Annotated in this window: 56 protein-coding genes and 2 tRNA genes (1 of these 58 running past the window's edge); 30 read left to right on the top strand and 28 right to left on the bottom strand. The window is 47.7% G+C overall.

All coding sequences use genetic code 11. The annotated features are described in order from the left end of the window. The 4 genes from H8792_RS07200 to H8792_RS07185 all read left to right on the top strand — a co-directional run. On the top strand, nt 1-153 hold the 3' portion of the coding sequence (locus tag H8792_RS07200; RefSeq protein WP_185978270.1) for a FecCD family ABC transporter permease. It extends 879 nt beyond the left edge of the window; the window shows 153 of its 1032 coding nt (coding positions 880-1032); its start codon lies beyond the left edge, outside the window; it ends in the stop codon at nt 151-153. Next, nucleotides 154-921: a heme ABC transporter ATP-binding protein gene (locus H8792_RS07195; RefSeq protein ID WP_185978269.1), complete on the top strand. Its 768-nt coding sequence runs from the start codon at nt 154-156 to the stop codon at nt 919-921. Between the two features lie 55 nt (nt 922-976). Continuing rightward, on the top strand, nt 977-1207 hold the full coding sequence (locus H8792_RS07190; protein WP_185978268.1) for a hypothetical protein: 231 nt from the start codon (nt 977-979) through the stop codon (nt 1205-1207). A 78-nt stretch (nt 1208-1285) separates the two neighbouring features. Further along, on the top strand, nt 1286-1792 hold the full coding sequence (locus tag H8792_RS07185; RefSeq protein WP_185978267.1) for a ferritin: 507 nt from the start codon (nt 1286-1288) through the stop codon (nt 1790-1792). Between the two features lie 68 nt (nt 1793-1860). Here H8792_RS07185 and H8792_RS07180 read toward each other — a convergent pair whose 3' ends face one another. Continuing rightward, nucleotides 1861-2751 (bottom strand): LysR family transcriptional regulator, encoded by an 891-nt coding sequence (locus H8792_RS07180; protein WP_185978266.1) that lies wholly within the window; start codon nt 2749-2751, stop codon nt 1861-1863. Nucleotides 2752-2892: 141 nt separating this feature from the next. On the opposite strand from H8792_RS07180, the gene metE reads away from it, so the two are divergent. After that, nucleotides 2893-5238 (top strand): 5-methyltetrahydropteroyltriglutamate--homocysteine S-methyltransferase, encoded by a 2346-nt coding sequence (gene metE, locus H8792_RS07175; RefSeq protein ID WP_185978265.1) that lies wholly within the window; start codon nt 2893-2895, stop codon nt 5236-5238. 85 nt (nt 5239-5323) lie between these two features. On the opposite strand, the gene H8792_RS07170 is transcribed toward metE, so the two are convergent. The 4 genes from H8792_RS07170 to H8792_RS07155 form a co-directional block, all read right to left on the bottom strand. After that, nucleotides 5324-5857 carry a hypothetical protein gene (locus tag H8792_RS07170; RefSeq protein WP_185978264.1) on the bottom strand — a complete coding sequence of 178 codons (534 nt, stop codon included), beginning with the start codon at nt 5855-5857 and terminating at the stop codon, nt 5324-5326. Between the two features lie 139 nt (nt 5858-5996). Further along, nucleotides 5997-6770, bottom strand: a complete 774-nt coding sequence (locus H8792_RS07165) for a helix-turn-helix domain-containing protein (protein WP_194947651.1) — start codon at nt 6768-6770, stop codon at nt 5997-5999. Nucleotides 6771-6807: 37 nt separating this feature from the next. Further along, complete coding sequence (locus tag H8792_RS07160; RefSeq protein WP_185978262.1) at nt 6808-7272, bottom strand: carboxymuconolactone decarboxylase family protein; 465 nt, start codon at nt 7270-7272, stop codon at nt 6808-6810. 131 nt (nt 7273-7403) lie between these two features. Continuing rightward, a complete protein-coding gene (locus H8792_RS07155; protein WP_185978261.1) occupies nt 7404-10004 on the bottom strand; it encodes a glycosyltransferase family 2 protein in 2601 nt (866 codons plus the stop codon). Between the two features lie 313 nt (nt 10005-10317). Here H8792_RS07155 and H8792_RS07150 point away from each other — a divergent pair, with 313 nt between their 5' ends. Further along, nucleotides 10318-11955, top strand: coding sequence for an ABC-F family ATP-binding cassette domain-containing protein (locus tag H8792_RS07150; RefSeq protein ID WP_185978260.1), 1638 nt, complete (start codon nt 10318-10320; stop codon nt 11953-11955). A gap of 44 nt (nt 11956-11999) precedes the next feature. Here H8792_RS07150 and arfB read toward each other — a convergent pair whose 3' ends face one another. After that, nucleotides 12000-12440, bottom strand: coding sequence for an alternative ribosome rescue aminoacyl-tRNA hydrolase ArfB (gene arfB, locus H8792_RS07145; RefSeq protein WP_456119854.1), 441 nt, complete (start codon nt 12438-12440; stop codon nt 12000-12002). 160 nt (nt 12441-12600) lie between these two features. On the opposite strand from arfB, the gene H8792_RS07140 reads away from it, so the two are divergent. Beyond that, the gene (locus H8792_RS07140; RefSeq protein WP_185978258.1) at nt 12601-13083 is read left to right on the top strand and encodes a nuclear transport factor 2 family protein; all 483 of its coding nucleotides are present in this window, start codon (nt 12601-12603) and stop codon (nt 13081-13083) included. Between the two features lie 6 nt (nt 13084-13089). Here H8792_RS07140 and H8792_RS07135 read toward each other — a convergent pair whose 3' ends face one another. After that, nucleotides 13090-13980: a LysR family transcriptional regulator gene (locus H8792_RS07135; protein ID WP_185978257.1), complete on the bottom strand. Its 891-nt coding sequence runs from the start codon at nt 13978-13980 to the stop codon at nt 13090-13092. An 84-nt stretch (nt 13981-14064) separates the two neighbouring features. Here H8792_RS07135 and H8792_RS07130 point away from each other — a divergent pair, with 84 nt between their 5' ends. The 4 genes from H8792_RS07130 (at nt 14065) to H8792_RS07115 (ending at nt 18563) form a co-directional block, all read left to right on the top strand. Beyond that, nucleotides 14065-14379, top strand: coding sequence for a DUF2607 family protein (locus H8792_RS07130; protein WP_185978256.1), 315 nt, complete (start codon nt 14065-14067; stop codon nt 14377-14379). 142 nt (nt 14380-14521) lie between these two features. Continuing rightward, a complete protein-coding gene (locus tag H8792_RS07125; protein ID WP_185978255.1) occupies nt 14522-15526 on the top strand; it encodes a hypothetical protein in 1005 nt (334 codons plus the stop codon). Nucleotides 15527-15575: 49 nt separating this feature from the next. After that, nucleotides 15576-17654 carry a TonB-dependent receptor gene (locus tag H8792_RS07120; RefSeq protein ID WP_185978254.1) on the top strand — a complete coding sequence of 693 codons (2079 nt, stop codon included), beginning with the start codon at nt 15576-15578 and terminating at the stop codon, nt 17652-17654. A gap of 108 nt (nt 17655-17762) precedes the next feature. Beyond that, nucleotides 17763-18563, top strand: coding sequence for a Cof-type HAD-IIB family hydrolase (locus tag H8792_RS07115; protein ID WP_185978253.1), 801 nt, complete (start codon nt 17763-17765; stop codon nt 18561-18563). Here the strand turns inward: H8792_RS07115 and H8792_RS07110 are convergent. The 8 genes from H8792_RS07110 to gmk all read right to left on the bottom strand — a co-directional run bounded on the left by H8792_RS07110 (nt 18560) and on the right by gmk (nt 26668). Next, entirely contained in the window at nt 18560-18946 is a 387-nt protein-coding gene (locus tag H8792_RS07110; RefSeq protein WP_185978252.1) for a RidA family protein, read from the bottom strand. The genes H8792_RS07115 and H8792_RS07110 overlap by 4 nt on opposite strands. A 67-nt stretch (nt 18947-19013) precedes the next feature. After that, nucleotides 19014-21152 carry a RelA/SpoT family protein gene (locus tag H8792_RS07105; RefSeq protein ID WP_185978251.1) on the bottom strand — a complete coding sequence of 713 codons (2139 nt, stop codon included), beginning with the start codon at nt 21150-21152 and terminating at the stop codon, nt 19014-19016. 21 nt (nt 21153-21173) lie between these two features. Continuing rightward, nucleotides 21174-21398 (bottom strand): DNA-directed RNA polymerase subunit omega, encoded by a 225-nt coding sequence (rpoZ, locus tag H8792_RS07100; RefSeq protein ID WP_185978250.1) that lies wholly within the window; start codon nt 21396-21398, stop codon nt 21174-21176. 84 nt (nt 21399-21482) lie between these two features. Next, nucleotides 21483-22751 (bottom strand): 3-deoxy-D-manno-octulosonic acid transferase, encoded by a 1269-nt coding sequence (locus H8792_RS07095; RefSeq protein ID WP_185978249.1) that lies wholly within the window; start codon nt 22749-22751, stop codon nt 21483-21485. 7 nt (nt 22752-22758) lie between these two features. After that, on the bottom strand, nt 22759-23505 hold the full coding sequence (kdsB, locus tag H8792_RS07090; RefSeq protein ID WP_185978248.1) for a 3-deoxy-manno-octulosonate cytidylyltransferase: 747 nt from the start codon (nt 23503-23505) through the stop codon (nt 22759-22761). Nucleotides 23506-23661: 156 nt separating this feature from the next. Further along, nucleotides 23662-24735 carry an iron-containing alcohol dehydrogenase family protein gene (locus tag H8792_RS07085; RefSeq protein ID WP_185978247.1) on the bottom strand — a complete coding sequence of 358 codons (1074 nt, stop codon included), beginning with the start codon at nt 24733-24735 and terminating at the stop codon, nt 23662-23664. Between the two features lie 68 nt (nt 24736-24803). Continuing rightward, the gene (locus tag H8792_RS07080) at nt 24804-25991 is read right to left on the bottom strand and encodes a DegT/DnrJ/EryC1/StrS family aminotransferase (RefSeq protein ID WP_185978246.1); all 1188 of its coding nucleotides are present in this window, start codon (nt 25989-25991) and stop codon (nt 24804-24806) included. 50 nt (nt 25992-26041) lie between these two features. Then, nucleotides 26042-26668 (bottom strand): guanylate kinase, encoded by a 627-nt coding sequence (gene gmk, locus H8792_RS07075; RefSeq protein ID WP_228766997.1) that lies wholly within the window; start codon nt 26666-26668, stop codon nt 26042-26044. A 265-nt stretch (nt 26669-26933) separates the two neighbouring features. On the opposite strand from gmk, the gene aroK reads away from it, so the two are divergent. From aroK to H8792_RS07055, 4 genes are all read left to right on the top strand, one after another. Then, a complete protein-coding gene (gene aroK / locus H8792_RS07070; RefSeq protein ID WP_185978244.1) occupies nt 26934-27458 on the top strand; it encodes a shikimate kinase AroK in 525 nt (174 codons plus the stop codon). A gap of 18 nt (nt 27459-27476) precedes the next feature. Next, the gene (aroB, locus tag H8792_RS07065; RefSeq protein WP_185978243.1) at nt 27477-28562 is read left to right on the top strand and encodes a 3-dehydroquinate synthase; all 1086 of its coding nucleotides are present in this window, start codon (nt 27477-27479) and stop codon (nt 28560-28562) included. Between the two features lie 36 nt (nt 28563-28598). Beyond that, complete coding sequence (locus H8792_RS07060) at nt 28599-29516, top strand: D-hexose-6-phosphate mutarotase (RefSeq protein ID WP_185978242.1); 918 nt, start codon at nt 28599-28601, stop codon at nt 29514-29516. Nucleotides 29517-29744: 228 nt separating this feature from the next. After that, complete coding sequence (locus H8792_RS07055; protein WP_185978241.1) at nt 29745-30344, top strand: hypothetical protein; 600 nt, start codon at nt 29745-29747, stop codon at nt 30342-30344. A 48-nt stretch (nt 30345-30392) separates the two neighbouring features. On the opposite strand, the gene H8792_RS07050 is transcribed toward H8792_RS07055, so the two are convergent. The 3 genes from H8792_RS07050 to purT form a co-directional block, all read right to left on the bottom strand. Then, nucleotides 30393-31103 (bottom strand): YoaK family protein, encoded by a 711-nt coding sequence (locus tag H8792_RS07050; RefSeq protein WP_185978240.1) that lies wholly within the window; start codon nt 31101-31103, stop codon nt 30393-30395. Nucleotides 31104-31344: 241 nt separating this feature from the next. Next, nucleotides 31345-32220, bottom strand: coding sequence for an RNA polymerase sigma factor RpoH (rpoH, locus tag H8792_RS07045; RefSeq protein WP_185978239.1), 876 nt, complete (start codon nt 32218-32220; stop codon nt 31345-31347). 286 nt (nt 32221-32506) lie between these two features. Then, the gene (purT, locus tag H8792_RS07040) at nt 32507-33697 is read right to left on the bottom strand and encodes a formate-dependent phosphoribosylglycinamide formyltransferase (RefSeq protein ID WP_185978238.1); all 1191 of its coding nucleotides are present in this window, start codon (nt 33695-33697) and stop codon (nt 32507-32509) included. Between the two features lie 193 nt (nt 33698-33890). On the opposite strand from purT, the gene H8792_RS07035 reads away from it, so the two are divergent. Both H8792_RS07035 and H8792_RS07030 read left to right on the top strand, forming a co-directional pair. Beyond that, entirely contained in the window at nt 33891-35339 is a 1449-nt protein-coding gene (locus H8792_RS07035; protein WP_185978237.1) for a sensor domain-containing diguanylate cyclase, read from the top strand. Between the two features lie 54 nt (nt 35340-35393). Next, on the top strand, nt 35394-35990 hold the full coding sequence (locus H8792_RS07030; protein WP_185978236.1) for a DUF2238 domain-containing protein: 597 nt from the start codon (nt 35394-35396) through the stop codon (nt 35988-35990). A gap of 42 nt (nt 35991-36032) precedes the next feature. Here H8792_RS07030 and mtnN read toward each other — a convergent pair whose 3' ends face one another. From mtnN to H8792_RS07015, 3 genes are read right to left on the bottom strand one after another with little or no spacing between them, the layout of a single operon-like run. Then, nucleotides 36033-36737: a 5'-methylthioadenosine/S-adenosylhomocysteine nucleosidase gene (gene mtnN, locus H8792_RS07025; RefSeq protein WP_185978235.1), complete on the bottom strand. Its 705-nt coding sequence runs from the start codon at nt 36735-36737 to the stop codon at nt 36033-36035. Nucleotide 36738: 1 nt separating this feature from the next. Then, nucleotides 36739-37260, bottom strand: coding sequence for an S-ribosylhomocysteine lyase (gene luxS, locus H8792_RS07020; RefSeq protein WP_185978234.1), 522 nt, complete (start codon nt 37258-37260; stop codon nt 36739-36741). 35 nt (nt 37261-37295) lie between these two features. Beyond that, nucleotides 37296-37748, bottom strand: a complete 453-nt coding sequence (locus tag H8792_RS07015; protein WP_185978233.1) for a hypothetical protein — start codon at nt 37746-37748, stop codon at nt 37296-37298. Nucleotides 37749-38052: 304 nt separating this feature from the next. On the opposite strand from H8792_RS07015, the gene H8792_RS07010 reads away from it, so the two are divergent. From H8792_RS07010 to H8792_RS07000, 3 genes are all read left to right on the top strand, one after another. Then, nucleotides 38053-38916: a DUF2799 domain-containing protein gene (locus H8792_RS07010; RefSeq protein WP_185978232.1), complete on the top strand. Its 864-nt coding sequence runs from the start codon at nt 38053-38055 to the stop codon at nt 38914-38916. A 116-nt stretch (nt 38917-39032) separates the two neighbouring features. Then, nucleotides 39033-40079: an NADP(H)-dependent aldo-keto reductase gene (locus H8792_RS07005; RefSeq protein WP_185978231.1), complete on the top strand. Its 1047-nt coding sequence runs from the start codon at nt 39033-39035 to the stop codon at nt 40077-40079. Between the two features lie 399 nt (nt 40080-40478). Then, complete coding sequence (locus tag H8792_RS07000) at nt 40479-42533, top strand: endonuclease/exonuclease/phosphatase family protein (RefSeq protein WP_228766996.1); 2055 nt, start codon at nt 40479-40481, stop codon at nt 42531-42533. 232 nt (nt 42534-42765) lie between these two features. Here the strand turns inward: H8792_RS07000 and H8792_RS06995 are convergent. Beyond that, a tRNA-Leu gene (locus tag H8792_RS06995) sits at nt 42766-42849 on the bottom strand. A 7-nt stretch (nt 42850-42856) separates the two neighbouring features. Then, nucleotides 42857-42932: transfer RNA gene (locus H8792_RS06990), tRNA-Phe, on the bottom strand. Between the two features lie 686 nt (nt 42933-43618). Here H8792_RS06990 and ppk1 point away from each other — a divergent pair. The 6 genes from ppk1 to H8792_RS06960 all read left to right on the top strand — a co-directional run bounded on the left by ppk1 (nt 43619) and on the right by H8792_RS06960 (nt 50822). Further along, nucleotides 43619-45730 carry a polyphosphate kinase 1 gene (gene ppk1, locus H8792_RS06985; RefSeq protein WP_228766995.1) on the top strand — a complete coding sequence of 704 codons (2112 nt, stop codon included), beginning with the start codon at nt 43619-43621 and terminating at the stop codon, nt 45728-45730. Nucleotides 45731-46204: 474 nt separating this feature from the next. Then, a complete protein-coding gene (gene pstS / locus H8792_RS06980) occupies nt 46205-47257 on the top strand; it encodes a phosphate ABC transporter substrate-binding protein PstS (RefSeq protein ID WP_185978230.1) in 1053 nt (350 codons plus the stop codon). A 104-nt stretch (nt 47258-47361) separates the two neighbouring features. Beyond that, nucleotides 47362-48339 (top strand): phosphate ABC transporter permease subunit PstC, encoded by a 978-nt coding sequence (pstC, locus tag H8792_RS06975; RefSeq protein WP_185978229.1) that lies wholly within the window; start codon nt 47362-47364, stop codon nt 48337-48339. Next, entirely contained in the window at nt 48336-49229 is an 894-nt protein-coding gene (gene pstA, locus H8792_RS06970) for a phosphate ABC transporter permease PstA (RefSeq protein ID WP_185978228.1), read from the top strand. Before pstC ends, pstA begins: the two co-directional genes overlap by 4 nt. Nucleotides 49230-49250: 21 nt before the next feature. Continuing rightward, a complete protein-coding gene (gene pstB, locus H8792_RS06965; protein WP_228766994.1) occupies nt 49251-50102 on the top strand; it encodes a phosphate ABC transporter ATP-binding protein PstB in 852 nt (283 codons plus the stop codon). A 54-nt stretch (nt 50103-50156) separates the two neighbouring features. Further along, nucleotides 50157-50822, top strand: coding sequence for a hypothetical protein (locus H8792_RS06960; RefSeq protein WP_185978227.1), 666 nt, complete (start codon nt 50157-50159; stop codon nt 50820-50822). Here H8792_RS06960 and H8792_RS06955 read toward each other — a convergent pair. After that, a complete protein-coding gene (locus H8792_RS06955; protein ID WP_185978226.1) occupies nt 50812-51108 on the bottom strand; it encodes a hypothetical protein in 297 nt (98 codons plus the stop codon). The two genes, H8792_RS06960 and H8792_RS06955, sit on opposite strands and share 11 nt — an antisense overlap. Before the next feature lie 84 nt (nt 51109-51192). After that, nucleotides 51193-51315 carry a hypothetical protein gene (locus H8792_RS12705; RefSeq protein ID WP_267463319.1) on the bottom strand — a complete coding sequence of 41 codons (123 nt, stop codon included), beginning with the start codon at nt 51313-51315 and terminating at the stop codon, nt 51193-51195. A 290-nt stretch (nt 51316-51605) separates the two neighbouring features. Here H8792_RS12705 and H8792_RS06950 point away from each other — a divergent pair, with 290 nt between their 5' ends. From H8792_RS06950 to H8792_RS06935, 4 genes are all read left to right on the top strand, one after another. Beyond that, nucleotides 51606-54653, top strand: coding sequence for an intermembrane phospholipid transport protein YdbH family protein (locus H8792_RS06950; protein ID WP_185978225.1), 3048 nt, complete (start codon nt 51606-51608; stop codon nt 54651-54653). Between the two features lie 129 nt (nt 54654-54782). Further along, a complete protein-coding gene (locus H8792_RS06945; protein WP_185978224.1) occupies nt 54783-54995 on the top strand; it encodes a YnbE family lipoprotein in 213 nt (70 codons plus the stop codon). Nucleotides 54996-55007: 12 nt separating this feature from the next. Then, the gene (locus H8792_RS06940) at nt 55008-55358 is read left to right on the top strand and encodes a YdbL family protein (protein ID WP_185978223.1); all 351 of its coding nucleotides are present in this window, start codon (nt 55008-55010) and stop codon (nt 55356-55358) included. Between the two features lie 93 nt (nt 55359-55451). Continuing rightward, complete coding sequence (locus H8792_RS06935) at nt 55452-55748, top strand: hypothetical protein (RefSeq protein ID WP_185978222.1); 297 nt, start codon at nt 55452-55454, stop codon at nt 55746-55748. Between the two features lies 1 nt (nt 55749). On the opposite strand, the gene H8792_RS06930 is transcribed toward H8792_RS06935, so the two are convergent. The 3 genes from H8792_RS06930 to H8792_RS06920 form a co-directional block, all read right to left on the bottom strand. Then, nucleotides 55750-56247 carry a hypothetical protein gene (locus H8792_RS06930; RefSeq protein ID WP_185978221.1) on the bottom strand — a complete coding sequence of 166 codons (498 nt, stop codon included), beginning with the start codon at nt 56245-56247 and terminating at the stop codon, nt 55750-55752. 69 nt (nt 56248-56316) lie between these two features. Further along, on the bottom strand, nt 56317-56649 hold the full coding sequence (locus tag H8792_RS06925) for a hypothetical protein (protein WP_185978220.1): 333 nt from the start codon (nt 56647-56649) through the stop codon (nt 56317-56319). A gap of 18 nt (nt 56650-56667) precedes the next feature. After that, complete coding sequence (locus tag H8792_RS06920; protein WP_185978219.1) at nt 56668-57357, bottom strand: SH3 domain-containing protein; 690 nt, start codon at nt 57355-57357, stop codon at nt 56668-56670. Nucleotides 57358-57671: the final 314 nt, after the last annotated feature.

The raw sequence follows: 57671 nt of genomic DNA, 5'->3' as shown, positions 1-57671 counted from the left end.
ATTATGGGGGCTTTGCTGGTTGTCGCTTCGGATATGCTGGCGCGAACGATTCTGTCTCCGGCTGAATTGCCGATCGGACTGGTTATTGCCGCTTTCGGCGGCCCGTTCTTTTTGTGGCTGTTGCTGCAAAGACGCAATCGAGTGGGGTGGTAGATGCTTGAAGTGGAAAATTTGACCGTGGAGCTGGAGCACAAGACGATTTTGCATGATGTCAGTCTGACGCTTGAACCGGGGGAGGTTTTGAGCGTGCTCGGACCAAACGGAGCAGGTAAATCGACCCTGTTGAAAGCTTTGAGCGGCGATGTACGGCATTATCATGGCGATATTCGCCTGAACGGGCGGGATCTGCGTTCCTATGATGTGCGAACTCTGGCGGAACAGCGCGCGGTGATGCCGCAGAAAATCCAGCTGGATTTTCCGTTTCTGGTCGAAGAGGTGTTGCAAATGGTGCTTGAACCGCTGGCGAAAGAAAAACTGCATGCGCAAATTCGTTATGCATTGGCGCGCTTTGATGTCGAACACCTGATTGGTCGCAGTTTTGTAACCCTTTCCGGAGGTGAACAGCAAAGAGTTCAGCTGGCACGGGTTTTATTGCAGCTCAGCACTTCTATAGCTCGTGAAGACGGTTTTCTGTTTTTGGACGAGTGCACTTCCAGCCTGGATCTGGCGCATCAGCATCAGGTCTTCCAAGTGGTTCGCGACTTTGCCCGTCGCAACCGGGTCGGTGTCTTGTCGGTTCTGCACGATTTAAATCTGGCGTCGCAATATTCCGATCGGGTGCTGCTTTTGAAACAGGGAAGAGTGCTGGCATTCGGTTCGGTTCAGCAGGTTTTTGCAGCGGATCAACTCAGCCGTATGTATGACTTCCCTGTGTCCGTATCCGTTCATCCGCACGGCTGGCCGCTGGTAATTCCCGCCTAATGACGGTAATCGGCAAGCTTGACTGAAATGTGGATTTTAACCAAGGAGGTGGAAAATGTATCCGAATTTATTTACGCTGGTTTCTGAGAACAAGCGTTTGCAACGGGAGCTTGTTGAGTCTCGTAAAGCGCTACGTGCCCTAAAAATCCAGTATGCGGCTCTGGAGGAAGATTTTCTGCATGCCTTGGATTGCGAGCACAAAGAGATCTGCCCGAAAGCTGAAATTCGCAAGCAGGTGACGATTGCCGATTGGCCGGAAACGCACAAGCGTTTGCGTGACAGCTGAGCGGTGCGGCAATCGAATGTAAAAAAGAGATAAATTCAATTTTGATAGAAATATACATATACATACAAGGAGGGCATCATGCTAAACGACGAAATCAAAGGCTTACTGAATAAACAGGTGAATGCGGAGTTTTTCGCTTCCAATATCTATCTGCAGATGTGCGCCTGGGCCGAAGGTCAGGGGTTGGACGGGGCCGCGGCATTTTTCCGTACCCACAGTCTGGAAGAACGCGGACATATGGATAAGATTTTTAACTATATGGCGGAATGCGGTGCAGCGATTACCATTGAAGCGATCCCGCAGCCGCCGAATGAGTTCGATAATCTTATGGACGTGATTCATGCGGCTTACGAACATGAGAAAAAAGTGACCGCCATGATTAAGAAAATTGCTAAGGCTTCTTTCGAAGCCGAAGACTATACCACCTTTAACTTTATTGAATGGTTTATTGCCGAGCAGCACGAAGAAGAGGTGTTGTTCGGTAAGGTACTGAGTAAGGCCGAGATGTTAGGTTTTTCCGGTCAGCCGGGACAAAGCCTGCACATTATGGATAATTATCTACGTCAGGTTGCGGCAAACCACTAATCATCCAGACCTGTCTGGGCTTTCGATTTTTAAACCGGAAGCCCGTTTCTTGCCTTGATCGCTATTCTCTAGAGCACCATTTCATCGGCGACCAGATCGATAAAGTCCTGAATGTAGGCTTTGTCGGCATTCTCCCGCAAAACCGCGGCATACAGCTTGGTCCACAAGCCTTGTTCACCAATCGATTTCGCAGTCAGGTGACTGAACTCACTCATATTGTTGAACAGCCATCTCGGCAGAACGCAGACACCGCGCCCGAGAGAGACGTTCTGCAAAATCATTAGCGTCAGTTCCGAATGGCGAATCTGTCGAGGTTGGATATCCACCGGCAGCAATACTTGTTTAAACAGATCGAGTTTTTTCAGATCAACCGGATAGGTAATCAGGGTTTCGTCGGCAAAGTCGGCAGCGGTCAGAAAAGCACGTTCCGATAGACGATGTTTGGGCGGCAGAATCGCGATCAGTTCATAACTGAAGAGCGGGATAAATCTCAGATGCGGATTTTGAATCGGGTCGGAGGTGATGACCAGATCCAGCTGCTGCTGTTCCAGCTCTTGCAACGGCGAACTTTGATGGCTGTTGAGAATATCCAGATCGACACCCGACCATTTTTCCTGATAGTGACGCACCAGCGGCAACAACCAGTCGAAACAGGTATGGCAATCGACACCGATCAGTAAGCGGCCGACCTCTCCCTGTTGCATTGCCTGCAGTTGGCGTTCGGCATATTGCAGTTTGGGTAGTATCTCTTCCGCACTTTGCAGGATCAGGCGGCCGGCCGGGGTAAACACGATTGGTTTGGTCTTGCGTTCAAACAGCGGCGAGCCGATCTGTTGTTCAAGTTGTTTGATCTGATGCGAAAGAGCCGACTGTGTCATGCACAGTGCTTCCGCTGTGGCATTGACCGAATGGGTTTGCGCCAGAAGTTGCAGGGTTTTGAGATGTTTGATTTCTAGCATTATTTTTATGAATTAATTTCATGTTTATTTGAATTATATTCGTTTGTTTTCATGTTTGTGAGTTTTTATTATTGCACTTACTAAATTTGAGCTCCGTCTTAAAAAGACAAGCAGTGTAAAAACATCGAAAAGGACACGAACATGACCATTCATAATTTAGGTTATCCGCGTATCGGGGATTTCCGCGAACTTAAATTCACGATTGAAGCTTATTGGAAAGGTGAAAAAACGCTGGCGGATCTGGAAGCGCAAGCGCGTGAAATCCGTTATAACAACTTCCAGACGCAAATTGCCGCCGGGATTGAACTCATTCCTGTTAATGATTTTGCCTACTACGATCAATTCTTGAATATGAGCACGCTATTAGGAGTGATTCCACAACGCTTCCGTCAAGACGAATACGATGTTGAAGTCGCTTTCCGTATGGCGCGTGGTCGTGCTCCGTCTGATGATGAAATCTGTCTTCCTGGCCACGATCATCAACCAAATAAATCTAAAGCCGGCTTTGCTTGTGCCATGAAAAAATGGATGGACAGTAACTATCACTATATTGTGCCGGAACTGTATGACGACACCGAATTCAAGATTACCGACACGCGCCTGTTTGATGAAGTGGCTGAAGCGCTGGCTTTGAAACAAGATGGCAACAATATCGACTTTAAACCTGTGCTGATCGGGCCGGTCACTTATCTGTACCTGGCGGAAAATGTTGATAATGTGATTCCCAAATTAAATCGTTTGCCTGAATTGTTAGAAGCCTATGAACAAGTTCTGCTAAAACTGGCTGAACAAGGTATTAACTGGGTACAGATCGATGAACCGATTTTGGGTCTGGAGTTAGATAGCGAGTGGCAACGAGCGTTGGTTGATGCTTACCATGTTTTAAAAGTGCCTCCGGTTAAGATTCTTTTGGCAACTTACTTTGAAACATTGGGCGATAACCTGGAACTCGCTTGTCAACTACCGGTTGCCGGTCTGCATTATGATGGTGTGCGCGGAGAAGCGCAGCTAAATGATGTGATTGAACAATATCCTGCGGATAAGGTTTTGTCTATCGGCTTGGTTGATGGTCGTAATATCTGGAAAACCGATCTAAATGCGGCGGTGGAACAGCTGCAGGGCGCAAAAGCGAAGTTTGGTGACAATCTATGGATTGCACCGACCAGCTCGCTGTTGCACGTTCCGGTCAATCTGGAGGTAGAAGAAAAGCTCAACCCGGAGCTGAAAAACTATCTGTCGTTTGCCAAACAGAAACTGGATGAAGTGAAGCTTTTGGCCGATGTGCTGGATGGCAAAGGTGATGAAAAGGCGCTGGCCGATAATGCCAAGGCGATTGCCGACAAAAAAGCGTCTAAACTAGTCAATAATGCCGAAGTGCAAACGCGTATGGCAAAATTGGATGAAGTGGCTCTGGAGCGTGCTGCGCCTTATGCCGAACGAGCCGTGTTGCAAAAAGCCAAATTTAACCTACCACTTTTCCCAACCACGACCATTGGTTCTTTTCCACAGACCGCGGAAATTCGCCAAGCGCGCCGTCAATTCAAAGCGGGCGAAATCAGTGAAGCGCAATATATTGAGGCCATGCAGGCGGAAATCCGCGATGTGTGCGAACGTCAGGAACGCATCGGCATCGATGTCTTTGTTCACGGTGAGCCGGAACGCAACGACATGGTCGAATACTTCGGCGAACAACTCGACGGCTACGCTTTTACCCAATTCGGCTGGGTGCAATCCTACGGTTCACGCTGTGTTAAGCCGCCGATTATTTACGGTGATGTTTCACGTGAAAAGCCGATGACGGTTTTCTGGTCGCAGTATGCGCAAAGTCAAACCGACAAAACGATGAAAGGCATGTTATCCGGCGCGGTAACTATGTTGAACTGGTCGTTTGTGCGCAATGACCAACCTCGTGAAACCACTTGTAACCAGATTGCCTTGGCACTGCGTGATGAAGTCTTGGATCTGGAAGCCGCTGGCATCCACATGATTCAGATTGACGAAGCGGCTTTACGCGAAGGACTACCGTTGAAAAAATCCGATTGGGCGGAATACTTGCGTTGGGCGGTGAAATCTTTCCACCTCACCACCTCCGGGGTGGCGAATGACACCCAGATTCACACCCACATGTGTTATTCCGAGTTTAACGATATCATCGAATCGGTCGCGGCGATGGATGCCGACTGCATCACCATCGAAACCTCCAAATCGAATATGAAACTGCTGGATGCGTTTGTGAACTTTGAATATCCGAACGAAATCGGGCCGGGGGTTTACGATATTCACTCGCCGAATATTCCAACTGTTGAACAGATGGTCGGATTAATTGAAAAAGCCGCCAAGCTGATCCCGGCGGAAAGGCTTTGGGTCAACCCGGACTGCGGTTTGAAAACCCGTGGCTGGAAAGAAACCGAACCGGCACTCACCAATATGGTTGAAGCGGCAAAAGTTCTGAGAAAGCAATTTGCGGAACAGGTAAAAAGTGCTTAATTCGTTTTAATCAAACTTTTCCAAACCCCAATAAAAAACCACCATTACGGTGGTTTTTTATTATGGATAATTTAAAGCTTAGAGTTCAATGGTCTTTAGTTTGTGTTTGGTCGGAGGCTTTTTGACTGACATTGTTAATAATTTGCGGCACAAATCGTTCGGAAAAACCGGCAACAAATGACCAGAACAGCAGCTTAGCCAAATCTTGCCCTGTGAGTGGGTATGTTTGAGTGAAAACTTCTATCATATAGGTTGTATCGGGTGTGCCATTGGTTGGCTCAGGGATGTAAAAGGCAGGAAAAAGCGTACCGGATACAATGCCGGACAGAAATAAGGCGTAGAGAACTAATGCAAAGACGCCGCCGAAAACCGGAATGAGTAATATCGTAAACCAGGACTGGGTTAAAAGTTTCAGTTCGTCATCGGAGACGGTTTTCATTCGTTGTTGAATACTGACAAAACCGCCGATGATACCGCATAAAAATCCGACCCAAGTTATCATAAAACGTTGACTGTACAGATAACTTAAAGCGAAAACCGTACTAAAGATCAATATAGCTACCCCTGTCATGACGATTAACCTTTTTGTCAGGAGATGAATGTCGGCAATTCGATTCATGGTATGCTCCAGTGGTTACTGATAAAAGTACTTATACGATTCATTCTATGTCAAACAGTCACTAACGTGAATAGCCAACATTTAGTTACTTGTTAAAACCACCCAACCTAGTGTTTTTCACATTCAGTTGCAGCGCTTCTTACCCGCGTTTGCTGAAAATGATTTGTTTTCGGTATTTTTGCGGGGTGATTCGGGCGATCTGTTTGAATTCCCGTGTCATGTGCGCCTGATCTGAAAAGCCGTGTATCAGTGCGAGTTCGGCTAGGTCGATATCGGGTTGTTGTTTCAGGGAATTCTGGGTGTTTTGAAGGCGTTTAATGCGTTGGAATTGTTTGGGTGTCATGCCCAGCAGTTGCCGAAACTGCCGTTCGATCTGGCGTTGTCCGATGGGAATATTGATGGCGCTGTTATTGGGTAAATCTGCCGGGACGGCAGGGTTGCGCATCCAGTTCAGCAGCGGCCGCCATGCGGGAGCGATTTTGTCGGAAAAGGGCATTTCATTGTCGAGCCATCGATACAGACGAATAAGACGTGAAAAGTGGCTGGGGGAGTCCTTCATCCGGCGCAGCAGTTGTTGCAAAGAGTCGGGCAGTTCCGAGTCTTGAATGGCAAAAGGTTGTTCGTAAAGTTCATTGAACACTCCGAAGCTGACTCCGGGGTGAAAGCGTATGCCGGTTAATTTTGTGCCCTGCGGCCAGGTCATCGAATGGGCCTGTTTTTCAACGGGCAATAAGATGACTTTTTCCGAGTAGAAGTGGTCATCCAGATACACCGCCTCGGTCAGGTTAAATAATATGCCGCTGCAGGCGTCTACCTGCAGCCATTTCGTCAGGTCGGAACGGTTGGTTTTGGATACCGTCAACGACCAGATGGCTTGCACATAAGGGGATAGTTTGCCCCGAGGTTTAAACAACCTCAGGTTAAAGGTTTCGTCATGCAAGAGGTGAAGATTATTTTCTTGGCTGATAGCGTCCGACCTCGGGTTGGAAGACTTTCACAATGCGGTTCCAGCTGTTGATGGCGTTAATCGCTATGGTCAAATCTACCAGACTTTGCTTGCCGAAGCTATCCTGCGCCTGTTGGTAGGCGTCTTCGTCAATCGATTGACCGGATGTTACTCGTTCAGCCCAGTTCAGAGCCGCTCGCTCGGCTTCGGAATACAGAGGCATATCACGCCAGGCACTCAAACCGTAAATGCGTTCGGCGGTTTCTCCCATCGCCAGGGTATCTTTGCTATGCATGTCGATGCAAAAAGCGCATTGGTTGATTTGCGAGACGCGCAGTTTGACCAGTTCCCATGTTCTGACGGGAACTGTGTCGCTTTGCTGGAATTGGCTGTGCAGGTAATTTTCCTGCCGGTGCAGGATTTTAATGGCTTCCGGTGAGATGGCGGCATAATCGATTCGCTTTGTCATATTGACCTCCTGTTGTTGTCAGGAGCCATATTAGAAAGCGGCGCGGAAAATTGATTGTATAAAAACGACATTTTGCCGGCGAATAGAACTTTTTTAGTTAATGCTTTTGCCTGTTTTTCTCTGTTTTTCCATCAAGTGTTGTCGGAAACTACTGGTTTGAACTTCAACCATTTGCTTGATGAACCGGGAGAGATACTGACAACGGAGAGTATGATCGCCGCCAGATATGGAATCATCTGTACAACCATCACCAGACTCCAGAAGAGAGTTTCCGTTGAATCGAATCCGATACGCCAGCCGATTCCAAGTAGCAGGGTCGAAAGAATGATGACCAATAGGAATTCCTGTCCCGCATCGCGCAAAGCTTGGATGAATGCGGCGGTTTCAGCCTGTTTCGGGGTGCGTAAAAACGGCATTTTGCGACCGATAAACAGACCGTATAGCACTGCTTTGGCGATGGTGTGCGATAAGGCCAAACCGGCGATTGCCGCTGCCAGTGAGGTTCTGACACCTGCATGTACCCGTGTACGGTAGAGAATCAGCATCTTTAACAGCTTGAAGGCGAAAAACAGAATCGGTACCGCGGAGATAATGGCATTCGGGGCGTTAAATTGTATCGGATCGATAATCATCAACACCGACCAGACAATCGCCAGTAAGGTGAAGATAAAGTTAAAGCCGTCGGCGATCCACGGTAACCAGCCGGCAATAAAGTGATAACGTTGGCCGATATTAAGATCGGTTTTATTGAGAAAGAGCGCCCCGGCGTGTTCGCGCATGATCTGCATGGCGCCATAGGCCCAGCGATAGCGCTGTTTTTTGTAGTCTATGAAGGTATCCGGCATTAAACCTTGTCCGAAGCTGGTGGCTTCGTAAGCGGCTTGATAACCGTGTTCGAAAATTTTCAGGCCGAGTTCGGCATCTTCGGTGATGGTGCTTTCGCCCCAGCCGCCGACTTCTTCGAGTATGCTGCGACGCACGATGGTCATGGTGCCGTGCTGGATAATGGCATTGCGTTCGTTGCGGGTGACCATGCCGATATGGAAAAACCCCTTGTACTCCGCGTAGCACATGGCTTTGAAAGCGTTTTCGGAATAATCCCGGTAGTCTTGAGGAGCCTGGACAATGGCGATTTCGGGATCGTTTAGATGTACGGCCATGTTTTTTAACCAGTCGGGTTTGACCTGATAGTCACTGTCGATTACCGCAATCGCCTGTGCATCCGGATGAGTGTGTTCGAGGGCGAAATTCAGAGCGCCGGCTTTATAACCTTCCAAAGGCGCAACATGGAAGAAACGGAATTTTTCTCCCAAGGTTTCGCAGTGCTGCTCTACCGGCTTCCAGGTCGATTCGTCCGGTGTATTATTGTCGATGATTAAAACTTCGAAATTCGGATAATCCAAGCGGGAAAGAGCGTTTATGGTGTCAATCATCATCTCTGCCGGTTCGTTATACGCCGGGACATGGATGGAGACGAACGGCAAATTTTCCGGTTGTTCTGAAGCATCGGGAAGGGCCAGTTGTCGCCGATGTTTTTTCAGCCATAAGGCTTCGGCCCACTCATGCGCCTCGACCAGAATGACCAGCCAGATTCCGATCACACCGAGGATCAGCAGTATCCCGACCGACAGACTTATCCAATTCTGGTACAGCAAGGAGTGTTGATACAACACCCAGATAATCACCGAAGAGGCGCTGAAAGCGACCGCGACCAGAAACGTCCGACCGCGTTTTTTGAGACTGCCGCTGTCCATAAGCAGAAAAATAACCAGAAACACCGCCAGCAGAATGGAGGCGGCGGCCAGAATCCGCCACTGCTTGATCGGGATAATCGGGCGATAGAATTCGAATTTAGGCTGGCGGTTGACGTCATAGACTCCCCAATAGGCGCCGACGGCACCTTCCAGCTCGGCCTTCCACGGCTGGTCAAAGGCTTCCATCACATAGTAGACATAGCCTTCTTCTCGGGCTTTGCTAATAAAACGGCGTAAAAAAATCGCTTCGTTTGCTTCGGAGGCAGTGGCGTTTTTGATACTGCGACCGTTGCTCGGCCAGCCGACTTCGGCGATTACAATCGGTTTATCCGGGAAAGTGCGTTTCAACAAGGCCATTTTGTCGACGATGTAATCCACCGCCTGCTCAACGGCAATGCCTTCCCAGTAGGGCAGCATGTGCACGGCCAAATAGTCGACATGCTTCGCCAGCTCGGGATATTTGATCCAGATATCCCATGGTTCCGCAGTGCTGATCGGGGTTTGAATGTTCTTTTGCAGTCGATCCAGATAGGCAGTCATCTGCTCCAATGTGAGGTCTTTTCTGAGTAGGGCCTCGTTGCCGGCAATCACGCGAACGATGTTATAAGGCGGGCGTTGTACGATCTCTTCGAGCTTGGACAATTCCCGTTCGTTGCGTTCGGCGTCTTTATCAAGCCAGGCACCCAGAGCAACGTTAATATTGTGTTTCGCGGCAAGTTTGGAAATGTCTCCGAATACACCATCGACCGAATAGGTCCGAATGGCATGTACCATCCCGGAAAGTTGTGTCAGATCGGCATCGATGGATTCGGTGCTCGGGAAAACGCCGGTTAAAGGGCTTTGGTCTTCATGATATGGAGAAAATGCGAAACCGGGAATTGTTGCAGGCCAGGAAGGCTCTTCCAGCGGCTTGTTGAAGTGTGCATAGGAACCGAAGGTGAATAATGCAAAGGTCAGGAGTATAAGTAAATTATTCATTGGATAGTGTTTACTTTTCCTTGGCGAGTTGGCCGAATTTTACTTTAAACAGTGGGGTCGATCCAATAAAAAGCGTTGAATTAAGCCGATTATTGACGCTTTTGGGCCGTAATTACCCACGTCGATTTAATTCATTTTAAGCTTAAATGGCCTTCGAGCCGAAACACGGAGGATAAAAATCGCCGATTCTGCCGGTTTTTAGCTTAAAATATAGGCTCTTTTCTTTTCAAGAGGATGGGCCGATGCGCAATTAATGCCGCTGCTTTTTGCAGCTTTTTCGTCATTTCAACGAACAGGCATTATTGGAGGCATTATGACCCACACGACATTCGTCACTCTTGATCGTGTCCGCTATCAGCACCCGAACGGACAACTTTTATTCGATTCTCTTTCCGCAACATTTGATAACCGGCCTACCGGTTTAGTCGGTGATAACGGTACCGGAAAATCCACGCTGGCCAGAATTCTGGCAGGTGATTTAACCGCGACCGATGGACATGTCACGCTTTCCGGACGGCTATTCTATGTACCGCAAACTATTCATCCGCACGACGGTGAAACACTGGTAGATCTACTGCAAATTCGCACACCGCTGGAAGCTTTAGCACGAATTGAACAGGGCTCAACCGATCCAAACGACTTTGAAGATGTCGGTGAGCGCTGGCTGATCCGTCAATCCGCGGAGCAAGCTTTGGCTCAGTTCGGTCTGGGGCATTTGAACTTAAATACTCCTTTGTCGCAATTGAGCGGGGGAGAAATCACCCGTGTTGCGCTGATCGGCGCTTTTATCAGCGATGCGGATTTTCTGATTCTGGACGAACCTACCAACCATTTGGACCGACGGCAGCGTAGTCGCTTGCATCAATATATTCGGGATTGGAACGGCGGTTTGCTGGTGATCAGCCATGACCGCGAATTGCTCAATCTTATGAGCAGGACCTTGGAATTGACCCCGCAGGGTTTAAAAAGCTACGGCGGTAATTTCGATTTCTATCTACAGCAAAAGCAGCATGAACAACAGGTTCTATCGGAAAAACTGGAGCACGCCAGGCTGGAACGGAAAAAAGGCCTGCACGCTTTGCAGCAGCAGAAGGAGCGTCAGCAAAAACGTCTGCACCGAGCGGCAAAAGAAGCCAGGCAAGGTAATCAGGCCAAAGCGTTATTGGATTTTCAGAAAAACCGTAGCCAGCAATACACAGGGAAGCAACAGGCGCAAGCTCGGCAGTCACAAGCGACTCTGCATCAGAATGTCAGCGATGCCGCCAAAGTTATGGAAAACGAGGCGGATTACTACTTTTTCCCTCCAGAAACGCGATTGGAAACAAGCAAGCAGGTGTTACGGATTGAAAGGTTGCATTTCCCTTTCGGTTTGATGGCAGGCACTACCCTGGATTTGCATCTGATGGGACCGCAGAGAGTTGCACTCATAGGTGAAAACGGTTGCGGTAAATCGACCTTGTTGAAGCTGGTATCCGGGCAGATCGTGCCGCAAGCGGAAACCATGCAGATTTATGTCACAACGGCATATATCGATCAACATGCGAGCCTGCTTGATCCGAATCAAACGGTATTGCAACAGCTCTTATCGGCGGGCGATTTAAGCGAAGCCGATGCGCGTCAGAAACTGGCGCAGATCGCTTTGACAGCCGACAAGACCGATTTGCCCAGCAGTCATCTGAGTGGCGGTGAGCGGATCAAGGCAGCGCTGTTGCTGGCGACTCTACGCAAGCCGACCCCTCAACTGCTGCTGTTGGACGAACCGACGAACCATATCGATTATCGCAGTAAACAGGCGCTGATTAAAATGCTGAACCAATATCAGGGTGCTTTGATGGTTGCTTCCCACGATATGGAGTTTCTACAGGCATTAAATCCAACGCATCAATTTAAATGGGAGCGTAAGAATCAGGCGCCGCATCTTGAGGTCTGGCAGTTGATCGATTATGGATGAGTTCTGATGTTTTTAAGAATCAGGCAAGCTGAGGCAATGCCGGATCAATCATCTGGTCGAATCGCTTTACGCAGACTTTTGGTTTGGCTGCGCTGGCTCTTTTGTTCAAGACGTTTACGCTGCGAGCTCTTGGTCGGGCGGGTAGCAATACGTTTTTTCGGCCGGATGGCGGCGGCTTCCAAAATTTCCTGCAAGCGTTGCAAAGCCGCCTGCCGATTAGCTTCTTGAGTCCGGTGTGACTGAGATTTGATAACGATCACACCGTCTTTGGTAATGCGTTTATCGGCCTTTCTCATCAGGCGTTGTTTAAAGTCGTCCGGCAAAGACGAATTTTTAATATCGAATCTCAAGTGCACGGCCGTCGCGACTTTATTAACATTTTGTCCGCCGGCACCTTGCGAACGAACGGCTTGCCAGCTGACATCGGATTCTTTGATGATATGGCCGGTGGAAAGTTGTAACACCCGATTCGTCCTTTGCGTTATTTTGCATCCGTGACGGCAATTTTATGGCGCCTTCGGATCACTCTGTTAAGCTATTTTCGTTTCTAAATATGCAACAGAAGGTTTTATTTTCGGCCATTTTTTGAAACGGGTTTTGTGGATATAGTTTCTTTGCAGTTCAAATGAATTTAAGGAGATTGAGATGCAAAGAAATTTAATTTTAGCGACATTTTTCTCGCTTTTGGCCCTGTTTGCAAATTCCGCTTCGGCAGCTCAAGAGGGACCTTCCCAGTGGTTGGACGGATATTTTGCGGATTGGGAGACGCGCGATATCCATAAGATCGCCCCGCATTATGCCGATAATGTATCGATGTTTGATTTGCCGTCGAACTCGTCTACTTCGGGTAAAAAGCAGGTGGTCGAGCTGATGCAGGTGATGTGGATTGAAAATGCACCGGATATGAAATGGATTCGTACCAGCCCGAAATACATTAACGGCAATACAGTGGCCTACGAATGGCTGTATACCGGAACTTATAACGGCATGTGGGGCGATGTTAAGGTGAGTAATAAGCCGTTTGCGGTGAAAGGGATCAGCACGACCACGTTCGATAAGAACGGCAAGATCATCCTGCACCGCGATTTCTACGATCTACTGTCTTTCCAGTCGCAACTCGGTTTGTAAATCGGGTTAGTGGATAGAGGCCTGCAAGGCTTCGGTCACGAAATCGACAAACAGACGGCCGATTTTAGAGAGGCCCGGCTGCGAAGAGTACAGGGCATGGATGTCGATCGGTACCGAATGCTCGGGTAAAACGGCATGCAGTTTCTGCTGCTGCAGGTAAGGTTCGACCAGGGTTTGCGGAAACAGCAACAGACCCTGTCCGAGCAATGCCGTTTCAATCAAATACATTTCGTTATTGCTGCGAATATTGCCGCGGACGTGGCTGTGATCCTGCGCTCCGAGCACTAAAGGCCAGCTTTTCTGAAGTGGCATACCGCTGTAAATCAGGCAATTATGCTCCTGCAAATCATCCAGCGTTTGCGGGGCACCGTGTTTTTCAATATAGACTGGCGCGGCAAAGATTCCGAGCCGGGTGGAGAGCAGTTTTCTGGCCCGGTCATTCGAGTCTTTCAGTCCGCCGATGCGAAATGCCAGATCGATCTCTTCTCCCAGCAGGGATTTATAGTCACTGGAAATCAACAGGTCAAAATTCACGCCGGGGTACTGTTGCGAGAAGCCGTATATCAGGCGTGACAGGTACAGATAACCGAATGCTTCGGAAGCGGTAATGCGCAGAGTGCCGGTCAGCTGGTCGCTGCTTTCCATCAGGCGTTGCTCCGATCTTTGCGTGTCTTCGATCAGTCGCAAACAGTGTTCATATACCTCCTGACCGGCAGCGGTCAATTTCAATTTGCGCGAAGTTCGGCTGACGAGCTCCACTCCCCAATCTTCTTCCAATTGATGCAGGCATCGGCTGACCGTGGCTTTGGACAATCCGAGCAGATCGGCGGTTTTCGTCAGGCTGAGGTTCTTGACGATATGGATAAATACATACTGGTTGCGATATTTCTTCTGCATGGTCGTCGTTGTTCGGGATAGAAGACTTTTATTGTAAAAGATAAGCGGAAGTTTTTATTGACAGATACCGTATAATCTTTATTTATGGATAAGTCTATTTTTTCTGCCACACAGTTCAGGTCGAGTGTCTCCCTGAGAATCGCCGCGATTCTCATCGGGCTGTTTCTGTTCGCCCAAACGGCAGCGCTGATCCATAGCAAAATTCACCCTTTCCACGAACATACCGCGCAATGCGATGTGTATGCCGGAGTAGAACACCAGGCCGCGGATGCGCCGACAGTCATCACCGTACCGTTTGAAGCGGCAACCGTCGTCCTGTTTCATGCACCGAAAGTTCTTTTCCACTTTTCAACCAGCTTTGACGCTTTTCTTGCCCGCGGCCCGCCGGCTTCTTTGTAAATCCCCCAATCTAAACTTTTAAGCACACAGTGCGCTTTAGCGGACGGAATGATCCTGCGCGCACGAAATCTATCACTTTGGGTCGCAATGTACGACAACCAAGGAGTATGTGATTGCGGCCGATTTAGAAAGGAATTTACAAATGAAATTGTTTGCTAAAACGACCATGACAGCAGCGATGGCTGCACTATTGCTGAGCGGCTGTGGCGGCGGCTCGGATTCGACTGAGGACAGTTATGAGTCCGGCTTGCCGGAAAACCTGACTTTGAGTTTTATCGATGCGGCTTCTCCGCAGTATTTTTCGTTGAACACGGACGATGACAGCGTAACGGATTTGAACGAATTGGCTGCTGCAAGCGGTGATTCTTCGGTACAGAAATTGGCTTTGAACGATACTTCGGTATTGGGATCGATCTTTTATTGGCCGGATTTCCGCGTTGTTGACGGCGAGAAGAAGCTGGACGGTAAATATCTGGTGATGAAGCCGGATTATGTTGCCGGTGATGCGATCGATTCGACTAAGTTCGTGCAGTTGGTGCACTTCCACGGAACAGAGTTGGCGGCGCATTCTGCCGATGAATTCGAAGCTCCGGAGGAGGGAAGCAACAAGGCGCTGGCAATGGAACGCTTGAATGCCTATGTTACCGAGCAGAACGAACTTAAAGAGGAAATTGCCGAAGTCTTGCCGGAAGATCAGACCTTATGCCGCGCTTATGTGGACCCTTACCTGAAGTTTGAACTGGAGCAGGATACTGCTGCAGAAACAACGGAAGAAGCAACGGAAGATGAGGCTCATGATCACGGTGATCTGATGCATTTTGCGCTGACTAAATCGGGGCGCGTTTACTTCTATAAAGAAGGCGAAAACGGTTTGGAGTCGGCTCAAGGGTTTGTGGTTTTGGATGATGTCGAGCAGATTGAAAACTGTGAGCGTACGACAATTGCACGCAGCAGTGAAGACGGTGTTTTGATTTTCGTACCGGATTCGCAATCGCTCTATCTTGTCGATTCGCACGGTGCCGATTATCACCAGCATTCGCAGTGGTCGGTTCCGGAGGTTCTGCAAAACGACGGATTGTATCTGGACATGATGGCCGTGTTGGGTGAAGGTGCCGAACACGATCATGAAGAAAGCGAAGAGGAATAAGCTCTGGGCGGGGCGCTTCGGCGCTCCGTTTCAAACAAGGATTATTGTTATGAAACGAAAATTATTGATTGTCGCTTTAAGTCTGCAACCCATAATTGCCTCTGCCGAAACCAGCCTTGAATCGATCGATGTCGAGGCGCAGTCCGAACAGGATGCGGATCGTAAAGTTCAGGACAGCGAAGCTCTGCAGAGGCAGGCGAGCGGTCAAACGCTTGGCGATTATCTGGATAATACGCCGAATGTCGACTCGGCCAGTTATGGCGCCGGTGTCGGCCGTCCGGTGGTTCGCGGCATGAGCGGTTATCGGGTAAAAATTCTGCAAAACGATCTGGAAGCGTCCGATCTTTCGGCTATGAGCCCGGATCACGCGGTCGGGGTTTCCGCCAAGGCTTCGCAGCGGATTGAACTGCTTAAGGGGCCGGCTTCTTTATTGTATGGCGCTCAGGCGGGGGGCGTGGTTCGGCTTGTCGACGAAGCGGCGGCGGATTTTCCGAAGCAGGGAATCAGCGGCAAGCTTGAGGCATCGGCAACCGACAGTAATGAAGGACGGAATCTCAGCGGACAAGTCTCGGCGGCTTCCGAGAAATTCGGTATCTCTTTTTCCGGAGTGCATCAACAGACCGGCGATTATGTAGACGGCAACGGCCAAACCATTAAGGATTCCGATGTTTTAAGCCAGCAGGGGCAGGTTAATCTGTTTTATCGTTATGCGCCGGATACGCAGCTGCAGTTTTATTTCCGGGATCTGTACAAGGACTATGGCATTCCGAATAGTACGGCCGAGGAAACCCGCATCTCGATGGAACGCCAGGATTATGGCGTCAAGTGGTCGAAAAATGCTTTAAACGATGCAATTGATCGTCTGAGTATGGAGTTGCAGTATAGCGATTATCTGCATGACGAAACCGAGGGCGGTCGAAAAGACGGTCTTTTCGGCAAGAAAACTCTGACTTTCGACCTGACGATGGATTACGCCTGGCAGGATTGGTTGGGAACGGCAAAATTCGGTGTTTCCAATCAGGAACTGAAAGTCTGTCACGAACACGGCGGGTGCGAGAGTTTTACCACCGCAAGCCGGAATTCGGGACCGATCGGCGATTCGATCGAGAACAATATGACGACTTACGGACTGCCGTATAGTCATGGCCATCCTATGCCGGATACCGAGGAGCGTCGCTGGTATGCTTCGACTCAGGCGGATAAGCCTTTGAACGAAACCGATACCCTAAGTCTGGGCGCCTATATGGAATACCGGACTTTGGATGCAGATCCGTCGAATATTCAACAGACCTGGGTTTATCCGACTAGTCTGGATGCCAATTATTACGATAGTGCGCAAGACTGGGCCGGTAGCCTGTCGGCAGCCTTTAAACGCGATTGGGACCAGTTCAGCGGTTGGGAAGCGAGTCTGAGTTATCTGCAACGTTTACCGAGTGCCGACGAGTTGTATTGGAACGGATTCCACCATGCGACGGACAGTTATATTTTCGGTAACCGCTATCTGAACAAGGAACAGGCGATTACTCTGGATCTCGATTGGCATGGACGTCTGTGGCAGGGTGATTGGCAGGCAAGTGCATTCTATTACGCTTTCAAAGACTATATTTACCAAAGAACCGTTTACGATGCCGGCGGTCAGCCGCTGTTGGATCCGTTCCATACCAGCGAAGTGTGGATGATGCTGCAGGATGATGCGCGTTTTTACGGCGGTTCGGTTTCTTACGGACGGAACTTGGGGACGGCGGGGCAGTCGCCTTGGCGCTTGAACAGCCAGATCGATATTCTGTATGCGAAATTGTCGGATGGTAGTAATCTGCCTCGAACGGCTCCGGCAAGCTGGTTGGTCGGTTTGGACTATCAGCAAACCGATTGGCAGACGAATCTGTCGCTGAAGCATGTCTTCGAAGCAACCGAACTGGCCAAGTATGAAACGGCGACTCCGGGTTATAACTGGCTCTCCTTTTATGCCCAGAAAGATCTTAAAGGGGAACAGAGTCAATGGAGTCTGTGGTTTAAAGCCGATAATATCCTTGACGAATATGCACAGAACCATCTCTCTTTCCTGAAAGATACCGCACCGCTTAGCGGCCGTCAGCTAAGTGTTGGCGTTCGCTGGCAGTATCGATAGGGAAGGCTGGCCGTCAAATCGATTATCGTCTATAGGTGTCACAAATTTTAAATTTGTGGGTGGCATGTTTTCTGGTAAGGTTGCGCTATCTTTATAAAGGCGGAATCTATGATCAAACTGGTGGTAATCGATTTAGACGGCACTTTGCTGAACCCGGAACATGTGGTCAGTGAAGCGACTTTGCAGGCGTTACGGGCTTTGCATCGTCGTGACATTCAATTGATGATCGCCACCGGTCGTCACTTTCAAGACGTCTATATGCTCGCCCGGCAACTGGACTTGCCGGTGAGCTTCATCACTTCGAATGGTGCCCGGGTTCACGATCACCATGGTAACCTGCTGTATGAAAATCACATTCCCGACGAACTGGTCGGCGAAATTCTTGATTTAACTTCCGGTTACGACATTCATCGCAATATCTATCAAGGCGATGTCTGGCTGGTTGAAGAAGAGAACGAGCCGCTACTGGCAATCCATCACGCTTCCGGTTTTGAGTATCAACTGGTCGATTTTGCCGACCTTCAGCACGAGCATATCGATAAATTTTACTTTAATGCCCGGCATGACGTTCTGGTGCCGATTGAAGCCAGTCTTCAACAGTCTTTGGGCGACCATTTGACGATTACCTTCACGACCGGAGAGTATCTGGAGGTGATGAATAAAGGTGTGTCGAAAGGCAAGGCGTTGCAGAGTAAATTGGATACCCGAGGAATTCTAGCGCAAGAGGTAATGGCTTTCGGTGACGGTATGAACGATATAGAAATGCTTGAACTGGTCGGCCATCCGGTGCTGATGGCGAATGCCGCCGAGGCGGTCAAGGCGCGTTTGCCTCAGGCCGCGATTGCGAAAAGCAATGCGGATGACGGCGTTGCCGATTATCTGCAGCGCCATCTTTTAAATCCGGCTTAGTAGCTGGATAACACCATTACGCCATCCATCTCGACATCGGTGTTTTTCGGCAATTGCTTGACCGCGACGGCGGCTCGCGCAGGATAAGGCTGTTGGAAATACTGCGCCATAATTTCGTTAACGGTCGCGAAATGGCTCATATCGGTCAGAAAAATATTCAATTTAGCAATATCTTGCAGAGTTCCACCGGCTGCCTGGCAGACGGCAGACAGGTTTTGAAACACCTGGTGAATGCGAGCATCGATTTCGCCTTCTTTTAATTCCATGGTTTCCGGTACCAAACCGATTTGTCCCGACAGGTAAACGGTATTGCCGGTGCGGATTGCTTGAGAATAGGTGCCGATGGCTTGTGGAGCTTGATCCGTAGAAATGACTTCGCGCATAACAGTGTCCTTGTTGTAAATCATTAAACTAAAGCGAATGCCGTTTCTCAATCGAGAATACGGCGCTTTATAAACGTTGAATCTTGTCGACGATCGGGTTGCGTTTCAGTTCGCGCATTACTCGGGCCAGATGAATGCGGTCGGTCACATTAATGACGAAGTTCATTAAGCTGTAACTCTCGTCTTTGTCCTCCGAGCGAACCCGTTCGATGTCTGTCTGGGTCTTGGCGATCTCATTGGCGATCGTTGCCAGACTGCCGCGCTGGTTTTTCACCTCCAGCTGAATTTCCGCCAGGAAGGTGCCTTCGACATCGTCGGCCCAGTGAACTTCCAGACATTTTTCCGGCTGGTTTTTGATATTCTTGACGTTACTGCAATTGTCGCGGTGAATAACCAGGCCTTTCTCGGTACTGATAAAGCCGACGATTTCGTCGCCCGGAATCGGGTGGCAGCAGTTGGCGAAATGCACCGCCATCCCTTCGGTTCCGGAGATCGGTAGCGGAATATCCTGATTGCTCGGTTCCACGTTTACCTGATCTTCGCTGCCGAGAACCACGTCGTGAATCTGTTTGGCAACCAGCGGAGCCATACGCTTGCCGTTACCGAGTTCTTCCAGCAACTGCGTCCATTCTTCGAGCTTGAAGATGCGGATCAGATCGAGACGGATTTCTTCGGTCAGGCCGTCGTAAGCCATATTGAATTTTCGCAAAGCTTTGGTCAGCATGCGTGAGCCCAGTTTGATGGCATCGTCGCTCTGCTGATTCTTCATGAAGTGGCGGATTTGCGTGCGTGCCTTGGCGGTTTTGACGAAGTTCAACCATGCCGGGTTAGGCAGCGGGACTTTGCCTTTGAGGATTTCGATGGTTTCACCACTGCCTAGAGGTGTGCGCAATGGAACCAGTTTCTTATCGATACGACAACCGACGGTCGCGTGCCCAATATTAGTATGAACAGCGTAGGCGAAGTCGACCGGTGTGGCGCCTTTCGGCAGGGTGATAATGTCGCCTTTCGGCGTGAAAACGTAAATAATGTCCGGGAAAAGATCAATTTTGACGTTTTCCAGGAAGTCCAGAGAATTACCGGCGCTTTGCTGAATTTCCAGCAGGTTTTTGACCCATTCCTGCGCGCGCAGATCGACTTGCGACGGAGAGACTTCGTTTTCGTTGTCGCTCTTATATTGCCAGTGCGCGGCGATACCGTGCTCGGATACTTCATGCATCGCTTCGGTCCGAATCTGAACTTCCAGATGGACGCCGTGAGGTCCGCGCAAAGTGGTGTGTAATGACTGGTATCCGTTGGACTTCGGAATGGCAATATAGTCTTTAAAACGTTTCGGAAGCGGTTTATACAGGGAGTGGACCGCGCCCAGAGTACGGTAGCATTCGTCTGCGGTTTCGACCAGAATGCGCACGGCAAAGATATCAAGAATTTCCTTGAATTTCTGCTGCTTGGTGCGCATTTTTTTATACAGGCTGAACAGGTGTTTTTCGCGGCCGATGACTTTGCCGGTGATGTTTTCCTGATTGAGACGGTTTTGAATGGTTTCCGTGATCTGTTCGATAATTTCGTTGCGGTTGCCGCGCGCTTCTCGAACCGCATTTTCCAACACTGCGAAGCGGTATGGATACATCGCTTTGAAGCCGAGATCTTCTAGCTCGATTCGCATGGAGTTGATCCCGAGGCGGCCGGCGATCGGTGCGTAGATATCTAGTGTTTCGCGGGCGATACGGCGCTGTTTATCCGGGCGCATGACGCCGAGAGTGCGCATATTGTGCAAGCGGTCGGCAAGTTTGATCAGAATGACACGGATGTCACGCGACATCGCCAGAACCATTTTGCGAAAACTTTCCGCCTGGGCGACTTGCGGGTCGTCGAATTCCAGTTTACCCAGTTTGGTGACGCCATCAACGATTTCGGCAACGCTTTCGCCGAAGCGTTCGATAATATCGTTTTTACTAAAGGGGGTGTCTTCAACGACATCGTGCAGAAGAGCGGCAATCAGGCTCTCTTTGTCGAGTTGGATTTCGGCAAGGATTTCGGCAACCGCAACCGGGTGCCAGATATAGTCGCCGCCGGCTTTACGCTTTTGGCCTTTATGAGCAAGAGCGCCGAACTCAAAGGCGGCTTTGATGCTGTCAACTTTCTCAGAGCTGAGATAGAGAGAGGCTTTATGAAGGAGTCCGTCGATAGAGTTCGGGGTCGGCATACAGTCGAGAAGGTCTCCGGCTTAGCTAAAAAACGGAGGAGTGTCTGGATCTTCCATTACGACTTTGCCGTCGATGGTGTTTTCCGCTAATTCTCGCAGAGCCATAACGGTCGGTTTGTCCTTGTCCCAGTCCAGGGTCGGTTCAGCACCGTTTGCCAATTGGCGGGCGCGTTTAGCGCTCAAAATGACCAGTTCGAATCGGTTTTCTACTTGAGTTAAGCAATCTTCAACAGTTACGCGAGCCATGTGTTTTATGTCCCATAAATTTTAGAGTAAACGAGTATTTTACGAAAAATGCCCTTAAAAATAAATGCTTAAAGTCGCTGAGTCTTAGTATTTTTTTGTTAGCGCGTGTTCTTCAAGAATCTGTATATAGCTTTCAAAGGTGTGCGTCTGACTTAGCATAGCGCGATTGGCGCCATATTCAAGCTCCAATTTCAGTTGCGGGTTCTGCAAAAGATTTTTCAGGTTTTCGCTAAGTTGCGGGTAATCGCATTGAATGAGGCCGTTATTGTCTTTTAAAAGAGCGGTTTCTTCCTCAAAATCCGACATATCCGGTCCGGTAATCATCGCCTTGCCGTAGGCTGCCGGTTCCAGAATATTATGCCCGCCCTTGGGTACGAAGCTGCCGCCCATCACTACAGCCTCGGCGTGTTCGAACAGCGCCAGAAGGTAGCCGAACCGGTCGTCGAGCCAAATTTGTGTATCGGCGGTCAGTGGTTGTTGTTGGCTGGCAACGGCAAACTTGACGCCGAGGGCCTGCAGTTGTTCCTGAATGGCGGCGCTACGTTTCGGATGGCGGGGTACAATTACCAGCAGTTCGGGGCGCTGCAGCTGTAGCCAGATTTCGCTTATGCGACGCTCTTCGTCTTCATGCGTCGAGGCGACCAGCACATAAGGCCGCGGTAACGGTTTTTCGAAATGTTTGATCTGTTGCGGACGGCCGTATTTGATATTGCCTAAGGCAAGAACCTTGTCTTGCGGTGCGCCGAGTTGAATAAAATGCTCGGCTTCTTCTGCCGAGCGGGCAAGAACCTGGGTTACCTGGCTTAGGCTGTGCTGATAAAGGCGTTTCAACCAGAAAGGGGCTTTAAGCGTTTTTGCCGACAGGCGTCCGTTGAGAATACGGATCGGGATCGAGTTCCGGCTACAGACCGAGTAGAGGTTCGGCCATATCTCGGTTTCCATAATCCACAATTCGCGCGGCTTGAAGTGTGTGACAAAGCGATTGACGGCGCCCGGCCAGTCGAACGGGCAGTAACAGTGCTGCAAAGCATGATTGACCGCTTCGTCTTTCTCCAGAGTTTGCTGGAAGAACTGATAGCCGTTGCGAGTATTGGTGGTAAGAATAAAACGCAGTTGCGGCCGATCTTCCAATAGCGCCTGCATCAGCCCTTCGGCGGCTTTAAGCTCGCCGACTGAAGCGCAGTGAATCCAGATGTGATCATCGTTCGGTTGTTCACTGCTCAAAGGTTCGGGATAAGCGTAACCGCAACGCTGTTTGAAAAAGCGCATTTCCCGCGGCTGTTTGCGCATCTGGTTGCGAAAAACCAACAGGATCAACGGCGCTAATAGATAGAGTATCAGGTTATAGAACATTCAGGTCCTAATGCCCCGCTTGCAGAAGGGCTTCCATGATTGCGATATCGCCAGGCAGATCGACTTCCGGCGAGTCCCATTTGCTTTCCACAACCATGATTTTATGACCGTATTCCAGTGCTCGCAGCTGTTCAAGTTTTTCGATGTCTTCAAGTCGCCCCATCGGCAGGGCATTAAAGGTATCGACGAAGCGCTTGGTATAGGCATAAACGCCAAGGTGCTTGAAGCTGTCGTGATCCCAGTAATCCCGGCCGTGAGGAATGGTCGCTCTCGAGAAATACAGTGCGAAACCATTGACGTCGGTCACCAGTTTGACGTCTTTCGGATTGGTGATTTCCGCTTCATTGACGATTTTAAAAGACAAGGTGCTCATTTCGAATGAGCCGTCGTAGTCGTCGGCAAGAAATGGTGCTATGACGTCTTCGATCGATTCATGGTGAACCAGCGGCTGATCTCCCTGAACGTTGACGATCAGATCATCTTCCTGTAATCCCAAGGCATTCGCCGCTGCGGCAATACGATCGGTGCCGGATGCAGCTTCCGCCGGAGTCATGACAACCTGACCGCCGAAGCCTTCTACTACTTCACGGATGCGCTCATCGTCGGTCGCGACATAAACTCCTGCCAATCCCTGAGCTTTAGCGATACGCTCATACACATGCTGCACCATCGGTTTACCGTCAATCAGTTTCAAAGGCTTGCCCGGCAAACGCGAAGAACCATAACGGGCAGGGATAAAAACATAGGTATTCATAATGATATCTTGGGCTTTAAATAATTGTATAGGGATCAAGAACGTATTGTTAGCCGTTGTTTTTTTGAGGTTTGGCTAGGCGTTGGTGAAGGAGTTGGGTTTTACCCAATGACTGAATCAACAACAACGCCAAAACCAAAAAACAAGGCTTAAAATTTACATTTTTTCGTATAAGGAGCGTAACAGCTCAGGCGTAACATGCGTCTGCCAATCCGCCCCGTAAACATTTTCCCATAGCGGCGCCAGACCGGATGCAACTTTGATCATCTTATCCATGTCTTCTTCGCTCATGCCTTTGGTAATCCCTTTCGGCAGAGTGATGTTGTGCTTCTTCATCATTTCGCGGAAGATTTTTACACCTTCCGGATAGAAGTCGTCCAGAACGTCCATGACGATACAGTTACCGATGCCGTGGTGGTAGCCCAATACGTAAGAGAGGCCGTAAGAGAGTGCATGGCAGGCGCCAACCTGGCTATAAGCGATCGACTGGCCGCCCATATAGGATGCCATCATCAGCTTTTCGTCTGCATCAGGGTGATCTTCAAGGAAGACTTCGTAACAAAGGTCTAGCGATTTTTCACCGAAAGCGCGGGCAAATTCGTTGATATAGGTGCCGTTCAGAGCTTCGATATTGTGGATATAACAATCCATCCCGGTATAGAACCATTGGTCGGTCGGGACGCCTTGCAACAGATCAGGGTCCATAATGATCTGATCAAAAACCGTATAGTCCGAGTTCATGCCCAGCTTCTTGTCAGGGCCGGTCAAAACCGTGGTGCGCGAAGCTTCGGCACCAGTACCGGAAAGTGTCGGAATACCGACGTGATGTACCGCCGGGTTCTTGATCAGGTCCCAGCCCTGATATTTTGCGGAACCGCCCTCGTTGGTCAGCATCAGAGAGATTGCTTTGGCCATATCCAAGGTGGCTCCGCCACCTAGACCGACCACGCTGACCGGGTTACGGCCCTTGCCGAAAGCCTTCACTTCTTCGGTCAGTTGATCGACATAGGTTGTTTTAGGTTCGTCAGTCGTGTCGACCCAGATAATCATGTCCTGTTCAAGCGCTGGAATGCGCTCTCTCAAAGGACGGTCTTTATGGACATGGTCAACGGCAAACACAACGTAATCGTCGGCTTGCTTGCGTTCTTCGGCTAAAACATCATCGAGTTGTTCAAAGGAACCGCGGCCGAAAATCATTTTCGGTACGGTCTTAAAATTACGGAATTTCATGTTGGTTTGTTCCCATGTTTTAGGCATGCGGCACTTGTTATATGTTTAGCCGCAGCACTATTAGCTATTTAGCGTTTAAATACTTTATCGAAAGCATCGATACGTGCCTGAATATCCTCATTGCTCCAGGATAGTTGAATCAGCATCGAAATGGCACGGCTCATAATTGCGTCGGATTTCGGTGTTTCCACCTGAGTATAGTCAGGACGATCGATAATCAGTTCGATCGGTAACTTGGCCGGCCCTTTCATCTGTTGGATGTGGGTCCAGTTTTTAAAATAATGCCAGTTATTGCCATACCAGTAGAAGACCGCAGGGACGCCGGCGGCACCTAAAGCGGCGACCACTTCCTTAGCGCGAGCTTCATCAGGAAGGAAGAAACTCAGGAAGCCGGCATTATCGCCCGCTTCATCGGGAATTTCGCGGAAGCTGACTTCAGGGTATTGAGCCAAAGCATCTTTCAGAGCCTTTTTGTTACGGCGTTGAATATCCAGAATACGATCCAGTTTTTTCCATTGTGCAACGCCGACGGCGGCATTCATTTCCGAAATGCGGTAGTTGCTTCCCATAATCGGATGGCCTTCGGCACCGCGATCCATGCCGATATGGTCGTGACCGTGATCGGAATACATGTGGGCGTTGTTGTAGATAGTGTCGTCGTTAGTCAGGATTGCGCCGCCCTCTCCGCAGGAGACGGTTTTGACCGAGTCGAAAGAAAGTGCACCGACATGCCCGATGGTACCGAGCGCCTTACCTTTGTAGGTTGCTCCGGTTGCCTGGCAAGCGTCTTCCAATAGAATCAGATCGTGTTTGTCGCACAGCGCCTTGATTTCGTCCATTTTCCCCATCGAACCGCACATGTGCACAAAGTTAACCGCCTTGGTTTTCGGAGTGATGACCGCTTCGATTCCTTCCGGAGACAGGGTCAGGGTTTCGTCGATTTCGGCAAACACCGGGATCGCGCCGGCAAGGACAATCGCTTCAACACTGGCAACAAAGGTGAAAGGTGGAACGATGACTTCGTCTCCGGCACCGATTCCGGCTGAGGCCAAAGCGGTGGAAAGGGCATTGGTACCGCTGGAAACCAGGTGAGCGTGTTTGACTTGCAGGGTTTCGCAAATCATCGATTCCAGTTCACGCGCTTTCCAGACGTCGTTGCGCATGCCGTCAAAGTTGTAGCGGAAGGTAAAACCGGATTCCATGACTTCGGCAATTTGTTGCTTTTCGGAATCGTCAAAAATTTCAAAACCTGGCATGGCTTTGTGCTCCTAATTCTTTTCTTTTGTAAAACTTACGGTGCCGGAGATCAGACTTCGATTTCCATTCCCAATAGATCTTTAATCAACACTTTATGGGCCTGCAGCTGAGATTGGCGGCGCAGGCGCTTGGCTTTGAAGATGCTGTGAAGATCTTTCAGGGTGGTTTCGAAGTGATTGTTGATCACCAGATAATCGAATTCTTTGTAATGCGACATTTCGTTGATGGCGTCTTGCATGCGGCGCTCGATCACTTCGTCACTATCTGTTCCACGCGCTTTTAAGCGACGGTGCAGCTCGTTCATCGACGGCGGCAGAATAAAAATCGATGTTGCCTGCGGCATTAGTCGGCGGACCTGTTGGGCTCCTTGCCAATCGATCTCGAGAATCACGTCTTTGCCGGCGTTCAACTGCGCTTTTACGCTACTGCGGGAAGTGCCGTAATAGTTGTCGAACACTTTTGCGTATTCCAGAAAATCACCTTCTTCGATTTTTTTTTCGAATTCTTCGACGGATAAAAAGTGGTAATTGACGCCGTTGGCTTCACCCGGACGCATAGCGCGAGTGGTGCAGGAGACAGAAACGGCAATGCTGCCGTCAGTTTTGGTCAATTGCGAAACCAATGAGGTTTTGCCGGCGCCGGATGGGGCTGAAATGATATAGAGTGAGCCACTCATATAGGTCATTCTCCGTTGTTCGAGGCGGATAGAAAGATGGAAATTCCGCCATTTTAACAGAGATTTTGCTAACTGGTAGCTACTATAAGGGTCGGTTTTTACGGAAATTTTTCCCGTAACAAACTAAAGCCGATTTAGAGGCGATGTTTTTGTTTGACCTTTGAAGATAAAAAGCGACGGCGAGCATGGGGTTTCGGATGGTTTCTTGCCCGGCTAAATGTATCTTAAAAGGTGACAAAATAGATAAATCCATTAGAATGCTCTTATGCATAAAGAAAGTATATTTTTAATAGGTCCCATGGGTGCCGGCAAGTCTACGGTCGGCAAGGCTTTAGCCGAGCGATTACGCTATCAATTTGTCGATAGCGACCACGTCATAGAAGAGCGCACCGGCGCAACTATTCCGATGATTTTCGACATTGAAGGTGAAAGCGGTTTTCGCGACCGGGAAGAGGCCGTGATCGACGAATTGACGGAGCGAAAATGCACCGTGCTGGCAACAGGAGGCGGAGTGGTCGAGCGTGAGCTGAATCGTCAGCATCTGGGCACTCGGGGGTTTGTCGTTTATCTGAAGTCGTCTGTCGATGCCTTGATTCAAAGAACCAAGCACGACCGTAACCGGCCGTTATTGCAAACCGAGGATCCGCAAAAAGTTCTAAGCGAGTTGATGGAACGTCGCGAGCCGTGGTATCTGTCTCTGGCGGATTTGGTCATCGAAACGCAGCAAGTGCCGGTGCATAGAGTCGTAAAAAAAATAATTGACCGCCTCGAGCGGGAAAACATCGTTTAACTGAGAGAGTTTTGGGTTGTGAAAACATTACATGTGGAATTAGGGGATCGCAGCTATCCTATCTTTATCGGTCAGGGGCTTTTGTCCCGACCGGAACTGTTAAAGCCTTATGTCAAAGGCCGGCAGGTCTTGATCGTTACCAATACCACGGTCGCCCCTCTCTATTTACAGCAGTGTGAAGCGGCTTTTGCCGGGTTTGATGTTCATTCGGTTATCTTGCCGGACGGAGAGCAGTACAAAAATCTGGATACCCTGAATCTGGTGTTTGACGAATTAATCGATCAAAAATTTGACCGCGGCTGTACTCTGGTTGCGCTCGGCGGTGGTGTTATCGGTGATATGACCGGTTTTGCGGCGGCGGCTTTTCAGCGTGGAGTGAATTTCATTCAGGTTCCGACGACCCTGCTGGCGCAAGTGGATTCTTCGGTCGGTGGAAAAACCGGCGTCAACCATCCGCGCGGTAAAAACATGATCGGCGCTTTCCATCAGCCACAATGTGTTTTGATCGATACCGATACCTTAAACACTTTAGAGGACCGTGAGCTTTCCGCCGGTCTGGCGGAAGTGATTAAGTACGGTCTGATTGTTGATCTGCCGTTTTTCGAATGGTTGGAAGAGCATATCGAAGGTTTGCTGCAACGCGATCCTCAGGTTTTGTCGGAAGCAATCGAGCGTTCGTGTCAGAATAAAGCCGACATTGTCGCCAAAGACGAGAAGGAAGCCGGTTTGCGGGCACTCTTCAATCTGGGGCATACCTTCGGACATGCGATTGAAGCCGGAATGGGCTACGGAAACTGGTTGCATGGTGAAGGCGTCAGTGCCGGAAGCATGCAGGCGGTATATATGTCGAAGCTGCTCGGTAATTTGAGCGAAGAGGATCAGCAGCGAATTGCCGCTTTGTTCGAACGCGCCAAATTGCCGGTATTGCCGCCTTCGGTTGAAGAAATGGATAACGATAAGTATCTGGATCTGATGGCCGGAGATAAAAAAGTTCAGGCCGGCAAAATCCGTCTGGTTCTGCTAAAAACGATCGGTGAAGCTTATGTGACCGGCGATTACCCACGGGAACTACTGGAACGCACCTTGACGGAGTGGCGTCCGTAGTCTTTCTCGAGTTCTGCAGCGAAAAGGAGAGGACATATGACAATCGATAACTTCAAAGTTGAAGGTGTTCGCTTCGTAAAGCGCGGAGACTTGACGTTGATTGAAGTCGAGAATGCGTTTGCTAAAGCGCTATTGACGCCTTTTGGCGCATCGGTTCTAAGTTATTGTCCTAAAACGGCCGACGGAGAATTTGACAAGGATGTGTTGTGGGTCAGTCCGCAGGCGGTATATGACGGCAAAGCGGCCATTCGCGGTGGAATTCCAATTTGCTGGCCATGGTTTGGCGGTTATAAGGAAGATTTTCACTCCGAGGTGGATGTTGAGCAGCCGCCGAATCATGGTTTTGTGCGTAAAACCTGGTGGAAGACCGAATCGATCAAGCAACTCGGTAATGGCGCGGTAGAAATTCGTTTCGGTCTGGAGTCGAATGCCGATACCCGTGCTGTCTGGCCACATAGTTTCCGTTTGCAACTAAAGGTCGTGATCGGTCCGACCTTGAGCCTGACGTTGAGTACAACAAATTTAAACGAGTACGCCTTGTCGATCACCGAGGCTCTGCACACTTATTTCGCCGTTGAGGATAGTCGTCGAATTGAAGTCGACGGTCTTCAGGGTGGGGTTTGTATCGACACGCTCGATAACAATAGTCGAAGTATTCAACAAGGTAAGCTGTTGCCGCCCGAATCGATCGATAATGTCTATCTGAATGTTGCCGGGGATATTTCAATCAAGTCTTTGCCGGATGGGCCGAAATTGCTTCTGGAAACCGTACATGCCCAGTCTTGTGTGGTATGGAATCCAGGATCGGAAATTGTTAAAGGCTTTGCCGATATCGATAATGCCGACTGGACCGACTTTATCTGTGTGGAAACGGGCAATGTTTGGGGTGACCGCGTGGTCATCGAAAGCGGCGAAACACACCGAAGCAGTTTGATTGTTTCACGTGAAAACTGATTGAAGTTGTCGAAACCGTTTTCAGATAGAATTTCCATCTCTGAAATTACCCTAAATTTAACGCTAATCGAAGATAAATTCCAGAAAAAAATGCTTATTTTTCAAGCTTTTTGTTTCAACGCATTTTTTCACAAAAAACCTTGATTTCACGGTTGTTTTTTAAGTTCGACTGATTTAATTTAAAACCTCGAAACCGCTTTTTCCATCTTAATTTTTCGGGTAACTAAAATGAAATCGTCTTTTCCGCTTGGTCAGCGTAGCGTATATATTCCTAACCTCTGTTTCATCATCCCTTTGAAGCCTCTTCGCAAGACGCCGAATGTCAGTTTTTTTAGTGTTGAAGGCGTTGTCGACAGCCTTGCCGGTGTTGACTTGGTCTTACATGGTCCGGGCGGCAAGAGCCCTTTGATTGACGGCGACGATACATGGTATTGGTATATGCATACCGATCAGGAAGATAAATTGGTCGTTCATCAAGGCAAGCGTCTGGTTGAACTTTATTCACACAAACATGGTCGTGTCGAGAAATTCGAAGTGACGGCCGATGCGATTTACCACGACGGTAAGAAAATCTATGAAGGTTCAGCAATTTTAGGCTGGGATCCGCATGTTTTCCACCGTGTACACTCTCCTGAAGGCAGTATTTCGACCAACTATGCTGCACGTATGGAAGGATTTGATATTGATACCAACTTCAATATCTATCGTTTGAATACGGAAACGGGCGAGTTCGAAACCGCGCGTCTGGGCGCTTTGGATCAACCAAAAACCGAAACCCAAGAAACTCAAGATGTTCAAGAAGAGACACAAAAAGAACATGCGGCTTAATGCTTCTGCTTCGTGTCCCTGAGCCCGCCGTAGTGCGGGCTTTTCTTTTTATTGGCGGTTGTTTTTTGGTGAGCGATAGTAATTACGCAGGTAAACACTACCAAGAATCAGCATGATAACGGCGGGGATCAGCAAGCTTTCAGCCGGAAACTGCCGATAACCGAGAATGCCTAAAATGCCTCCCAATACATAACTTAGCAATAAGATAATCAGCAGATTGCTGCGCCAATTCCATTTGCGTCGATATTTTATGCACAGTGCAAGATGCACACCGATGTCGGTCGCATTACCGGTCATATGGGTGGTTCGTAGTTGCAATCCCCGATAGCTGGCGACTAAAGCGTTCTGTAAACCGCAGGCGATTGCCGTCGTCAGAAGAGCCAGAGAAGATGCCTGCCAGCTCGCCCAGGCGGCGAGAATCAGCAACAGGCCGTTTAAAAGCAGGGCATGACCGTAATTGGGCGTTTGTTTGTAAGGGATTATGCCGATTAACAGCCCGGATAAAAAAGCACCGAAAATAAACCCCATCAGAATCATCGAGGTTTGTAATAGCAGTTCATTTTGCTGGTTCAGAAAATGATCGCTGAGGTGCGATGCGACTCCCGACATCTGGCTGACGGGGATGCCGAATTCAATGAGCATAGCGCTGTTAATATAGCCTGCGATGAGAGACATAATAAAGGCAACACGATAAATTTTTCCGATTGTCCGGTTGCCGGGACTGGATTCGTCAATGGTTTCTCGAATTGGGTAGGGCATGATGTTTCGGGCGCTTGCTCCTCTGAGATGCAAAGTGAATGAATATGGCGGTGTCGGGATAAAGAAATTTGCGGAAATAGATCCCTTTGCCTTGTATAGATTATATGCAAATATTCTCTAGAGTTTTATTCTATTAATCAATAGATTGTCGCTTTTTCAATATCGGAACTGCGGAAAAAAGAAACCCGCGACAGCGGACTGCTAACGCGGGTTTCATTGAAGGGGTGTACAATTTGATCGCTTAGGCAAGCAGCAGGTTTTTTAATTTACCCAAAGCTTGTTTTTCTACCTGACGGATGCGTTCCATGGAAACACCGTATTCCTCGGAAAGTTCTTTCAAGCCGACTTTTTGGTCGCTCAACCAACGTTTCTGCAGAATATCGTGGCTACGTTCGTCAAGAGTCGACAAAGCTTCCTGCATGCGGCGCATCTGATATTCAGCCTGGTTTTGCTGTACCAGCTGGGTTTCCGGGTCTGCCTGTTCACTGACAAGAACCGGGAAAGTCGTTTGCTCGTCGTCGTCTCTTGGACCGTCTACCGAAATATCTTTCCCGTACAAGCGGGTTTCCATTTCCAGTACGTCTTTGCGGGTAACGCCAAGCTCTTCGGCAACGCGGTCAGCATCCTTATCTCCAAACCATTCCAGAGATTTTTTACTGCCGCGCAGTTTAAAGAACAGTTTGCGCTGTGCTTTGGTGGTGGCAGTTTTAACGATACGCCAGTTACGGATCACGTATTCGTTGATTTCGGCGCGAATCCAGTGAACCGCGAAAGTCATCAGACGAACGCCTTCTTCCGGATTGAAACGCTTCACTGCTTTCATCAAGCCGACATTACCTTCTTGGATGATATCGCTCAGTGGCAAACCGTAGCCTTTGTAGCTGCGGGCAACCGGTACAACATAGCGCAGTGAAGAAAGAATCAATTGGCGAGCCGCATCCAAATCTTGTTGATAGTAAAGGCGTTCGGCAAGTTCACGTTCTTCTTCCGCACTCAGTTGATGAATGCTTTGTACCGTGCGCAAGTAAGTTTCCAGGTCCGCTCCCGGAACCAGCTGATGCGAAGCGACTTGCACCGCAGGTAGATTGTTTTGTTGAGCTGTGATGATCTTAGACATTTAAAAGACCTCCATAACGCTTTATTTGAATTGCTTAAAAATATAGCAGAAGTTTAGCAGTCAATGCAAGAGAGTGCTAAAGGTTTCATTGTTTATTCATAATTTTATTTTATCGGTTGTGGAGTTTATTAATGATGAAGCAAACCTGAATTTTTAAAGGGCTACATCTGTAAAAATACCGCCTGTGGATAAGTTGGGTATAAGTGGGAAAACTTTGTATAACTCGATAAGAACGATTTAGAGCCCGCAAATCACAAGGGTTTGCGGGAAGAAGATAGGAAGGGAGTTAGAATTCGACTTTTACCGCAGCGGCAGCGCGTTTGGCTTTTTCGATTGCACTATCGATATCGTTGGCACGAGCCATGGCCACGCCCATGCGACGACGACCGTCGATATCCGGTTTTCCGAACAGGCGTAATTGCGTATCGGCATCCGCTAGAGCCTGTTCAAGGTTGGTAAAAGCGGTTTGAGTCGAGGTGCCGGTCGGCAGGATAACGCTTGACGCAGACGGGCCATGCTGATGAATATTCGGAATCGGCAATTCCAGAATCGCACGTACGTGCAGTGCGAATTCCGACAGATCCTGAGAGATCAAGGTGACCAGGCCGGTATCATGCGGTCGCGGCGACACTTCGCTGAAATAAACGTGATCGCCTTTAACAAAAAGCTCAACGCCGAACAGGCCGCGTCCGTTTTCACCACACAGCTCGCTGGTGATTTTTTCGGCAATGTCCTGGGAGGCTTGCAGGGCGGCAGGACTCATCGGCTGCGGCTGCCAGGACTGGCGATAGTCGCCGTCTTCCTGATAATGACCGATCGGCTCGCAGAAACTGACTCCGTCTTTGTGACGCACGGTCAACAGGGTAATTTCATAATCGAAGTCGACAAAGCCTTCAATGATCACACGTCCTTTCCCGGCACGACCACCTTCCTGAGCATATTGCCAGGCCGGTAAAATATCGTCGCTGTTGCGGATTACACTCTGGCCTTTACCCGAAGAGCTCATGATCGGTTTGACGACACATGGCATGCCGATGCGTTCGACAGCGGCAGTGAAGTCGGCCTGATTATCTGCAAATTCATAAGGAGAGGTCGACAGACCTAGAGTTTCCGCTGCCAGACGGCGAATGCCTTCGCGGTTCATAGTCAATTGCGTTGCGCGCGCGGTTGGAATGATTTTGACGCCTTCCTGCTCCATCTCCGCCAGGGTGTCGGTGGCAATGGCTTCGATCTCAGGCACCACCATGTGCGGCTGTTCCTGTTCGATGATGCGGCGTAATTCGGTGCCGTCCAGCATATTAATAACGTGACTACGGTCGGCCACCTGCATTGCCGGAGCGTTTGCATAGCGATCGACGGCGATAACTTCGACACCTAGGCGTTGTAGTTCGATGGCAACTTCTTTGCCGAGCTCTCCGGCACCGCAAAGCATGACTTTGATGGCGGTAGGTGAAAATGGCGTACCAATGCTGGACATGGCATCTCCTTTGCTAACATGATGCTTAGAATGGTTTTGCTGCGGGTTTTTTCCCTTATTCGATGTCGCTTGAGAAACGACAGGATAAACGGAAAAAATCCTTATAGAACATTGTGTGGCATTATAACGGTATTTTAAAAGTATTTTCGGTGAGACGCTTCGAGGGCGATTATCGAGCGTTGAGTAATAGAAGATGAACGATCTCAAATCAGATAAACAATCACAGCAAGAAATGGTTTCGACCGACCTGAAAGAGCGTCGCAAAAGCGAAACAACGATAGACGCCAAGCGCTTTATGTCGCTGTTGGGAGAACGTTTTTCGCATAGTGAAGACTTGCCGAAAGATCTGGATTCTCAGGTGTCCGGGCAGATCGAGCGTCACGCTCAAGAACTGTTTCAATTGGCATTTTTCGACAGCTTGACTCAACTGCCGAATCGCCTGTTTTTTGATCGGACACTGGAGCGTCTGGTCACGCAGAATCAAAACTCGCCCTTTGTTTTACTGTTTTTGGATCTGAACGGTTTCAAACCGATTAATGACACCTATGGGCATTTATGCGGTGACAATTTATTGGCAGAAGTCGGTAAGCGTTTAGCATCTGCCGTGCGTGATGAAGATATTGTCAGTCGTTATGGCGGTGACGAGTTTGTGGTTCTTCTGACCGGTTTGTCCGATCGCGAGGTGATTGAACGAGTCTGTCAGCGTATTCTGAAAAGTGTTTCTCGCGACTTTATCTATCAAAACCGCAGTTTGCGGGTGTCGACCTCCATCGGTATCGCACGTTTTCCGCATAATGGCCGCTCTGCTCAGGATCTGATCGAGCAATCGGACAAGGCGCTCTATTTCTGTAAAGGCAAACGCAAAGGCTATTGTTTTGTCGAAGAGTTGATGCCGGAAAAGGCGGAGGAGTGTTGTAAGCCGCAATCCTCCTGTCTGGCAGAAGGCATGAAGCAGCGCCGTTTGAAGTTGCTGTTTAGTCCCCAGGTGGGAGCGGCATCGCAAAATGTTTTAAGCTTGCGTGCCGACCTGAGTTGTCCAGATGAAGCTTATGAAGGCAGTTACTTTAAAACCTGGAAAGACTGCTCGCAGGACGATCCGGTGGCGCCTTCGCTGATGTTGTGGTGGTGGGAAAGCGTACTGGCCTGGATGGAAAACCGTCCGCAAGACGATTTACCGACAATCAGTTTCCCGGTGATTGATGCGTTGCTGAATGATCCGTTATGCGATGCGATGACCAAGGCGTGGCAGGCAAGCAAAGTGCCTGCCGGTACAATTCGGCTGGCCGTTTCCGCTAAGAGTAAATTACTTGCCTCTGAAAAGGCGATAGGTATTCTAAAACGCTGGCGGGAGCAGGGCTTTGAATTGGAATTGGACGATGTCGGAGAAAGCGGCATTGACTTAAATCTGCTCAGTCAGCTATCTTTCAAGGTTTTACAACTGGATGCTGAGTGGGCAAGAAACGCCGTTGATCAGCCACAGGGACAGACAATTTTGTCTGCCATGGCACAATTTGCCGCTTTGACCGGGGCGGTTTTAGCGGTTGATCAGGTCGATAGCGAACAGGAAAAACAACTTTATCTGCAAGCCGGTATCCAACAGTTACAAGGCCATTTGTGGCAAAATCTCTGTAATTGTGAATAGAAAAGTCTCTATTCCGTGATCCTAAAATTAGAGGTACCTCGGGAGGAAGCCGGTATGAAATGGCTGTGGATTGGTATTTTTGGCGGTGTCCTGCTGTGGTCAGGCTATCATCCGAAAGACGATCTAACCTGGTTTTTGGAAGTTTTTCCGGCGCTGGTTGCATTCGTGATACTGGCATCAACCTATCGTCGTTTCCCTCTGACGCCTTTGCTCTATGGGCTGATTCTTATTCATTGCATTATTCTGATGGTTGGCGGTCATTACACCTACGCCGAAGTGCCGCTGTTTACCGATCTGCAACATTGGGTGGATGGTGAGCGCAATAATTTCGACAAGCTCGGGCATTTTGCACAAGGTTTTGTTCCGGCTCTGGTCGCCAGAGAGTTATTTATCCGGTTGCAGATCGTCAAGGACGGTTGGCGCAATATTATTATTGTCGGTTTCTGTCTCGGCATCAGTGCCTTTTACGAACTGATCGAATGGTGGGTGGCGTTGTTGTCCGACGAAGCGGCCGACGCCTTCCTGGGAACTCAAGGGTATGTATGGGATACGCAGTCCGATATGGGCTTTGCGTTGTTCGGCGCGATTTGCGCGTTACTGTTTTTGGCTTCCTGGCATGATAAGCAGCTGCAGGCAGTGCAAAGCCGTTAATGCACCTTAATTTCTTTAAAGCGCATTAACGTTATCCGGAAATCAGGCATTGCCGTTGAGATATTTCAGCATGCCCAGAATGACTTTGGCCGAATGGGTCGCTGCCTGTTGCAGGTACTGCTCGAAAGTCACCGCATTTTCCTTACCGGCAATATCCGATAGAGAGCGGATAATCACAAACGGTTTATCGAAGGTGTAACACACCTGGGCGACCGCTGCCGCTTCCATTTCGCAGGCGATCATTTCCGGGAATTTTTCACGGGTCAGATCGACATCGTCAGGATGATGCATAAAACGGTCGCCGGTGGCGATCAAACCATGCATATGCACCACTTCCGCCAGATCTTCAATGCTGTGCTGGGCCGCTTTGACCAGTTTTGCGTCCGGCAGGAAACAGCTCGGCATACCCGGTACCTGCCCCAGTTCATAACCGAAAGGCGTGACGTCGACGTCGTGGTGGCATACCGAGCTGCTGATGACGATGTCGCCGACATTCAGATCAACGTGAAAACCGCCGGCCGATCCGGTATTGATGACGTAGTCCGGCTGAAAGCTCTGCAACAGTACCGTGGTGCTGATGGCGGCATTGACCTTGCCGATGCCGGAACGTAAAAGCACGATTTCACTGCCGTCGATGCGGCCGCTGTAATATTCGTAACCGGCGATGGTCGTAGTGGTTAGATCGTCCAGACGGCTTCTCAATAGAGAAACCTCTTCCTCCATCGCTCCGATAATCGCTATTTTCACCTTAGACCTCGTTGCCTAGTTCACGCAATTTTTCCGGGCTCATCGCCAGCTCGGTGTTTTTATTGACGCCGATGCCGTGTTCGATAATGCCGCGAGCGATCTCCTGAGCTTCGTCCAGAGAGTGCATGGTGTAGGTACCGCACTGGTAGACGTTCAATTCAGGAATGTCTTCCATGCGTTCTACCGCCAAAACGTCATGCATCGCCGCCAGCCAGGCTTCGGCAACCTGCTCTTCGCTTGGAGCGCCCAACAGGCTCATATAGAAACCGGTGCGGCAGCCCATCGGTGAAATGTCGATGATTTCCACGTCTTTGCAGTTCAAGTGGTCGCGCATAAAACCGGCAAACAAGTGCTCAAGGGTATGAATACCTTTTTCGCCCATAATCGATTCATTCGGTTTATTGAAACGCAGATCGTAAACGGTAATGGTGTCGCCGGACGGTGATGTCATGGTTTTGGCGACACGCACCGCAGGTGCATTCATAATGGTATGGTCTACGGTAAAGCTGTCTAGTAGAGGCATGTTGATTCCTTCATCGTGTTTACATTCAGAACGGCTTAATTGTCAGCGCTCTGTTCAAGTTCTTTTTTCAGCATCCACCCGTTATCGGTTTTGATAAACAGGTAGTCGCGATCAAATTCGAGACGATCGCCGGATTGAAACTCCGGCAGTGTCATTTTCAAAAGTCCGACAGACATGGACTGAGTCAGTTTTTCCAAACCGCTGAGAGATTCGTCGTGCATAATCGCTTTGGCATATTCATCCAGAGAGCGTTGTGCTATGGCATGGATTTTCAATTCGGCCACATAGTGGGTATCGTTCTGCTTATAGCCGTTGATTTTTTCGACTTCTTCAACGGTAAAGAGTCCGGCGTAATCGCGGTTGAATTTTTGTTCGGCCATCTCCTTGACGCTTGGATCGGTCGGTTGGGTAATGCCGAAACAGCCGCTGAGCACAAGCAATATAGACAAAAGAAAGGCTGGACGAAACCAGTGAGGTTTAATGTTCATAGAGAGTTCCACTTGCGATTTTGGCAGCGATGAAAATGCAATACTGCGGTATTGTATGAGCCTGATTTATTCGGGATTGTTTCAAGGAAAACAGCATCTCTGTTTTGTCCCGACTTCTTCTGTCGACGAAGCAAAAATCGACTGATAATTCAAAGCGCTAAGCATAGCATAATCGGTAAATTTTGATAAGTTCCGCTGCGGATTTTTATAAGAGAGTCGATCAATGCAACTTCTGCAAAATCGCTTTAAGTGATAGAGTGATTATGAGGAATCAGGGCAACGCGTGGTTGGAGAAAAAATAGGTATGAGAATTCCGGCAATGGCACTTTTGCTTGGTGCGTCGATTTTATCGGGATGCGCAACCCTAAGTGAAGAGGAGTGTCGGGTAGCGAACTGGTATGAAGTCGGTTACAGCGATGCCGCCAACGGTTATTCATCGCAGAGAATTGCCGATCACCGGGAAGCTTGCGCTCCCGTTGGCGTTCGGGTTGATTTTAATGCGTATTTGAGCGGCTATCAGCAAGGCTTGCAAAGTTACTGCATCAGACAGACCGGCTTTAAATTAGGCAAAAACGGTTCCGCTTTTCCTTCCCAGTGCGGCGGGATCAATACTGAGGAAGTTGAGTTCGGTTACGCGAGAGGAAGTGAGATTTATGCTTTGCTGGATTATCGACAAAACCTGCTTGATCTCCGTAGAGAGAAGCTTGAGCAGCTGAAAGCACTGGATAAACAGATCGCCCAACATAGAAAACGCCTGAAAGAGGGTCAGAATCAATCTCCAAACACTTCCTCGCAGGAAAAACAGTTGAAAGAGATGCGTGCAAAGCTTAAGTCGGCGGATAAAAGAATTGCCGAAATCCGTAAGAAGCTGGCCAGCAGCGAAGATCGCTACCAGACTCAGCTGTATCAGGAATTAAGAGGGCTTGAGAAGCAGAGAGAGTTCCTGAGTAACGAGATTCAAACCAAGGAAAAGGCGCTTTTCGAAGCAAGGCAGCGATCGGCGAAAAACTATTCCGATCAGTCTAAAAATCAGCAATATCGGGAGCTCAGAGCACTCGAGAAATTGAGAGATAATCTGGACGGTGAGATTTATTCGTTGGATAGGGAAATTGACGATTTAAGTCGCCGCGCTCAATTTATGGAAGCCGGTTTTCTCCATTTGCGTTAGGGCGTCAAAACCGGTCAATGCCAAGAGCCGGAAAAGGCTTCTGGCATGTTATTTGACTGCATCCCCTTTTCGACAGGACAGAGGGAAATGCAGAAACTTTCAAAAGGAGCTCAAAAATGCATTATTCAACACTTGGACATACGGATATTCAAGTCAGTCGAATCTGTCTCGGTACCATGACTTGGGGGGAGCAGAATACGCTGCAAGAGGCTTTTGCCCAAATGGATTATGCATTGGATCAGGGGGTGAACTTCTGGGATACCGCCGAGCTCTACTCGGTCCCGCCGAAAGCGGAAACCTATGGTTCGACCGAAACCATTATCGGTCAGTGGTTTGCCAAACACGGTCGTCGTGATGAAGTTGTACTGGCCTCGAAAATCGCCGGACCGGGCGAGTTTGTCACTCATATCCGCGGCGGCAATACCCGCTTTACCAAAAATGTCATCGAACAAGCGTTGAACGCCTCTTTGAAGCGTTTGCAGACCGATTATCTCGATTTGTATCAACTGCATTGGCCTGAACGGGAAACCAATTTTTTCGGTAAGCTGGGATTTCAGCAGCCAAACGAAATGGCGGATGATTTGACACCGTTTGCGGAAACGCTAGAAGCCCTGTCGGATCAGGTCAAAGCCGGAAAAATTCGTGCTATCGGTTTATCGAATGAAACGGCATGGGGAACGATGAATTTTCTGCATCTTGCTAAAAGCATGGGATTGGAGAAAATCGTGTCGGTACAGAATCCTTATAACCTGCTCAATCGCAGTTATGAAGTCGGATTGGCGGAAGTTGCCCATCAGGAGAATGTCGGCCTCCTCGCTTATTCCCCCCTGGCTTTCGGCGTTCTCGCTGGAAAGTACCTGAATAATCAGAGACCGGAAAATGCGCGAATTACCCTTTTCCCGCGTTTTGATCGCTATTTCAATCCGCAAGCCGATGCCGCTACTCAAGCTTATGTGGATTTGGCGCAGCAGCACGGTTTATCGCCGGTACAGATGGCATTGAGTTATGTAAATTTACGTCCGTTCCTGACTGCGAACATCATCGGCGCAACAACGATGCAGCAGTTGCAGGAGAATATCGATTCGATTCACCTGCATCTCAGTGAGGAGGTGCTTGCCGGAATTGAACAGATACATCAACGCTATACTTATCCTTCCCCGTAAGTCGGGAAAATCGGTCTAAAGAGAAAGTTCATACTGACCTGGAAAAATAATAGTTGAGTGATTACTTACTGACGAGTTATCTGGACCGTAGCTGCTTCGTTTTCTCTTTGGTTTGTCCTGTTTTGCTTACGGAGTATTTTTTAGATCGGTCAATATGGCCGTCTCTTCTGCTTTCAAGTTACGGCATCTTTTTCACTTAAATGTCATCTTGCGGCCATTTATTTACTAGGTAGCGCTTTTTAGATTTCCTAAAATCAGCTGTTTACCCGTCGTTTCAGGCATTTTTTTGTGTTCAAGCTTACGGCGGTTCTTAAATAATCTTTCATTCTCCTGTCATCTGATATTCATTCTCGGTTCATAAGATTTTTCCATTTATTTCATAGTTAAAGGAAAGATCAGATGAAACTTCTACACACTGCGCTGCTATCGTTAATGATGGCTCCTGCGGTTTATGCAAGCCCATATTTTTTGGAAGATTTTGAAGGTGCGGCGACTTCAAAAAATTTCGCCGATACGCAATTTACAAGTATCAGCATCACTAGCAATAAAGACTGGAGCGTCAGTGCCTACAGTGGTGATACTTACGGTTATGCGAACGGTTATGGCGGCGATGTTGCCAGTATCGACTGGATGGTTTCCGATTCAGTTGATTTAAGTTCAGCAACCGAACCGCAATTGACATTTGAGACGGCAAAAAATTATGACGGCGGAGCCTTTCAGGCTTTTGTCTCGACCGATTATGCAGGTGATCCGCAAACGGCAACCTGGAGCGAAGTTACTCCCAGCCAGCTTTCTCAAGGGAGCTACAGTTGGGTTAAATCGGAAGACATCGATCTTTCTGGTTTTGTAGGAAGTTCGATTGTTATCGGTTTCAAGTACACCAGTACCGGAACGGGGTCAGGTGATGCGGCAGCGTGGGAAGTGGATGATGTTACTGTGCAAGAAAAAGAGCGCAATCTGACGCTATCGATTACCGCTCCTGAAACATCATTTGTTAACGAACAATTGATGTTATCACCGGTTCTTCAAAATGTTGTGGGTGATATTCATTACACCATTTCCATTGATTCCGGCACAACGGAAACATGGGCGCCGGATAATGGATTAACCCTGACGCAAACGGGTAAGCACCAAGTAACGATTTTCGCGACCGATAGCATATCGACAGCCTATACCTCATTCGAAATTTACGGAATCGATTCAACGACTCAACCGGTTCTGGATAAAGCGGACGATTCGGTTCGTATTGCAACCTATAACATCAATTTAATCGGTGATGATGCGAATTCTGCCGACTTGCCGGGACTGCTTGACGGCGGTCAATATGAAAAGGCGCAAAAACTGGCGGAAGTGATTCAAAGAGTTCGTCCTGACATTATTCTGTTAAATGAGTTTGATTATGATGAATCGCACACTTCACTGCAGCGTTTCAAAGAACAGTATCTTGCGATCGCTCAAGCCAACGATGTTGAGATGATCGACTATCCGTACAGCTATACTGCGCCGGTAAATACCGGTGTGCCATCCGGCATGGATTTCAACAATAACGGTTCTTCTAGCGATTACGACGATGCTTATGGTTATGGTGCTTATCCTGGTCAGTACGGCATGGTTGTGCTTTCGATGTACCCGATTAACACCGAAGAACTTCGAACTTTCCAAATGTTCCTGTGGAAAGATATGCCGGACGCCATGCTTCCTGTCAATGAAGACGGCTCAAGCTGGTATTCGGATGAAGAGTTGGAAATTTTCCGTCTTTCATCGAAAAGCCACTGGGATGTGCCAGTTGAAATCGATGGGAAAACGCTTCATCTGCTAGCGTCTCACCCGACGCCACCGGTATATGACGGTACTGAAGATCGTAACGGAACGCGAAACCATGATGAAATTCGCTTCTGGTCCGATTACATCAGTTCGGACAGTGCTTCTTATATTTATGACGATAATGGCCGTACGGGCGGTTTGGCTTCCGGAGATCGCTTTGTCGTTCTAGGTGATCAAAATGCGTCTGCGGTTGAAGGGGATGCGACTGATAACCCAATCAGTCTATTGCTCGACAACGAGCTTGTTCAGGATCCGTATCCAGTCAGTTTTGGTGGTGTAGAAAACACTCCGGAAAGCGCTTACTCTCTAAGCCATACCGCAAGCTGGGCCATGCGAGCGGATTACGTATTGCCTTCGGCAGCGGGAATGGAATTGGTTCAGTCTGCGGTTTTCTGGCCTACTTCGGATAATTCGCTGTCGGACCTGACAGCCGGTGATTACCCATCAGACCACAGAATGGTTTATGTAGACGTTAAAACTACGGCAGATACGGAGTCCGATACGACGACTTCGGCAAGCAGTGGCGGATGTACATTGTCAAAAACCAACAGTGCATTCGATCCAACATTGATTATCTTGTTGTTGCTGTCTCTCGCTTACGTGGCTAGAAAGACGTCGGTTAAAAACTAGACGATTCTAAATGCAGACTTTAAAGGCCGGTTTTCAAACCGGCCTTTTTGTTTTTGGGGACAAAATGACGGCCTTTGACACGGCAATGTATCTGTTTGAGTTTAGCGCAATTGAAGAATGGAGGCAGTCGGAATCATCGATGTGTTTTAAGCGGTTTTCTGGGGCTCAATTTAGCCGGCCCGGAAAGTAAAAAACCCCGATAAACAAGATTGTTTACCGGGGTTTCAGAATATGGTGCGAGCGGAGAGACTCGAACTCTCACACCAAAGGCACCAGAACCTAAATCTGGCGTGTCTACCAATTCCACCACGCTCGCAAATAAGTGGTGGTCCGACCTGGAATCGAACCAGGGACACAGGGATTTTCAATCCCTTGCTCTACCGACTGAGCTATCGGACCATCAGGAATGGAGCGTATTTTAGTGACGAGACATGCGGCTGTCAAATCTTTTTTTTAAAAAAGTGTAATTTTTTAAATGTGGCTGATTTAGGGCGGCCTTTTTGCCGTTTTTCATGCTTTGGCAAGGGATTATTGCTCCCGTTCATACAGTTAATGGTTAGCAAAATTTTAGAAGGGCCGCATAACTTAATATTTATGTAATCTGATATTAATAATTCTCTGTTGGAATATTCGAGACTCTGACTGCATGCAGGAGCCAGAGTCTTTCGGGCATACAAACTTTATGTATCGCAATGGTTGCTGGTCTTTAGCTTATTGGTGAAGAGGTTATACAAACCATTGGTCGTAAGCTAACCAAGATTGCACCGTATCGGAAGATGCGGTGCAGATTTCATTTTCCTTGAGATCGCTCCAGTAGTCACATTCGGATCAGTGTGTTTTTGTCGATGCCAACTTTGACTGGCTTTTAACGGGAGCCGATTTTTTGCCTGGTTTATTCGCAGGCAGTCGTGATTACGTCTTCTATTGCTTTTCCGGTGCTGGTAATCACACTTTAATTTGGCGTTAATTTCGGTTCTATGCGCTAGGGCCGACAGCTGCGTTCAGGGCTGATATCTCTAAAGGCAATATTTTGTAAAGAGCTTGTTGCTTATCTGCAGGCCAGATGGATCTATAAGGATTGAATAATGATGGAACATTCTCCACAAACACAATATATCAACCAAGAGTCGAGTCTATTGGAATTTAATAGACGAGTGCTTGAGCAAGCGAAAAAAGAAGAGGTGCCTCTTCTTGAACGCCTGAAATTCCTTTGTATCTCCAGCAGTAATATGGACGAATTTTTCGAGGTAAGACTTGCCAGTTTGTATGAGCAGTTATTAGATCCGACGGCGAGAACCAAGCCGGATGAGATGCAGCCTAAGTTCGCGATCGATATGCTTTTGGAAAAGGCGCAAGGGTTGGTTGCAGAACAGTATCACACCTTGAATGAAGTGCTGATTCCCGAATTGGAGAAAGAAAACATTCGTTTCGTACGCCGTGCAAACTGGACTGCGGTACAAAAACAATGGTTGAAAGAATATTTCACAAAGTCTCTTCAGCCGGTGCTCACGCCTCGCGGAATCGATCCGTCGCATCCCTTCCCGCGTATTATGAACAAGAGTCTGCATTTTATAGTCTCTTTGGAAGGCAAAGATGCGTTCGGACGTTCAAATGCGCTGGCTGTCGTTCAGGTTCCTCGATCTCTACCGCGTGTTATCAAGCTGCCGAAAGAGGCAACGGATGGTGAAAATGATTTTGTGTTTTTGTCGTCGATCCTGCATGAATTCGTTTCCAGTTTATTCCCTGGAATGGAAGTGACAGGGTGTCATCAATTCCGTGTAACTCGCAATACCAACCTGTTTGTGGATGAAGAAGAGGTTGACGATATTATGACGGCGTTACAGGGAGAGTTGAGTGGCAGACACTATGGCGGGGCGATTCGTCTTGAAGTTTCCGATCAATGTCCTCAGCTGATGTACCAATACCTACTGGAGCAGTTTAATCTGGACGAAAATCAGGTGTTCCGTGTGAATGGGCCGGTTAACTTACACCGTTTAAATGCGATTCCTGATTTGATTGATGCACCGCATTTGTGTTTTGAACCTTATTCTCAAAGACAGCTTAAAACCGTCGATATGCATTCGACGTCGCCTTTTAAAGTCTTTACCAAAAAGAAAGCTGCGCTGACCTTGTTCGATCAGATCGCCAAAAAGGACATTCTGTTACATCATCCATACGAATCTTTCGGGCCTGTTATCGATTTCTTGCAGCAAGCCGCTGATGATCCGAATGTGTTAGTGATTAGGATGACGTTATACCGAACCGGCGAAAAGTCGGCAATTATCGATGCTTTGAAGAGAGCTGCACAAAATGGTAAAGAAGTCACGGCGGTAGTTGAACTGCGAGCTCGCTTCGATGAAGACAATAATATTATCCAGGCAAACCGTTTGCAGGATGCCGGAGTGAATGTGGTTTATGGTGTGGTTGGCTATAAGACTCATGCGAAGATGATTCTGGTTGTCCGCCGTGAATCGGGCGATCAGTTGCGCCATTATGTTCATATGGGAACCGGAAACTATCACCATATCACCACGCGTTTTTATACGGATTTCGGTTTAATGACCGCTAACCAGACCATAGGTCGAGATGTCGCCAAGATCTTCCAGCAGTTGACCAGTCTGGGTGATACCAAAAACCTGGAATTGGTTCTGCAATCTCCGTTCAGCTTGCGTTCCGGGATGCTAGATCGCATCGCCCGCGAAGCGGAGAATGCCCGTCAAGGGAAGCCTGCTCGAATCATCGCTAAGATGAACGGTTTGCAAGAAAAAGGCGTGATCGATGCACTTTATGAGGCATCGCAAGCGGGTGTGCAGATCGATTTGATTGTTCGTGGTATTTGCAGTTTGCGCCCAGGCGTGGAAGGGATGTCGGAAAATATCCGTGTCACAAGTATTATCGGTCGTTTCCTGGAACATCACCGTGTTTATTATTTTCTGAATGATGGCGACAAGCCGGAATTATTCTGTTCAAGTGCGGACTGGATGAGCCGAAACTTGTTGTCACGCGTCGAAACCTGTTTCCCGATTCTAGACGAAGAGTATTTCCAGAAAATCTACAAAGAAGGCTTGGAAATCTATTTGCAAGATAATCAGGGGGCGTGGCTTCTGCAAGAAGACGGCAGCTATGTGCAGAAAGCGTGTCAGCCGGATGAAGACGCTTTTTCTGCCCAGCAATGGCTGATTGAGCAATATTCATAAGTTTCAACTAAACATTAGCTGAGTCAGCGTGATTCATAGTGATCGTTCAATGACAATCTCTATGAATCACATGAATTCGCTACGATTGATTCTTCAGGCGGTTAACCGTTTTTGAGTCGATTCTTTTCTTTGCTTGGGCGTGGTCTGAATCAGTGAATTCGAACTTTTCATTACTCACCGAAAGACGGGGGTATCTGATTGAATGCATCAACACCGACGTTTGTCGGGTTTGAACTTATACAGAACTGCCTCCATGCCGCCAATTGATTATCTTTCTCAGTAACAAAAGCTTCACAAACACAGCGATCAACTGCTTTATCCTTTCACCATGTCGAAGCTTCCACTGTTGTTTAGTTGAAAATTTTTGATTTTTAGACGATCACAACAAAAGCTTAAAAGCCATGTATTAATTTTAATCGAATGCGACTTTTACGTATTTGGTGAGGATTTTTTGTCAAATTTTAGGAGTTTTCAATGAAATTCAATTTTAAGCATCTTTTAGCTGTTGGTGCAATGGTTGGTGTAATGGCTTCTTCTGCTGTTAAGGCGGATGAGCTAAAATTAATCGGTTCTGGCGCAAGTTTCCCTGCTCCTCTTTACATGAAGTGGTTTAAGGACTACAGCAAGGCAACTGATGGTGTGCGTGTTGACTATCAATCAAAAGGTTCTGGTGCCGGTATCCGTGATTTCATCAACGGCACAGTTGATTTCGCAGCAAGTGATGCCGCAATGAAAGACAGCGAAATCGCGCAAGTTGAGCGTGGTGTTGTACTAATTCCTATGACTGCTGGTGAAGTGGTTCTTTCTTACAATCTACCAGGTGTTAAAACGCTAAAACTTCCTCGCGATGTTTACCCAGAGATTTTCACTGGTAAGGTAAAAATGTGGAACGATCCTAAGATCGTAGCCGCTAACCCAGGTGTTAAACTTCCTAACAAAGAGATCACTGTTGTTGTTCGTTCTGACTCAAGTGGTACTTCTTATGTATTCTCTCAACATTTGACTGCAATTAATGCTGACTTTAAAGAAATGGTTGGTACGGCTAAGTCTCCAAACTGGCCAAAAGATGCAAAAATCGTTAAAGCACCTAAAAATGATGGTGTAACTGCAACGATCAAACAAACTGTTGGTGCAATCGGTTATATCGAATACGGTTTCGCTAAACTGACTAAGTCTCCAACTGCAGAGCTTCAAAACCAAGCTGGTAATTATGTTGAAGCGGGTGATAAAACCGGTGCGGCTGCTCTAGCAACGACTCCTTTCCCTGAAGGTAACCTACCTAACAGCGATGTTCCTGATCTACGTGGTTGGGCGACGGATCCTAGTGGTGCTGACGCTTACCCAATCGCTTCTTTCACTTGGTTGCTAGTGTATAAAGAACAAGATGACGCGAAAGCAAAAGCGATTCGCGATCTAATCGAATACATGCTAACAACCGGTCAGAAATCTTCAGACTCTATGGGTTATATCCCACTACCAGAAGCGGTTGTTGAAAAAAACCGCGCTGTTCTTAAATTCGTTAACTAATTAAACAGACTTTTCGGTTTGATTATGAAGGTGCAGGTCTCTTCCATCAGGGGCTTGCACCTTTCGCATTTAGTCTTTTCAAAATTTAGTTAATAGGTTGTTTTATGATTTTTGATCCTTTTAAAGCGAGTGCTAGCGATAAAACGCTGTCCATGCCGCCATCGCAAGCAGATTTTTTAAGAGACTCTGCATTTCGATATTTAGCGTATTTTGGTGCCTTGTCGATTGTTTTATTAGTTGCCTATATCGTTTTTGAACTGGGTGTTCAAGCGTTACCGGCAATTCAAACGCACGGTTTTGGTTTTATTACCGGAACGACCTGGAATGCAAGTGAAGAAGAATTCGGTGTTTTACCTGAAATTTGGGGAACGCTGTACAGTTCTTTGATTGCATTGATTATCGGCGGAACCTTTGGGGTTGGTATCGCGATCTTTTTAACCCAAGGTTTTGTCCATGCCAAAATGGAAGTCACCTTTAGAACTATTATTGAACTTTTGGCCGCAATCCCTTCGGTTGTTTACGGTTTATGGGGGATTTATGTATTGATCCCCATGTTGGTTCCCGTTGCGCAATGGCTGCATGAAACTCTGGGTTGGTTCCCATTATTTAGCACGGAATTGGGCGGGCCGGGTCTGGCACCTGCAGCTCTGGTTTTGGCCATCATGGTACTACCGACTGTTGCAGCAATTTCGACTGATGCCTTCCGTCGCATTCCGTACAAGGTTAAAGAAGCGGCTTACGGTATGGGCGCAACCAAGTGGGAAGTTATCCTGAAAGTGATGTTGCCTACAGCATCATCCGGTATCTTGGCCGGTTTAGTTCTTGGTTTTGGTCGTGCTTTAGGTGAGACAATGGCGCTGGCGATGTTAATTGGTAATGTTAATAACATCAGTCTGTCCCTGTTCGATCCGGCCAATACACTTGCATCTCTGTTGGCATCGACTTTCCCGGAAGCGGGTCAAATTGAAATTCAAGCACTGATGTATGCGGCTTTGGTACTTCTTGCAATTACGTTAGTTGTTAACTTGCTTGGTCTTGCGGTACAGCAATATACCATGCGTAAGTTTGAGGGTAAAAAATGAGCGAAGTGAATGAACAAATGATGCCGCCAAAGGTGGTTCTACCCAAGCTTGAAAAAAACCTTTATGAAGCGCGTGCGATTAAAAGTTTTCTGTTAACCGCAATGGTTTGGGGCTTGGTCATTTTGGCAAGTATTCCGCTTTTCTCGGTGATCTACATGCTGATCGTTGAGGGTGGAGCTCGACTGGACTGGGAAGCGATTACCGCATTGCCTCCAGCCGGTTTTGAAACCGGCGGTGGTTTCGGTAATGCGATTGTCGGTACGCTTGTCATGGTCGGGATTGCTTCGGCGATCAGTATTCCAGTTGGTGTTCTGGCCGCTGTCTACCTATCGATTCTTGAACCGCAAAGTAAATTAGCGACAACCTCTCGTTTTCTGGCAAAAGTGTTGACTGGTTTCCCTTCGATTCTTGCTGGTGTTTTCGTTTATGCGATTCTGGTAATCACAACTAAAACCTACTCGGCCTGGGCTGGTGGTGTGGCGCTTGCCGTTTTAATGCTGCCAACCGTTACCCTTGCTGCAGAAGAGGCAATGCGACAAGTTCCACAGAGAATGAGAGATGCCGCTTTCGGTATGGGTTGTACCCGTACACAAGTCATCTTCAAGGTAATTTTACCGACAGGGATGCCGGGCATTTTGACCGGGGTTATTCTTGCCGTTGCCGGTGCAGCAGGGGAATCTGCTCCGTTGCTATTTACCGCTCTGTTCAGTAACTACTACATGGCTGAACTGGCCGAACCGACTGCGTCACTCTCTATCCTGATCTATAACTTCTCAGGTATGCCATTTGAAAACCAAATTGAATTGGCTTGGGCGGCATCTTTAGCGTTAGTTGTAATGGTTCTTTTCTTTAATATACTGGCGCGTATCGTCGGCAGATCCAAATTTTAAGAGTATTTTGAGGTTTAAGTTATGAGTTTGATTGATGATAAAGTGATGGATACCCTGACACACCAAGGTGATTTTATTGCGACGCCTTATGAGCCTAAAGGCCCGGTTGTAATCGACTGTGATGTGAAAAATATCTATTATGGTGATTTTAGAGCGGTTAGAGATTCTAGAATTCCAATTGAAAAAAACAAGGTAACCGGTTTTATCGGACCGTCTGGTTGTGGTAAAAGTACGGTGCTAAGAAGTATGAACCGTATGAACGACTTGGTTGAGTCTTTCCGTTTTGACGGTAAGGTGCAATATCACGATCATGATATCTATGATAAAAAAGTCGATCCGGTCATTGTTAGACGCTATATCGGTATGGTATTCCAGCTGCCTAACCCTTTCTCAATGAGCATCTACGACAACGTTGCATTTGGTCTTCGACTAAACAACTACAAAGGTGACGAAGAAGAGATGGTGGTTAAAGCGCTTAAACGTGCTGCGATCTGGAATGATGTAAAAGACAAATTGAAAAACAGCGGTTTGTCTCTATCAGGTGGTCAGCAGCAGCGTCTGTGTATCGCACGCGCTATTGCCACCGAACCGGATGTTCTGCTAATGGATGAACCTGCTTCGGCACTTGATCCGATTGCAACCCGTCAGATTGAAGAGTTGATGGTAGAACTGAAAGAAGACTATACCGTTGCACTGGTAACGCACAACATGCAGCAGGCAACACGTGTTGCTGATGTAACAGCGTTCATGGGTGTCGACATTTCCAAAGGTGGTCGTACCGGTTACCTGGTTGAAATGAATGAAACCCGAAAGGTATTTGAAGATCCTGAGCAAGAGTTAACCAAAGAATACGTCCGAGGCGAATTCAGTTAATTTTATGTAGATTTTCTTTACATTAGTCGCTAAATTCGGTTTGATAGCTAACATATGAATTATCTTAATATTGACGCCATCAGATCGAGCTTAGTCGACGTTCAACGTAATTTTCAGCATATCAATTCTCAGTTATCTGTACATAGATCCCCCTTGTCAGACGAAGCCATCGAAAACTTTCTTGCCGGTTACGCAAAAATTGATGCCTATTTGGTTGACGATTTTAATCTGTTTGAGGTCGGTAATTCCCATGCCTTGTTAGAACTCGACAATATTGTGCTTTTTCATAGTGCGCAAACTAGCGCGAACGAGCAAAATAATCAGTTCAAAGCGACTCAACAGCATTTCTATGAAGCAAAAGACGGCGGTATTGGCGGCTTAATGGAATGGCTTGAGTTGAATGACGATACAAGTGTATGGAAAAAAGCCGCAGGGGTTTTTTGTTACATGGTTGCTCAACCGCAGCTTTTTTTAGAAGGGAATCACCGGGTTGCGACTCTGGTGTCAAGCTACCTTCTTGTCCGAGAAGGTTTCGCTCCTCTGGTTGTGACGGTTGAGAACGCGAAAGCGTTTTTCGAAATTTCGGAACAGATGAAAGAGAAGCACAAAAATAGTATCTTTGACGAGTTCTTCTCTCTTCCCAGACTCACGAGTAATTTTGCCCAGATGCTAAAAGACACGCAGTCAGATAAATATTTATTAAAACCGGCTACTGTATAAGATCGGTTGTTTTATTCTTTAATTCACCTCTATTCGATTCAATGATTTTTTGAAATTTTTCCGGATCGTATTTCAGTGTATTAACATATTCCATTACCAGAGAAGACCACTGATGGCCGCCGTAGACAGAAAATTTTTCCAAAGATACGATAAGCAGTTTCGCTGCCGCTCTGATTTCCTTTTTTTCGGCATCGCCATACCATTTAACTAATTCATCAAATAAAGCTTCGGCTTTTTCTAATGGCGTAAATTCAGCAATGTAGTCATTCGAGTTTTTTTCAAACATTTAATTTTTCCACAAATTCATACAATAAATTCACCACTTATTAACAGTGGAGGAAGGAGGATCAGTTGCCATATTCATCTGTTGTTAAGCTTCTAGATAACGCTGAATATAGTGATAACTTATCTGTAGTTGATTGAAGAATAACAATACCAGATTCAACTCTTTTTGCACATAGTGCCGGACAATAACCCGCTGATAGAAATTCACTCCCGCCTCCTTTTGTAAAAGCGTATAAAGGTGATTCATGCCTGGCTTTGTTCATTGCATTTCAGAACGGATATATGGAGCTTGTCTATAGCGATATGCAGGTTTTATTCATTGAGAGCAAAAGTGTAAGCTGATAATGGATGTTATTGATGAGTTTACATGGCTGTTTTGAGGTGTTTTGATAGTACTTGCTTCAAGTTAAAGAACGGAATCATAACTTTGTTTATTATGTATTGAACAAAGTGCATTGAACCGGCTGAACTAAGGTGTATTTGGTCTGAGAGTCTTTTATGCGTGTCCGTCGTCTCGCTGTCATCTTCGTATTGCTATTACTGTCGATTATCGTTGCGGCAGGGGGTTTTTCTGCTCTGTTAATCGGTAGCCAGATAGATCGGCAGATAAAAGAGCGGAATATCGAGTTGATCGACTGGCGCCTGGCCGAGCTGGATAATCAGACCCTGGGAATAGAAAAGCTCGAGTTTCGTTATCAAGACCGTTATTTGATCAAGTTACTTGGTTTGAAGGTCAGCAGCGAGGCGGGTTTTGTTAACGCCGTTACAGAGTCTCAAAGTAAAGATCTTCTCTCTAAGCGACAAAGCATCGACAAACTGAGTATCGAGCAACTTCAGATTCGTGTTATCAATGGTGAAGTCGCAGCGTCTGCGAGTGAAAGTACGTTTCATTTCTCTCGTTTGGTGGATTCCTTAAAACAACAGCTGGCAGCTTTATCGCAAAGTCCCATTCTTGCCTTGGTACCGAGCGAAATTGAAATTAAGCACGCAAGTTTCATAACGGCTTGTCCTGCCGGGGAATGTGAATTGCAAGCGACCTTGCAGCTAAAGGCCGCAACCACGCAGGATCAATTACGGCTTCAGCTTTCTTTGGATGGAAAGGATTCGGCCATACCGACTGTGGAACTGCAAAGTCAGTCGCAACTGCGGGTGCCGTTTCATTCTGGATCACCCCCATTCGAGTTCTCGATCAATAGCCGACTTAAATCGGCTCAGACGGTGCAAAACGATGGTTTAGCTATCTCTGTGGTTCTTACAGGCCGTAGTTTGGAAGAACAAGGCAAAAATTTTCTGCAGATCAGCAGCAAAGTGCATGGCCAACTGCCGCGGATGCAAACCGCGAAAGATTCCCGCCGAGAGTTAACCGATGAATGGTTCGGGTTGTTAAAACTCTATAACCGTTGGAGTCCCAAGCCGTTAGTGGAAGAAGAGTTGGTTGCGCAGCTATCTCCTTTTTTTCCGATTGATTGGTATGCAGAAGAAGTAAAAGATGTCGGGGGAGATTTTGAACTGATTGGGAAAGGGAAGTTGGATCTGGACCGATTTGTCGCCACTGACACAGATTCAGATCTGTTGCGGCAGGTGGATTTGTCCTCCGATGTATCGCTCAAAATAAACCGGCCGATTTCTCTTTCTGGCGTTGCTTCGGTGCATGGAAATATACAGGGCAGTTTCACGCTTAAAAATGGAAAAATCAAACACTACGCCGTCAAAACGGACGGCATTGCCGAGCAGTTGAAGAAACCCGACTGGCTTTCCGCCCAAGGCTGGAAGTTCAATGCTCTGCAGTTCACATTGCAAAGTGCGCAGCAAGACCCGGACGATTCGCTTCGGCAATTGCCGTTTCAACTGAGTGTCGTCAGCCTGCTGGAAGAATCGGGTGCAGTGTCACCGCAGAATGAAAAACTCAGCCTGCAAAGCAATGGCGTTATTTTGTTTAATGAGTCGCCAACTGTGGAACTTGGCGAAGCGAAGCTTAATTTACAAAATGCACATTTAAATTTAACGCCACAACAGCGTTTGATTGATTTCAAATCGGACATTCGATTGAGCGGGCGATTAAATTCCAAAGCCGCGGCGATTAAGGTGCACCAAGCCAATCTCTCCGGGCAACTTAAAAAAGGCAAGCAGTCGTTAAAAATCCGGAAATTGCAGCTTGAAGCGTTTCAAGTGGCAATTGACGATATCCAACAGGCATTGAAGGTGCTGGATATTCACGGGGAAAAGCTAAGATTTGATGCTGATTTTCGTAATCCGGAAGTTGCATTGGAGGGGGTGAATCTTACGCTTCGGAAAATCCGTCTGCAGGCACCACAGCAGGAAACGAAACCGTTTAAGCAGTTTACTGCACAGTATCAGGGGCTGGTTAAAAACATCAAGCACAGTCAATTGCATCCGCAATCCTGGAGCGCTAAGGGCAAAATCACGGCTCAAGTTGCAACTTCTCTGGATTCTTTGAAAAGCGCGCGCTTAAATGGTCAGCTTGCGAATGCGGCCGGTATTCAAGTGGAGCATGTCGTCGACTATCAGCCGCGAACTTTGCAAGCAACTTGGAAGTTGGCCGACCAGTACTTTTTAGTCGGCAATCCTTTTAGCGAGACGTTTGTCAGCTGGCCAGAATTGTTGAGTGCGTCTGCGGGGAAACTGTCGGCAAAAGGCCGGTTTCAGCTTGCGTTGAGAGGCATGTCTTCAAGCACTGACTTCCGTAAATACCTGCAAAACTTTCTAAGTGCCCAGAGCGATATTACGCTTAGCGGTATCGATGGCATTTATAACGAGACCGAGTTTAAAAAGCTGAATCTGGACAGCCGTTTGCATCTGACCAAAGGCCGTGTGCAAACAAGGATCGAAAAATTGGATGTCGAAGAGGCCAATCACGGCCTGATTGTCGGACCGATCGAGGTTGTAGCGGAAATGCGAACGCCACTTTTTGACTGGCAGGCAACCGAAGTCGATTTGCAAAAAGCCGAAGTACAGGTTTTTGATGGAAAGGCGCGTTTGGCTCCAAGAGTGCTACAGCTCAATCAACCGGTTTCGGCAGAACTCCTGCTGGACAATATCAATTTACAAGCGTTGCTCCAGCAGTATCCGTCCAGTGAAATCCAAGGCACAGGATTACTGCAGGGCAGGTTGCCGTTTTCGCTTGATCTGTCAAACAGGTCGAATAAAAAGCCGGTCTTTTTCATTGCTGACGGGCGTCTGTATGCCTCGGATCCGGGGGGCGTTTTGCAATACCAGGCCGACTCTTCGGCATTAAAACAGACGCATAAAAGCATGGAGCTGGCATTAAATCTTTTGGAGGATTTTCACTACAAAGTGCTCGATTCGCGAATTTCACTGGATGAAAACCAAAAACTCCATCTTAAGCTTCGTCTGCAAGGCAATAACCCGAAAGTGGAAAGAGGCAGGCAGGTCAATTTCAATATTCAGATCGAGGAAGATCTGCCGGCTTTGATTACCAGTATGCAGATCAGCAGTCAGATCAGTAACACCATCCAAAAACGTATTCAGGAGAAATTACAAAACCGGTTAAACAGTAATCAGTAGCGGATAAAGTAGCCGAACCTTAGTCTTGCGGATATTTTTTATATCCATGCAAATTATCAATTCTGCTACACTTTTTTTAACGGTAAAAATTTGTCGAATCTATCGACAAAATCAAAGGGAGCGCAGTTTATGTTCGTTATCAGCAAGTTGCCAGGACTTTTGCAAATACTGGCGGTTGGTTTGAGTTTCGGCGTTATGACTGCCTGTACTCCAGCGGTCCAGGTAGAATTACCCAAAGAACCAATTAACATTAACCTGAATGTTAAAATTCAGCATGAAATTCTGATCAAGATCGATAAAGAGCTTGACGATATGTTCAGTAAATCCAGTGGTCTGTTTTAAGGAGAGAGTTTAATGAAAAAATTTAAATTGTTATCTGTATTGATTGCGAGTTTACTGCTGGCGATGAGCCAGAATGCGTTTGCTATGAGTTTGTCGGAAGCCATGTCAAAACTCGGACAGACCAAGCAAGAGGGTCTGGTTGGCGAACAGCCGGATGGTTACTTAGGCGTAGTCAAAAATAAGAATGATGCGAAAAATATCGTTTCCTTAATCAATAAGGCTCGCAAAGAGCAGTATCAGAAAATGGCTAAAGAACATAAGCTGAAACTGTCGGATGTCGAAGCTTTGGCAGGAAAGAAAGCGATTCAGAAAACTTCGTCCGGCCACTATATTAAAGTCGATGGAAAGTGGGTGAAAAAGTAGCCTTACTTTGCATTAGCTCACTCAAACTCTCTCGGATAACAACAGCCGGCTGAGTGCATGCCATTGCACAAAATCATTCGCAGGGTGGAGAGAATGAGATTAGTGATCTTTTTACTCCTTTTGTTGAGTAGCTCTCGGGCTTTGTCCGCTCTCCCTCCGTGGATTCAAGCAGGCAAAGATAGGGATAATCTTGATGAATATATTGCAGATCATGGTAGGCTTGGCGAGCGGGTCAAGGGAATCGATTACGAAGACTTCATTATTTACTTGGATAACGGTTGCCGTTTGATTTTCGAACGTGAACGACCGTTTCACCCTCCTGGATGGGTTGGTCCTGCTGCGCCGCTGGTGATGGATAGAGAGGAGTGCGGCGGTAAGGTTCCTGGTTAGGTTATAATCCTTGTTTCAGATCGTTCAGTTCTTTAATGCTGCCTTTTGCTTTCTTGCGACATTTGACAAGCTCGTCTCTTAGATCGTTGTCACCGTAAAGGGTGTCGTCATTGGCCCAGTCATATAGTTCGCTGTAGTTGTCATACATATTGTCGGAATTACTGCCGTCGCATGCTTCGTGTAGGTCATAGTAGAGATCGCTCGCTTTTTTATAATATTTTCGCGCTTTTTCAACTTTTTTTAGGGCTCTGTTCGTTTCATTTACAATTTCATTCAGTTGAGAGATTGCCTGTTTAATGCTCTCTGCATTACCTCGATTGTAGTGAATCTCATACTTGCACGACTCTTGATATATATCGATAGCATCGTTGTAGTAATCGCCTAGTTTGTTTTCGTAAAAAACGGCGTCGTCAAGGTTGGATTGCGAGCAACTGACTGCTTGAACCGTTGTGCTAAGAGCCATACAGATTAAAAGTGCGAGTCCTGTCGAAATTCTCATTGGATGTCCCTGGTATATCTTTTTGTGTGTGCAAAGCAGTGATCAAATACGTTACTTGAGTTGGTTGAATCAGTTGAGCAGAGATAAAAGCCCGGTTCTTAAGTTGCGAAAGGTGGAACGGGTCGTTTCGCTCTCAAAAGCGATTTGACCGAATTCATTTTCGGCATCTTCAAGATCCCGGAGCAGGCCGATAATGTAGGTCTGGGTATCGCTTTCGTACTGACGGCGTTTCATTCTTTTCTTAACCGCCAGATAGAGACCGTCGTCAATTTCTCGCTTGATGTCGTCGCTGGGAGCTTGTTCGGCGCGCTGGTATTCGTCATGGACAATCGCATTGACCTTGCTGGAAAAAGGGTTTTCCGGCAGTAAATAATCGGATAATTCTCGGATTTTATAACTCATCATTTTTCTCCTGAAAACTTAGTCACCACTGACAATCATATCGATCAGCCATCTTTGACCGTCAAAAATAAAACGCATTCTGGTTCCGGCAAGAGGGTAAAGGTAGCGGTTAGATATCCATCCGTCCTGACCGTTTTGCGGCATTTCAACCGGCAGCCAGGCATGGTCGCCCTGTTCGGATAAGTTTTGCATCGAAGTTTTATCGAACTGTCGTGATCTGACGACTTCGTAACTCAATCGTCCGATAATTGCATGGTTTGTGCCTGGCCCGCTTCGTACTCGAACATGCTGACCGGTTACCACATATACCTCAAATGGATTTAACGGAGAATCGTTTTCCAGTGCGGTGATATAAGGAGCATAAAATGGGGCTTTATTCCTGAACTCTTCTGTCTCTCCAAAAACGCCGCCCAAGCGAATAGCTCTCTCCAGGTCCGCCCAATAGGTTTCTGCTTTTAGCATTTGCCGTAAATCGTCATGTCCCGAATGGCCACCATGACTCAGATAAATATCCCTCGTCGTCATACGGATTACGCTTTCCGTATCCCGTGCGGTGACGGAATTTAACAGCTGATTGCGAAAATCCTGCAGATCGGCATAGCGAAAGCTTTGATCTACCGGTGGGACGCTTATCCGCTCGTAAGCCAAGGCGGGTAGAGCCAGGGGCCAAGCAAGCAAGAGAGCGATGATCTGGATTCGATAAAGCATTGTAATACGGTGGTGAGTTATGAACTAGCTAACGAGTATTTCCAGTGTACAACGTCTTGTCGATTTAGGGGAATAGAATGCGCCGATAGCTTGGAATGAAGAGGGTTTATCGATTTCGGACCAATCGATCTGAAAACCGAAAGGTTTTATGGGATTTTATCAAACTGTGCGAAAGGAAGGTTTTTTCGGGGAAGTCAATGACTTATTGCTTACAGGAATTGCCTGATCCTGGTTTGTCAAAAAATCAAAATGTTTGCGGAAAATTACCGGTTTTCATGCGAAAAAAATAAATAATTCAAAAAAATCCTTACAAG

Origin of the sequence: Thiomicrorhabdus heinhorstiae (assembly GCF_013391765.2) — a bacterium.
GTDB lineage: Bacteria > Pseudomonadota > Gammaproteobacteria > Thiomicrospirales > Thiomicrospiraceae > Thiomicrorhabdus > Thiomicrorhabdus heinhorstiae.
The sequence above is the reverse complement of the archived record's forward strand: the minus strand, read 5'-3'. Positions and strand labels throughout refer to the sequence as shown.

Bases quoted from the DNA above. Each gene is read 5' to 3' on its own strand.
- H8792_RS07010 (WP_185978232.1), top strand. From the start codon at position 38,053: ATGAGAATTCCGGCAATGGCACTTTTGCTTGGTGCGTCGATTTTATCG.
- kdsB (WP_185978248.1), bottom strand. From the start codon at position 23,505: ATGAATACCTATGTTTTTATCCCTGCCCGTTATGGTTCTTCGCGTTTG.
- H8792_RS06950 (WP_185978225.1), top strand. From the start codon at position 51,606: ATGCGTGTCCGTCGTCTCGCTGTCATCTTCGTATTGCTATTACTGTCG.
- H8792_RS06940 (WP_185978223.1), top strand. From the start codon at position 55,008: ATGAAAAAATTTAAATTGTTATCTGTATTGATTGCGAGTTTACTGCTG.
- H8792_RS06935 (WP_185978222.1), top strand. From the start codon at position 55,452: ATGAGATTAGTGATCTTTTTACTCCTTTTGTTGAGTAGCTCTCGGGCT.
- H8792_RS07185 (WP_185978267.1), top strand. From the start codon at position 1,286: ATGCTAAACGACGAAATCAAAGGCTTACTGAATAAACAGGTGAATGCG.
- H8792_RS07110 (WP_185978252.1), bottom strand. From the start codon at position 18,946: ATGCGCGAAGTCATTTCTACGGATCAAGCTCCACAAGCCATCGGCACC.
- H8792_RS07190 (WP_185978268.1), top strand. From the start codon at position 977: ATGTATCCGAATTTATTTACGCTGGTTTCTGAGAACAAGCGTTTGCAA.
- pstC (WP_185978229.1), top strand. From the start codon at position 47,362: ATGATTTTTGATCCTTTTAAAGCGAGTGCTAGCGATAAAACGCTGTCC.
- H8792_RS07080 (WP_185978246.1), bottom strand. From the start codon at position 25,991: ATGCCAGGTTTTGAAATTTTTGACGATTCCGAAAAGCAACAAATTGCC.
- rpoH (WP_185978239.1), bottom strand. From the start codon at position 32,220: ATGTCTAAGATCATCACAGCTCAACAAAACAATCTACCTGCGGTGCAA.
- H8792_RS07055 (WP_185978241.1), top strand. From the start codon at position 29,745: ATGAAATCGTCTTTTCCGCTTGGTCAGCGTAGCGTATATATTCCTAAC.
- H8792_RS07125 (WP_185978255.1), top strand. From the start codon at position 14,522: ATGAAATTGTTTGCTAAAACGACCATGACAGCAGCGATGGCTGCACTA.
- H8792_RS07135 (WP_185978257.1), bottom strand. From the start codon at position 13,980: ATGCAGAAGAAATATCGCAACCAGTATGTATTTATCCATATCGTCAAG.
- gmk (WP_228766997.1), bottom strand. From the start codon at position 26,668: ATGAGTGGCTCACTCTATATCATTTCAGCCCCATCCGGCGCCGGCAAA.
- H8792_RS07120 (WP_185978254.1), top strand. From the start codon at position 15,576: ATGAAACGAAAATTATTGATTGTCGCTTTAAGTCTGCAACCCATAATT.
- ppk1 (WP_228766995.1), top strand. From the start codon at position 43,619: ATGATGGAACATTCTCCACAAACACAATATATCAACCAAGAGTCGAGT.
- H8792_RS06930 (WP_185978221.1), bottom strand. From the start codon at position 56,247: ATGAGAATTTCGACAGGACTCGCACTTTTAATCTGTATGGCTCTTAGC.
- metE (WP_185978265.1), top strand. From the start codon at position 2,893: ATGACCATTCATAATTTAGGTTATCCGCGTATCGGGGATTTCCGCGAA.
- H8792_RS07180 (WP_185978266.1), bottom strand. From the start codon at position 2,751: ATGCTAGAAATCAAACATCTCAAAACCCTGCAACTTCTGGCGCAAACC.
- H8792_RS06925 (WP_185978220.1), bottom strand. From the start codon at position 56,649: ATGAGTTATAAAATCCGAGAATTATCCGATTATTTACTGCCGGAAAAC.
- H8792_RS07170 (WP_185978264.1), bottom strand. From the start codon at position 5,857: ATGAATCGAATTGCCGACATTCATCTCCTGACAAAAAGGTTAATCGTC.
- H8792_RS07095 (WP_185978249.1), bottom strand. From the start codon at position 22,751: ATGTTCTATAACCTGATACTCTATCTATTAGCGCCGTTGATCCTGTTG.
- H8792_RS07000 (WP_228766996.1), top strand. From the start codon at position 40,479: ATGAAACTTCTACACACTGCGCTGCTATCGTTAATGATGGCTCCTGCG.
- H8792_RS07115 (WP_185978253.1), top strand. From the start codon at position 17,763: ATGATCAAACTGGTGGTAATCGATTTAGACGGCACTTTGCTGAACCCG.
- H8792_RS07060 (WP_185978242.1), top strand. From the start codon at position 28,599: ATGACAATCGATAACTTCAAAGTTGAAGGTGTTCGCTTCGTAAAGCGC.
- pstA (WP_185978228.1), top strand. From the start codon at position 48,336: ATGAGCGAAGTGAATGAACAAATGATGCCGCCAAAGGTGGTTCTACCC.
- H8792_RS06945 (WP_185978224.1), top strand. From the start codon at position 54,783: ATGTTCGTTATCAGCAAGTTGCCAGGACTTTTGCAAATACTGGCGGTT.
- H8792_RS07105 (WP_185978251.1), bottom strand. From the start codon at position 21,152: ATGCCGACCCCGAACTCTATCGACGGACTCCTTCATAAAGCCTCTCTC.
- H8792_RS06960 (WP_185978227.1), top strand. From the start codon at position 50,157: ATGAATTATCTTAATATTGACGCCATCAGATCGAGCTTAGTCGACGTT.
- H8792_RS07130 (WP_185978256.1), top strand. From the start codon at position 14,065: ATGGATAAGTCTATTTTTTCTGCCACACAGTTCAGGTCGAGTGTCTCC.
- H8792_RS07005 (WP_185978231.1), top strand. From the start codon at position 39,033: ATGCATTATTCAACACTTGGACATACGGATATTCAAGTCAGTCGAATC.
- H8792_RS07155 (WP_185978261.1), bottom strand. From the start codon at position 10,004: ATGAATAATTTACTTATACTCCTGACCTTTGCATTATTCACCTTCGGT.
- H8792_RS06955 (WP_185978226.1), bottom strand. From the start codon at position 51,108: ATGTTTGAAAAAAACTCGAATGACTACATTGCTGAATTTACGCCATTA.
- luxS (WP_185978234.1), bottom strand. From the start codon at position 37,260: ATGCCTCTACTAGACAGCTTTACCGTAGACCATACCATTATGAATGCA.
- H8792_RS07050 (WP_185978240.1), bottom strand. From the start codon at position 31,103: ATGCCCTACCCAATTCGAGAAACCATTGACGAATCCAGTCCCGGCAAC.
- H8792_RS07150 (WP_185978260.1), top strand. From the start codon at position 10,318: ATGACCCACACGACATTCGTCACTCTTGATCGTGTCCGCTATCAGCAC.
- pstB (WP_228766994.1), top strand. From the start codon at position 49,251: ATGAGTTTGATTGATGATAAAGTGATGGATACCCTGACACACCAAGGT.
- purT (WP_185978238.1), bottom strand. From the start codon at position 33,697: ATGTCCAGCATTGGTACGCCATTTTCACCTACCGCCATCAAAGTCATG.
- aroK (WP_185978244.1), top strand. From the start codon at position 26,934: ATGCATAAAGAAAGTATATTTTTAATAGGTCCCATGGGTGCCGGCAAG.
- H8792_RS07015 (WP_185978233.1), bottom strand. From the start codon at position 37,748: ATGAACATTAAACCTCACTGGTTTCGTCCAGCCTTTCTTTTGTCTATA.
- H8792_RS07030 (WP_185978236.1), top strand. From the start codon at position 35,394: ATGAAATGGCTGTGGATTGGTATTTTTGGCGGTGTCCTGCTGTGGTCA.
- rpoZ (WP_185978250.1), bottom strand. From the start codon at position 21,398: ATGGCTCGCGTAACTGTTGAAGATTGCTTAACTCAAGTAGAAAACCGA.
- H8792_RS07085 (WP_185978247.1), bottom strand. From the start codon at position 24,735: ATGAAATTCCGTAATTTTAAGACCGTACCGAAAATGATTTTCGGCCGC.
- pstS (WP_185978230.1), top strand. From the start codon at position 46,205: ATGAAATTCAATTTTAAGCATCTTTTAGCTGTTGGTGCAATGGTTGGT.
- H8792_RS07035 (WP_185978237.1), top strand. From the start codon at position 33,891: ATGAACGATCTCAAATCAGATAAACAATCACAGCAAGAAATGGTTTCG.
- H8792_RS07160 (WP_185978262.1), bottom strand. From the start codon at position 7,272: ATGACAAAGCGAATCGATTATGCCGCCATCTCACCGGAAGCCATTAAA.
- H8792_RS07195 (WP_185978269.1), top strand. From the start codon at position 154: ATGCTTGAAGTGGAAAATTTGACCGTGGAGCTGGAGCACAAGACGATT.
- H8792_RS07140 (WP_185978258.1), top strand. From the start codon at position 12,601: ATGCAAAGAAATTTAATTTTAGCGACATTTTTCTCGCTTTTGGCCCTG.
- H8792_RS06920 (WP_185978219.1), bottom strand. From the start codon at position 57,357: ATGCTTTATCGAATCCAGATCATCGCTCTCTTGCTTGCTTGGCCCCTG.